General features: G+C 61.2%; 54 protein-coding genes and 4 tRNA genes (1 of these 58 cut by a window edge). 23 read left to right on the top strand and 35 right to left on the bottom strand.

Going from position 1 to position 55675, the window contains the following annotated elements; genetic code table 11:
* On the top strand, positions 1-921 hold the 3' portion of the coding sequence (locus tag P5705_RS13125) for a methylenetetrahydrofolate reductase C-terminal domain-containing protein (protein ID WP_277461265.1). It extends 561 nt beyond the left edge of the window; 921 of the gene's 1482 nt are visible here — the last part of the coding sequence; the start codon falls outside the window, past its left edge; the stop codon is at positions 919-921.
* A 9-nt stretch (positions 922-930) separates the two neighbouring features.
* Here the strand turns inward: P5705_RS13125 and P5705_RS13120 are convergent, their stop codons facing one another.
* Positions 931-1266, bottom strand: a complete 336-nt coding sequence (locus P5705_RS13120) for an HdeA/HdeB family chaperone (RefSeq protein ID WP_277461264.1) — start codon at positions 1264-1266, stop codon at positions 931-933.
* Positions 1267-1436: 170 nt separating this feature from the next.
* On the opposite strand from P5705_RS13120, the gene P5705_RS13115 reads away from it, so the two are divergent.
* The 5 genes from P5705_RS13115 (at position 1437) to P5705_RS13095 (ending at position 4299) form a co-directional block, all read left to right on the top strand.
* A complete protein-coding gene (locus P5705_RS13115; protein ID WP_277461263.1) occupies positions 1437-2120 on the top strand; it encodes a hypothetical protein in 684 nt (227 codons plus the stop codon).
* A complete protein-coding gene (locus P5705_RS13110; RefSeq protein WP_277461262.1) occupies positions 2117-2986 on the top strand; it encodes a hypothetical protein in 870 nt (289 codons plus the stop codon). The genes P5705_RS13115 and P5705_RS13110 overlap by 4 nt, the downstream gene beginning before the upstream one ends.
* Positions 2987-3147: 161 nt before the next feature.
* Positions 3148-3579, top strand: coding sequence for a DUF2846 domain-containing protein (locus tag P5705_RS13105; protein ID WP_277461261.1), 432 nt, complete (start codon positions 3148-3150; stop codon positions 3577-3579).
* 200 nt (positions 3580-3779) lie between these two features.
* Positions 3780-4019, top strand: coding sequence for a type II toxin-antitoxin system RelB/DinJ family antitoxin (locus tag P5705_RS13100; RefSeq protein WP_186714181.1), 240 nt, complete (start codon positions 3780-3782; stop codon positions 4017-4019).
* Positions 4009-4299: a type II toxin-antitoxin system RelE family toxin gene (locus P5705_RS13095; protein WP_277461260.1), complete on the top strand. Its 291-nt coding sequence runs from the start codon at positions 4009-4011 to the stop codon at positions 4297-4299. The genes P5705_RS13100 and P5705_RS13095 overlap by 11 nt, the downstream gene beginning before the upstream one ends.
* Positions 4300-4541: 242 nt before the next feature.
* Here the strand turns inward: P5705_RS13095 and P5705_RS13090 are convergent, their stop codons facing one another.
* The gene (locus tag P5705_RS13090) at positions 4542-5750 is read right to left on the bottom strand and encodes a PAS domain-containing sensor histidine kinase (protein WP_277461259.1); all 1209 of its coding nucleotides are present in this window, start codon (positions 5748-5750) and stop codon (positions 4542-4544) included.
* A complete protein-coding gene (locus P5705_RS13085) occupies positions 5743-6555 on the bottom strand; it encodes an alpha/beta fold hydrolase (RefSeq protein ID WP_277461258.1) in 813 nt (270 codons plus the stop codon). The genes P5705_RS13090 and P5705_RS13085 overlap by 8 nt, the downstream gene beginning before the upstream one ends.
* Before the next feature lie 488 nt (positions 6556-7043).
* Here P5705_RS13085 and P5705_RS13080 point away from each other — a divergent pair, with 488 nt between their 5' ends.
* From P5705_RS13080 to P5705_RS13070, 3 genes are all read left to right on the top strand, one after another.
* On the top strand, positions 7044-7709 hold the full coding sequence (locus P5705_RS13080; RefSeq protein ID WP_277461257.1) for a TIGR02466 family protein: 666 nt from the start codon (positions 7044-7046) through the stop codon (positions 7707-7709).
* Between the two features lie 305 nt (positions 7710-8014).
* A complete protein-coding gene (locus P5705_RS13075) occupies positions 8015-9034 on the top strand; it encodes a hypothetical protein (RefSeq protein WP_277461256.1) in 1020 nt (339 codons plus the stop codon).
* Positions 9013-9699 (top strand): hypothetical protein, encoded by a 687-nt coding sequence (locus P5705_RS13070; RefSeq protein WP_277461255.1) that lies wholly within the window; start codon positions 9013-9015, stop codon positions 9697-9699. The genes P5705_RS13075 and P5705_RS13070 overlap by 22 nt, the downstream gene beginning before the upstream one ends.
* Before the next feature lie 309 nt (positions 9700-10008).
* Here the strand turns inward: P5705_RS13070 and P5705_RS13065 are convergent, their stop codons facing one another.
* From P5705_RS13065 to P5705_RS13050, 4 genes are all read right to left on the bottom strand, one after another.
* On the bottom strand, positions 10009-11208 hold the full coding sequence (locus P5705_RS13065; protein ID WP_277461254.1) for a hypothetical protein: 1200 nt from the start codon (positions 11206-11208) through the stop codon (positions 10009-10011).
* Between the two features lie 72 nt (positions 11209-11280).
* On the bottom strand, positions 11281-11775 hold the full coding sequence (locus tag P5705_RS13060; RefSeq protein ID WP_277461253.1) for a M15 family metallopeptidase: 495 nt from the start codon (positions 11773-11775) through the stop codon (positions 11281-11283).
* 652 nt (positions 11776-12427) lie between these two features.
* On the bottom strand, positions 12428-12913 hold the full coding sequence (locus tag P5705_RS13055; RefSeq protein ID WP_277461252.1) for a PIN domain-containing protein: 486 nt from the start codon (positions 12911-12913) through the stop codon (positions 12428-12430).
* Positions 12894-13961 (bottom strand): helix-turn-helix domain-containing protein, encoded by a 1068-nt coding sequence (locus P5705_RS13050; protein ID WP_277461251.1) that lies wholly within the window; start codon positions 13959-13961, stop codon positions 12894-12896. Before P5705_RS13050 ends, P5705_RS13055 begins: the two co-directional genes overlap by 20 nt.
* A gap of 202 nt (positions 13962-14163) precedes the next feature.
* Here P5705_RS13050 and P5705_RS13045 point away from each other — a divergent pair, with 202 nt between their 5' ends.
* Positions 14164-14760 carry a hypothetical protein gene (locus tag P5705_RS13045; RefSeq protein WP_277461250.1) on the top strand — a complete coding sequence of 199 codons (597 nt, stop codon included), beginning with the start codon at positions 14164-14166 and terminating at the stop codon, positions 14758-14760.
* Between the two features lie 220 nt (positions 14761-14980).
* Here the strand turns inward: P5705_RS13045 and P5705_RS13040 are convergent, their stop codons facing one another.
* The 4 genes from P5705_RS13040 to P5705_RS13025 all read right to left on the bottom strand — a co-directional run bounded on the left by P5705_RS13040 (position 14981) and on the right by P5705_RS13025 (position 17849).
* Positions 14981-15211 carry a hypothetical protein gene (locus tag P5705_RS13040; protein WP_277461249.1) on the bottom strand — a complete coding sequence of 77 codons (231 nt, stop codon included), beginning with the start codon at positions 15209-15211 and terminating at the stop codon, positions 14981-14983.
* 735 nt (positions 15212-15946) lie between these two features.
* Complete coding sequence (locus tag P5705_RS13035) at positions 15947-16177, bottom strand: hypothetical protein (RefSeq protein WP_277461248.1); 231 nt, start codon at positions 16175-16177, stop codon at positions 15947-15949.
* A gap of 666 nt (positions 16178-16843) precedes the next feature.
* The gene (locus P5705_RS13030) at positions 16844-17038 is read right to left on the bottom strand and encodes a KTSC domain-containing protein (protein ID WP_277461302.1); all 195 of its coding nucleotides are present in this window, start codon (positions 17036-17038) and stop codon (positions 16844-16846) included.
* Positions 17039-17156: 118 nt separating this feature from the next.
* On the bottom strand, positions 17157-17849 hold the full coding sequence (locus P5705_RS13025) for an AbiV family abortive infection protein (RefSeq protein WP_277461247.1): 693 nt from the start codon (positions 17847-17849) through the stop codon (positions 17157-17159).
* A gap of 623 nt (positions 17850-18472) precedes the next feature.
* Between P5705_RS13025 and P5705_RS13020 the strand changes: the two genes are divergently transcribed.
* Positions 18473-24976 (top strand): NACHT domain-containing protein, encoded by a 6504-nt coding sequence (locus tag P5705_RS13020; RefSeq protein ID WP_277461246.1) that lies wholly within the window; start codon positions 18473-18475, stop codon positions 24974-24976.
* Between the two features lie 98 nt (positions 24977-25074).
* Here the strand turns inward: P5705_RS13020 and P5705_RS13015 are convergent.
* A tRNA-Thr gene (locus tag P5705_RS13015) sits at positions 25075-25150 on the bottom strand.
* 58 nt (positions 25151-25208) lie between these two features.
* Entirely contained in the window at positions 25209-25619 is a 411-nt protein-coding gene (locus P5705_RS13010) for a pilin (RefSeq protein WP_277461245.1), read from the bottom strand.
* A 227-nt stretch (positions 25620-25846) separates the two neighbouring features.
* Here P5705_RS13010 and P5705_RS13005 point away from each other — a divergent pair, with 227 nt between their 5' ends.
* The 4 genes from P5705_RS13005 to yacG are packed head-to-tail and all read left to right on the top strand — an operon-like array spanning position 25847 to position 28744.
* On the top strand, positions 25847-27055 hold the full coding sequence (locus P5705_RS13005; protein WP_277461244.1) for a type II secretion system F family protein: 1209 nt from the start codon (positions 25847-25849) through the stop codon (positions 27053-27055).
* Positions 27056-27057: 2 nt separating this feature from the next.
* Positions 27058-27924, top strand: coding sequence for a prepilin peptidase (locus P5705_RS13000; protein WP_277461243.1), 867 nt, complete (start codon positions 27058-27060; stop codon positions 27922-27924).
* Complete coding sequence (gene coaE, locus P5705_RS12995; protein WP_277461242.1) at positions 27924-28547, top strand: dephospho-CoA kinase; 624 nt, start codon at positions 27924-27926, stop codon at positions 28545-28547. Before P5705_RS13000 ends, coaE begins: the two co-directional genes overlap by 1 nt.
* Positions 28544-28744 (top strand): DNA gyrase inhibitor YacG, encoded by a 201-nt coding sequence (gene yacG, locus P5705_RS12990; protein ID WP_232857355.1) that lies wholly within the window; start codon positions 28544-28546, stop codon positions 28742-28744. Before coaE ends, yacG begins: the two co-directional genes overlap by 4 nt.
* Before the next feature lie 250 nt (positions 28745-28994).
* On the opposite strand, the gene P5705_RS12985 is transcribed toward yacG, so the two are convergent.
* Entirely contained in the window at positions 28995-29672 is a 678-nt protein-coding gene (locus tag P5705_RS12985) for an energy-coupling factor ABC transporter permease (RefSeq protein WP_277461241.1), read from the bottom strand.
* A gap of 110 nt (positions 29673-29782) precedes the next feature.
* Here P5705_RS12985 and P5705_RS12980 point away from each other — a divergent pair, with 110 nt between their 5' ends.
* The 4 genes from P5705_RS12980 (at position 29783) to P5705_RS12965 (ending at position 32585) form a co-directional block, all read left to right on the top strand.
* Positions 29783-30214 carry a hypothetical protein gene (locus P5705_RS12980; protein ID WP_277461240.1) on the top strand — a complete coding sequence of 144 codons (432 nt, stop codon included), beginning with the start codon at positions 29783-29785 and terminating at the stop codon, positions 30212-30214.
* Positions 30215-30269: 55 nt separating this feature from the next.
* Positions 30270-30899, top strand: coding sequence for a DUF1780 domain-containing protein (locus P5705_RS12975; protein ID WP_028689889.1), 630 nt, complete (start codon positions 30270-30272; stop codon positions 30897-30899).
* Positions 30900-31031: 132 nt separating this feature from the next.
* The gene (locus tag P5705_RS12970) at positions 31032-31205 is read left to right on the top strand and encodes a DUF3094 family protein (protein ID WP_110991747.1); all 174 of its coding nucleotides are present in this window, start codon (positions 31032-31034) and stop codon (positions 31203-31205) included.
* An 84-nt stretch (positions 31206-31289) separates the two neighbouring features.
* A complete protein-coding gene (locus P5705_RS12965; protein WP_277461239.1) occupies positions 31290-32585 on the top strand; it encodes an NAD(P)/FAD-dependent oxidoreductase in 1296 nt (431 codons plus the stop codon).
* A 124-nt stretch (positions 32586-32709) separates the two neighbouring features.
* On the opposite strand, the gene P5705_RS12960 is transcribed toward P5705_RS12965, so the two are convergent.
* The 7 genes from P5705_RS12960 to rluD all read right to left on the bottom strand — a co-directional run bounded on the left by P5705_RS12960 (position 32710) and on the right by rluD (position 38562).
* Entirely contained in the window at positions 32710-33246 is a 537-nt protein-coding gene (locus P5705_RS12960) for a dihydrofolate reductase family protein (protein WP_277461238.1), read from the bottom strand.
* 112 nt (positions 33247-33358) lie between these two features.
* A tRNA-Lys gene (locus P5705_RS12955) sits at positions 33359-33434 on the bottom strand.
* 6 nt (positions 33435-33440) lie between these two features.
* A tRNA-Pro gene (locus P5705_RS12950) sits at positions 33441-33517 on the bottom strand.
* A 4-nt stretch (positions 33518-33521) separates the two neighbouring features.
* A tRNA-Asn gene (locus tag P5705_RS12945) sits at positions 33522-33597 on the bottom strand.
* A 447-nt stretch (positions 33598-34044) separates the two neighbouring features.
* Entirely contained in the window at positions 34045-36609 is a 2565-nt protein-coding gene (gene clpB, locus P5705_RS12940) for an ATP-dependent chaperone ClpB (RefSeq protein ID WP_277461237.1), read from the bottom strand.
* Between the two features lie 256 nt (positions 36610-36865).
* Entirely contained in the window at positions 36866-37603 is a 738-nt protein-coding gene (gene pgeF, locus P5705_RS12935; protein ID WP_277461236.1) for a peptidoglycan editing factor PgeF, read from the bottom strand.
* Positions 37600-38562 carry a 23S rRNA pseudouridine(1911/1915/1917) synthase RluD gene (rluD, locus tag P5705_RS12930; protein ID WP_277461235.1) on the bottom strand — a complete coding sequence of 321 codons (963 nt, stop codon included), beginning with the start codon at positions 38560-38562 and terminating at the stop codon, positions 37600-37602. The genes pgeF and rluD overlap by 4 nt, the downstream gene beginning before the upstream one ends.
* 149 nt (positions 38563-38711) lie before the next feature.
* On the opposite strand from rluD, the gene P5705_RS12925 reads away from it, so the two are divergent.
* Both P5705_RS12925 and P5705_RS12920 read left to right on the top strand, forming a co-directional pair.
* A complete protein-coding gene (locus P5705_RS12925) occupies positions 38712-39731 on the top strand; it encodes an outer membrane protein assembly factor BamD (protein WP_011535715.1) in 1020 nt (339 codons plus the stop codon).
* Between the two features lie 94 nt (positions 39732-39825).
* Positions 39826-40056: a PP0621 family protein gene (locus P5705_RS12920; protein ID WP_240064592.1), complete on the top strand. Its 231-nt coding sequence runs from the start codon at positions 39826-39828 to the stop codon at positions 40054-40056.
* A gap of 142 nt (positions 40057-40198) precedes the next feature.
* Here P5705_RS12920 and thiO read toward each other — a convergent pair whose 3' ends face one another.
* The 5 genes from thiO to pilV are packed head-to-tail and all read right to left on the bottom strand — an operon-like array spanning position 40199 to position 43223.
* A complete protein-coding gene (gene thiO / locus P5705_RS12915; protein ID WP_277461234.1) occupies positions 40199-41296 on the bottom strand; it encodes a glycine oxidase ThiO in 1098 nt (365 codons plus the stop codon).
* A 53-nt stretch (positions 41297-41349) separates the two neighbouring features.
* A complete protein-coding gene (locus P5705_RS12910) occupies positions 41350-41748 on the bottom strand; it encodes a type IV pilin protein (RefSeq protein WP_277461233.1) in 399 nt (132 codons plus the stop codon).
* 1 nt (position 41749) lies between these two features.
* Positions 41750-42220: a hypothetical protein gene (locus P5705_RS12905; protein WP_277461232.1), complete on the bottom strand. Its 471-nt coding sequence runs from the start codon at positions 42218-42220 to the stop codon at positions 41750-41752.
* Positions 42217-42864, bottom strand: coding sequence for a PilW family protein (locus P5705_RS12900; RefSeq protein WP_277461231.1), 648 nt, complete (start codon positions 42862-42864; stop codon positions 42217-42219). The genes P5705_RS12905 and P5705_RS12900 overlap by 4 nt, the downstream gene beginning before the upstream one ends.
* Entirely contained in the window at positions 42861-43223 is a 363-nt protein-coding gene (pilV, locus tag P5705_RS12895; protein ID WP_277461230.1) for a type IV pilus modification protein PilV, read from the bottom strand. The genes P5705_RS12900 and pilV overlap by 4 nt, the downstream gene beginning before the upstream one ends.
* Before the next feature lie 109 nt (positions 43224-43332).
* Here pilV and P5705_RS12890 point away from each other — a divergent pair, with 109 nt between their 5' ends.
* Positions 43333-43812: a GspH/FimT family pseudopilin gene (locus P5705_RS12890; protein ID WP_277461229.1), complete on the top strand. Its 480-nt coding sequence runs from the start codon at positions 43333-43335 to the stop codon at positions 43810-43812.
* A 1-nt stretch (position 43813) separates the two neighbouring features.
* Here the strand turns inward: P5705_RS12890 and ispH are convergent, their stop codons facing one another.
* From ispH to murJ, 6 genes are all read right to left on the bottom strand, one after another.
* A complete protein-coding gene (ispH, locus tag P5705_RS12885; protein WP_240066642.1) occupies positions 43814-44761 on the bottom strand; it encodes a 4-hydroxy-3-methylbut-2-enyl diphosphate reductase in 948 nt (315 codons plus the stop codon).
* Between the two features lie 14 nt (positions 44762-44775).
* Positions 44776-45213, bottom strand: a complete 438-nt coding sequence (locus P5705_RS12880; RefSeq protein WP_011535724.1) for an FKBP-type peptidyl-prolyl cis-trans isomerase — start codon at positions 45211-45213, stop codon at positions 44776-44778.
* A complete protein-coding gene (lspA, locus tag P5705_RS12875) occupies positions 45206-45721 on the bottom strand; it encodes a signal peptidase II (protein WP_240066644.1) in 516 nt (171 codons plus the stop codon). Before lspA ends, P5705_RS12880 begins: the two co-directional genes overlap by 8 nt.
* The gene (gene ileS / locus P5705_RS12870; RefSeq protein WP_277461228.1) at positions 45714-48545 is read right to left on the bottom strand and encodes an isoleucine--tRNA ligase; all 2832 of its coding nucleotides are present in this window, start codon (positions 48543-48545) and stop codon (positions 45714-45716) included. Before ileS ends, lspA begins: the two co-directional genes overlap by 8 nt.
* Positions 48542-49492, bottom strand: a complete 951-nt coding sequence (ribF, locus tag P5705_RS12865) for a bifunctional riboflavin kinase/FAD synthetase (RefSeq protein WP_277461227.1) — start codon at positions 49490-49492, stop codon at positions 48542-48544. Before ribF ends, ileS begins: the two co-directional genes overlap by 4 nt.
* Before the next feature lie 119 nt (positions 49493-49611).
* Positions 49612-51150: a murein biosynthesis integral membrane protein MurJ gene (gene murJ, locus P5705_RS12860; protein ID WP_277461226.1), complete on the bottom strand. Its 1539-nt coding sequence runs from the start codon at positions 51148-51150 to the stop codon at positions 49612-49614.
* Between the two features lie 249 nt (positions 51151-51399).
* Between murJ and rpsT the strand changes: the two genes are divergently transcribed.
* Complete coding sequence (gene rpsT, locus P5705_RS12855) at positions 51400-51678, top strand: 30S ribosomal protein S20 (protein WP_003247625.1); 279 nt, start codon at positions 51400-51402, stop codon at positions 51676-51678.
* 216 nt (positions 51679-51894) lie between these two features.
* On the opposite strand, the gene P5705_RS12850 is transcribed toward rpsT, so the two are convergent.
* From P5705_RS12850 to P5705_RS12840, 3 genes are read right to left on the bottom strand one after another with little or no spacing between them, the layout of a single operon-like run.
* Positions 51895-54195 carry a PqiB family protein gene (locus P5705_RS12850; protein WP_277461225.1) on the bottom strand — a complete coding sequence of 767 codons (2301 nt, stop codon included), beginning with the start codon at positions 54193-54195 and terminating at the stop codon, positions 51895-51897.
* Positions 54188-54811 (bottom strand): paraquat-inducible protein A, encoded by a 624-nt coding sequence (locus P5705_RS12845; RefSeq protein WP_277461224.1) that lies wholly within the window; start codon positions 54809-54811, stop codon positions 54188-54190. The genes P5705_RS12850 and P5705_RS12845 overlap by 8 nt, the downstream gene beginning before the upstream one ends.
* The gene (locus tag P5705_RS12840) at positions 54798-55457 is read right to left on the bottom strand and encodes a paraquat-inducible protein A (protein WP_277461223.1); all 660 of its coding nucleotides are present in this window, start codon (positions 55455-55457) and stop codon (positions 54798-54800) included. Before P5705_RS12840 ends, P5705_RS12845 begins: the two co-directional genes overlap by 14 nt.
* Positions 55458-55675: the final 218 nt, after the last annotated feature.

Raw genomic sequence — 55675 nt, 5'->3', positions numbered from 1 at the left:
GCCTTCGACTGGATGCAGCGCCAGCCACAACCCAAACCGCTGATGGCCTGCATCATGGCCCTGACCGAAGGCCGCGCCGGGATGCTCGATCACGTCGCCGGGGTGACCGTCACGCCGTCGATGCGCGCGCTGCTGGCCGCCGAAACGGCGGTGTCCAAGACATACGCCAAGGAGCGCGCCAACCATCGCCTGGCCTTGCAGGTGATCGGCCTGAAATTGATGGGCTATGCCGGCGTGCACCTGTCCGGCATCCATGAGGTGGCGCAGTTCGAAGCGCTGGAACAGGCCATCGACACACTGCAACCGCAGTTCACCTCGCTGCAAGACTGGGCCCCGGCCTGGCAAGCGGCCTGGCAGGAACCTGGCCTGGCACCGGTCACCTTCCATCCACCCGGGCATGCCTGGCGCCTTGGCCAACGGCAGATCAACGCATCGAACAAGGAAAAGGCCCGCTACCACCTGCTGTCCGCGATGCACCATCAGCTGTTCAGCCGCACCACAGCCTTGAGCAAGGCTTTCGGTTGGGCCGTGACCCGGCCGCTGTGGGCCAACCCCACGGCGGCGCACTGGCTGCATCAACTGGAGCGGCGCATCAAACGCCCGATGGTGGGCTGCGACACCTGCGGCAGTTGCCGGCTGGAAGACACGCTCTACACCTGCCCCGAGACCTGCCCCAAAGGCCTGGCGAACGGCCCCTGCGGCGGCACGAGCCTGGACCGTTGCGAGTTTGGCGACCGGGAGTGCGTGCACAGTGCCAAGTATCGGCTGGCGGTGAGCGTGGGCCGGACCGATGTACTGACCGAGCGCCTGATCCCCTGTGTACAAGTGGAGAACCGGCATCGCAGCTCGTGGCCCCTGTGGTTCGACACGACGCTCGCCCCTGCCCCCCAGGTGAACGCCACGCCCGAACTCACCGAATAAGCGGGCACGCTAGATCTTCAGGGACAGCCACATGGCCGCTTCGAAGACACTCTTGTCGGGGTTCCTGGTGCAGTAGTCCACGGTGAACGCCTTGATTTCAGGAGGTTCCGGCAGGGCCTGCAACGGTATTTTCAGGTCGAGGTTGCGCTGCATGTTGACGCCGCTGAGGAAGCCCTGCAGCCACAGGATAGTGGCCAGGCTGGTGGTCTTGTCCTGGGTCTGCGCGTTCAGGAACCGCTCGCACGAGATCGCGCCCGCCCCGGCGATGGCGTGTTCTTCAGCCTGAACGGTGCTGGCGGCCGAGGCCATGGACAGGGTGACAGCCAGGCAGATGTTCCTTTTCATATTCGCTTCCTGTGATTCGCGCCCCCTGGCCTCGGTGCTTGCTGCACCAGGCATGGAGGGCATGCGCGGGCCGGCATGATGCCATGTCGAAAAATAATGTCCTATTGCCATCATGCTTGCCGGGCACAGGCCGATACAGCGAGTCTCCAATACTCAAGGAATATTGTCCGATGCGTTACTTGCAGGGATGTGCGGTGCTTCTGCTGTGCCTGATCTTCACCGGCTGCGCCAATGTGCAGCCCCCGGTGGAGCTCGACCAGCAGTTCTGGAATGAAAAGGACCTGGTGATCGGCGTGGCCATGACCCCCGTCACCCCGCCCAAGCTGATGCTGACCGGCAACCAGGGGATCCTGGACCTGGCGATCAACACCGGGGTCAACAGCAAGCTCAGCGAGCATGTGAGCACCTGGGACCTGGCCGACGTCAACACCCTGCCCGACGCCATCATCGCCAAGCTCGAAGCCAAGGGTTACAAGACCAAACGCATCGAAGAACGCATCGACCTGGGCAAGTACAAGGAAACCAAGTTCAAGGAAGGCTACATGGAGCGTGACATCAGCGCCCTGAAGGCCACCTACGGCATCGACCGCCTGCTGCTGGTGGCCATCGACAGCACCGGCGCCACCCGCAGCTACTACAGCGTGGTCCCCACCAGCGCGCCGATCCCGCTGGTCGCCGGCCGTGGCATCCTGGTGGACGTGCAGGACAGCCGCCTGCGCTGGTTCAAGCCCTTCGTGGTCACCCAGCCGGCCCAGGGCGAGTGGGACCAGCCAACCTACAGCAACCTGTCCAACGCCTTCTACCAGGCGGTCGACAGCAGCCGCCAGGTGATCGTCACGCCGTTCTCGCAATGAAACGCGGGCTGCTGCTGACCCTGCTGCTGGCGGGCTGCGCCCAGCAGGCACCGCGCCCGGCCGACATCCACGACCCGACGGCGCTGCGCTACCTGAACGAGCACGGCGCTCGGTTGGAGATACAGGTGCCGTCGGCGGGCTGGATCGACGCCAGCCTGATGATCGACGCCCAGGCCGCCGCGAAAGCGCGCGAGACCAACCAGTCCCTGGCCCACAGCGCCACCACCGGCGGCGGTGCCATCGGCTTGCTGCTGGCCAGTGCGATCAACACCCAGGTCGGCGAAGCCGCCTTGCAGCGCGAAGCCGAACGCGATGCCAAGCAGGCGGCGCAGACGATGGCGGTGGTACTGGCCGAGCATCCCTACAACGGCAAGCTCCAGCAGCGCTACGGCGAGGCGGCCGGCAACGCCGGGCTGCGCCCCGCCACGGGCGGGGTCAGCGCCAGCCTGCGCATTGCCCCGAAGGTGGTGGTGAGCCCCGATCGCGGCAGCTTCGTGCTGGTCAGCCAGGTGGAATTGCAGGACATCGCCGGCAGCGTGCTGTACCGCACGCGCCTCGACGTGCAGAGCCTGTCGGTGCGTCGCTGCGGCGAGCAATGCATCGACGACGGCGGGATGGATGCACAGAAGGTCGATGCGCTGCTGGGGATCTGCATCGACGAGTCGATGCGGATGCTCGCGCAAGACCTGAACCGGGATCCGTCGGCCCAGCAGGGCAAGGCAGAGACGGTGCGCTACCTGCTCGACGGGCGGCGGATGGTGGAGCGTGGGCAGTTGTTGCCGGCGTCGGGGGAATACACCCGCTACCGCAACCTGGACGGTGCGCTCAAGGCTGTGCCGGTGGTGTTGGTCAAGGCGGCGGAGTGAGGCCATTGGGCCGTGCAGTGCTTGGCCGAATGTGGGCGACTGCCTGTCTTCGACACCACCACGGCCAGCCGCAAACCCGCTTGTTGGAATACCACTGCACAACGCGTATAACGCTTGCCAACCTGGCCACGCGCCGTTTTTTGTGAAGATAAGGAAGTCCGATGAAGAAGTTGCTCGCCGCTTCGATGCTGATGCTGCTGTCTGCCTGTGTCACCGTGCCTAAAGGTGACCCCATGGTGGATGCCCAGATGAAGCGTTTCGAGACCGTTCCAGGCATGACACGGGTCTACATCTATCGCAATGAAACGATGGGCGCGGGCGCGAAGTACGACGTGCTGATCGACGGCCGCATGATCGGTGCAACGGCGGCCCACACCTACCTGGTGGCGGAAGTAACGCCTGGGCCGCACACCATTGCTTCCGACGCCGGCACCTTGAGGGTGATCAAGGTCGAGGCCCAGCCGGGCAAGAACCTGTTTATCTGGCAAGAGATGAAAATGGGCTTTGGCGCCGCCGATGCCAAGTTGCACGTGGTTTCCGAGGCCGTTGGCCGCAAAGGTGTGCTGGAGACGAAGTTGGTGGGCGGGCTCTGAGCATTTTTCACGGTTGGAACGGCTAAGGAACCGGCCCGCCGCGTGCGGGGATCGCCTGGCTTGCGGAGCCAAGCTGCCACATGGATGGTGGTATGCGAGCATTGGCTGACACGCCCGTCGGCAAGCGCGTCGGCCCTCTTGCTCAATTGCCGGCCTTGGCCCATTGTACAGACCACTGTCATTACAAAGAGACTGCAAGCATGGCGTCCATCAATGTGCGTATCGACGACGAACTCAAGGTGCGCGCCTACCGTGAGCTGGAAAAACTGGGTGTAACCCCTTCCGAGCTGATGCGCCAGGCACTGCAATACGTCGCTGAGCGCGGGCAACTGCCGTTCAAGCCCGTGTTGCTGACCGAAGAAGACGAAGCATTGCTCGCCACGGTACGCGAACGCCTGGCCGCGCCGCAGAGGGTCAGGGTAACGCTGGATGACCTATAGCCTCGAATTCGATGCACGCGCACTCAAGGAATGGCAGAAGCTCGGCGACACCATTCGCCAGCAACTCAAGAAGAAGCTGGCAACCGTGTTGCTCAACCCGAGGGTCGAAGCCAACCGCCTGCATGGCTTCCCGGACTGCTACAAGGTCAAGCTGCGCAGCAGTGGATATCGATTGATCTATCAGGTCATCGATCAGGAAGTCGTGGTGTTCGTGATCGCCGTGGATACACGTGAGCGGGATCAGGTTTACCGCAAAGCGGCAGAGCGGTTAGCCAAGTAATTTCAGGCTGACTGCGCGACATCGAGAGACACGAACACCTCGCGTCCTTGCCATTCGCCCGACAGCCGAGAAACCAGCAACAGCCGACTCCCGGCCCCTGAGGCAGCCACGACACACAGCCCCTGCTCGCTCCAGAACGCGCTGCGCCCTGCCGCCACCCAGCTTCCCGTGATGCCGCCATGGACTTTGCTCGCCCTTCATTCAGAAGTCACTCTGTGCATCAACGCTGCGAGCGCGGCAGATTACCGTTCCTGCCCGTCAGCGGCTGAAACAGCGCCAGGCAACGCCACCCTGGCTGGCAACTGAACAGTGAAGGTAGTGCCATACGTCGCATCCGAGCGCATGCCAATCCTGCCACCGTGCGCCTCGGCAATCTGCTTGACAATGAACAAGCCCAGGCCCACGGAACGCAGCTGACCCTGGCGCTCGCTGCCCCGCGTCATCGGCTCGAACAGCGTCGGGGCCAACGCATCGGCAATGGCCGGCCCGTGATTGTGAACGCTCAAGGTCGCGCCGTCGTCCGCCAGGTCGGTGGTCACGGTGATCGGCAAGCCCAGGTCGCCATAGGCCACGCTGTTGGCGACCAGGTTACCGATCATCTGCTGCAAGCGGTCCTGGTCCACCTCGAAGGTGCCATGGCCTCGCGACAGATGGCGAATACGGGCATGGGCGAAGGTCACCCTGAGCTCGCTCACGCACTGGTCCAGCACCCGGCGCAGGTCGACCTGCTGGCGCCTGACACGGATGCCCTGGCCCAGGCGCACCGAGGCGAAGTCCAGCAGGTCGACGATCATGCGCTGGGCCCGGTCGGCCGAACTGTCAATGCTGCCCAGCAAGCGGCGGGCCCTGTCGGAGCCCGCATCGCGCGCGAGCAGTTGGGTGGCCATCTTGATCGCCGTCATGGGGTTTTTCAGGTCGTGGCTGGCAATGGCGACCATCTGCTCGGCCAGCACCGCGCGGCGCTGGGCGTTTTCGTAGGCCGTGGCCAGCTCGGCCTGGGCCCGTTGCAAGGCGGCCTCTGCCCGAACCTTCTGCGCCAGCAGCTCCTCGGCACGCTGCATGGCCTCGAACACCGCCCGCTCGTTGCGGTCACGGGCGGTGGTGCCGACCAGCGCCAGGTGGTAGCGCACACCCTCGGCGGTTTCCCGCCGCACGCCGTTGAGCAGCATCGAGAGCACATGCCCCTCGCGATGGCGCAGCTCGAGCTTCACTTCCGACACCGAGCCCTGCTGGTTCATCAACGGGCCCCAGTGGGTGAGCTGGAAGACCCGCCCCGCCGCCGTCAGCAATTGGTCGAAACTGCGCTCGCGCAAGCCCGCGCGGTCATAGCCCAGCCAGTTGCTGAACGTCTGGTTGCAGCGCAACAACGTGCCATCCACGGCCATGACCACCAGCCCGCAGGGCGCGTGCTCGAAAAACGACTCACTGAACAGCAACGCGGTGTCATCCATGACCAAACCCATAGTGAGCGAAAAAAGCATCCAGGGCCGCCGAGCAGGCGCCCGGGGCGCTCAGCTGCGGGTAATGGCCCATGTTGTCGATCAGGCTCAACTGGCTTTCGGGCAGGACCCTGTGCAGGTACTCACCCACGGCAACCGGCACTACCGGGTCGCCCGTGCATTGCACGATCAGCGTCGGCACCGGCAGGCCGCTGACATCCTCGCGATGGTCCGAGAGGAAGATGACCCGGGCGAAATGCCGGGCGATCTGCGCATCGGTGCGGCAGAAACTGCTGGTGAGCGCCTCCTGCAACTCCGGCTGCCCGGGCACGCCCATCAACACCGGGGCCATGGTGCTGGACCAGCCGAGGTAATTGTCGTCCAGGGTGGCGAGCAGGGCATGGATTTCATCCGGCGCAAAGCCACCGGTGTAGCCCCCTGCATCGACGTAGCAGGGCGAGCCGCCAATCATCACCAGGCCGGCGATGCGCCCTGGCCGCTGACGCTCCGCCAGGGCGCCGATCATCGCGCTCACCGAGTGCCCCACAACGATCACCGGCCCCTGGGCATAGGCATCGACAAGCTCGTTGAGATCCGCCGCATAGCCCCAGAGCGAAGCGTACTTGTCGCGCTCATAGGCAGCAGGGTCTGACAGGCCGGCCCCTACCAGATCGTAGGTAATCACCCGAAAGCGCGTGATGAGATGCGGCAGCAGCAACTTCCACATCGACTGATCGCAACCGAAGCCGTGGGACAAGATCAAGGTGGCACTGCCGTTGCCAGCGACATGCACGTTGTTACGCTTTTGCAGGGTCATACCTATCCCGATGTCGTGCGACGTTGTGCTGAGCAGTGCCGAGCGGTCCATGCTGCTGATGAGAATAGTCGAGGTAAGGCGGGGGCCTGGCCGGCCAATGCAGGGCAGGTATGCCATGCTCGATGTCGGTGGCACACCAGGCGATTCAAGTGTGATCTGGTGGACACCATACGCGATAAGGTGGCCAAAAGTACGAATTTTGCAGCCTGTCGACCCTCGGCAGCACCCAAGGAGTCGCTGGAGTCGCGAGCGATCACCCAGCCTTCCAGGCTGCGCTGGCGTGGGAGCGGGCTTGCCCCGCGATGGCGGGTCGGCAACACCAGCCGCTGAGCAAAGCTGCAGAGCACCACCGCTGCCGTTGAAACTTTTTAACAATCATTAGCAATGTTCATAAAGTTGGCCGGCTGCCGCGATTGCTACAGTGCGCCCCCATTCGAAGCTCCGCCACCTGGGCCTCCAGCCGCAAGCGGGCGCACCTTGGAGACACCATGCAGCCGAGCAGTCACTTGCTGAACCCTGAACACATCAACATCCGCCGGCTGTTCGCGACCCCGCTGGCCAGCATCCAGTACCCCGACGCCGCCCGCCTGAATGGCGAACTGCGAACCCTGATTCTCAGCCGCATGGCAAACGACTCCAGTGGCGCCCGGCACAGCAACGAAGGCGGCTGGCAATCGAGCAGTGACTTCGCGCAGTGGGGCGGCGAAGCCTGCGAGGCCCTGGTGCGCTTCGCCAAAGCCTTCGCCAACGAACTGACTGCCGTGCACAGCGAGCGACACGGCCTGATCGAGCCGCGTTTCGAATGGACCCTCAACGCCTGGGCCAACGTGAACCAGGCCGGCCACAGCAACGGGCTGCATGGCCACCCCGGGGCGTTCTGGTCCGGCGTTTACTGGGTGGACGCCGGCGGCCGAGAGGACGACCCCGCCGTTGGCGGCGACCTCGAGTTCATCGACCCCCGCGGCATGGTCGCCTCCACCTACAACCCGGCGCTGCGCATGCGCGTCGAAGACTGCCTGGCGGCAGGGTTCAGCAGCACCTGCGCGGCGCGCAGCGGCACATTCATCATGTTCCCCTCGTGGTTGATGCATTCGGTACGGCGCTTCGAAGGTAACCGGCCGCGTATCTCCGTTGCGTTCAACTTTGGGCTGTGAGCGGTTGTGGGGCTGGCGTGGTGGGCGTAGGAAAAAAAGCCCAAGTGTCCGCCGCGTTCTTAATACGCTGGACCGCCTGCTCCCTTAGGCGCCGGCTTGGCCAGCAGGTGCATCAGCCCCTGAATGGGGCGGCTACCGCAACTGCAGCTATGACGCCAAGCCGTGGCTGAAGAACGTTTCGCAAGCGGTAGAGAAGTTCGTCACCCTTTCCGTTCGACGAATCGCCACCTGTTAACCATTTTTTTGATTTGTTAACTACTCAGGTTTACAGTTCAAAAAATTACTTAACACGGTACACCCTCGACATGGCCAACCCACAAAAGGAAACCCAGCGCTACCTTGAGTCCGTCCTCGGTGTACCCACTCACCTGAAGCCGGTATCCCCCAGGCTCCCCTACCATCTTCTGGACGCCTACACCTGCGTCGAACTCACCCTCGAGTTCAAGCCGTCGCCGCTGCCCTTGTTGCTGCTCGTCCCCACCACTGCAACCTACCCAGGTGCAGTTACCCTCACCAAGCACATCGCGCAGATAAGCAAAGCCACCGATGCCTCGCCCATTTACGTCTATCAGGCATTGTCCCCAGCCGACCGCCGCAGCCTGATCAGCCACCAGCTCAATTTCATCCAGCCTGGCTATCAGTTGTTCATCCCCGAACTGGCCATGGACCTGCGCGAACGTGTCCGCCAACGCCGCGAGCAGGCTGCCATCAGCGCACTGCCCCCTGCTGCCCAGGCCATGTTGCTTGCCCGCCTCTATCGAGGAGGGATCAACGACACGCCATTCCCGGCCAGCGCACTCCTGGGTGACCTGAACTACAGCCGCGTGACCCTCTCGAAGGTCGTGGAGCAACTGCTTCAGACTGGCCTACTGATCGCCAGCCAACCCAAAGGCGCGGTGCAGGCCTATGCCTTCAGCGCCAGCGCGCCCGAGCTGTTCAAACAGGTTCGGCCTTACCTGCGCTCCCCGGTGAAACGTAAAGTCGCAATTTCCGCCGAACCACCTCTCGGCCAGGGTGCTTTCCTGGCCGGTGAAACCGCCCTGGCCAGCCAAACGCTCCTGACCGCGCCCGCGCAACCCGTCTACGGCATGACCAAGCGGAGTTTTGATGCGCTGCTTGCCGATGGCTCGCTGCACCTCAGCCAATCGGTGGATGATACCCGGGCGTGGGTGGAAATCTGGGCTTACGACACCCTCGATACATCCGGCAACCGTGCTGATGCAGCTTCCCTGCTCCTGAGCCTGGACAATAGCCAGGATGAGCGCGTCCAGATGGCACTCGATGAACTCAGGGAGCGGGTGGAATGGTTGGGGTCAGGGGACTAACGCTTTTCGGGCAGCACTTCAGCCACTATTGCGATCAGTACGTGCTGATTGGCGGGGGGGCTTCCTCACTTGTGATGGACGAGGCCGGTGTTTCATTCAGGACCACCAAGGACCTCGATATCGTTCTGATCATCGAAGCGCTGGACAGCCAGTTCGTCGCGGCGTTCTGGGCATTCGTCCACAGCGGTGGCTACCAGATCCGCCAAGCCAGCTCCGCACACCCAGTGTTCTATCGGTTCCAGAACCCCACGGACGAAACCTACCCCGCGCAGCTCGAACTGTTCTCGCGAACGCCCGACGAGTTCGACCACCCCGAGCACGCCACACTGACTCCAATCCCCACCGACGAATCCGTCTCAAGCCTCTCGGCAATCCTGCTCGATGAAGGCTATTACGCCTTTCTGCTCGCAGGTCGCCGGCAGAACGACACACTCTCGTACATCGGTGCAGACCGCCTGATTCCTTTCAAGGCCAAGGCTTGGCTGGACCTCTCGGCGCGCAAGTCTGCGGGAGAGCAGGTTGACTCCCGAAACATTCGTAAACACCGCAATGACATTGTGATGCTGACAGGGTTGTTGACGGGTGAGGTGGTGAGTTTGCCAACAGGGATTGCCTACGACATGGGCCGGTTTCTGAGGTGCTTGGCTGAGGAAGTCCAGACGTAGCCCCGAATAGAAGACAGGCATTCCGGGTCAGTCATGGACACCTTCCGGTTTTCGCGGATGACGAGGGACTGACTGTCGATCAGGTAGAAGGTTGGAGATGGGCTGGCCGCAAGAGCTGGGCGACGCAGAGCGAAGGCAATGGTTCTGTACAGACGTGTGATGGTCATGCATAGGACGCTAAATCAGGTTGGATCCACCACGCACTATCGCCAATCAATGGATGGCAGCTATATCGGGTTTGCAAACCGACGAAAATGAACCCAACAGCCCCAAGGGTCTACCACGCCAAACCGCCATCAATTTCGCTATTTATTCAAAATCTATAATTTGCTGCATAAGTTTCTCCTGCTCCTCTTTAGGCTTATCACCATGTTCATCCATTTTTTTCTTGGCCTCAATAATGGCTGCTTTTATCCTCTGTCGCTCAGGATAACCAACTACTTTAATTCGTGCCAGCAATGCACTAACAGCCTGAAAAGCACTGAAGGCCGGCTCAATCACCAACCGATCAGCGAGCCACTCAATATAATCAGGATGAAACTTCATCTGCAAAATTATGATCGCTGCCAGCCGCTCACCAGGCGATGTGCTCTCCGCCAGCCTGGATAAATATGGGTCAGTTGCCAAGGCTAGCTTTCTCATACCATTGACGATTTCAGACATTTTGTAGGTACGCGCTTCACCGGAAGGCATCATCCGTCGCAAGTTTTCATACTCGGAAGCCAATGCCCTAAGTGGAGCCAAAACCTCATCCGGTCTATTTATGGGTGCGACTTGTAGAATTCGTTCGGCCGATTGCCTATCTGTTGATGATGGCACCGCGGGTTCACCAGCCAAAGGTTTCATCCCAGAATCACCTTTAGATAACTCTGAAGCCACAATTTTATCATACCCATTCAATTGTTTATCAGAGCGAATGAACGCACCCTGAAGAAAAAGACGTGTATAGAGGTAGCCACATAAAAAACCCAACACCGTAAAGCCTATGACCAAGGCTGTCCCAGCAGAAACATCAACATTCGTCGGCGCCGCACTCAAAGAGGCCGCAACCATGCGACTCAACATAACCAGATGCGCCTTGATCTCTGCAAGATTAACTAAACTCAGCCCAACAAGAATCTTTGTCAACCAGTCAGATATTTCCTCAAGATTGGTGTTCGGCCGGCCCTTCTCGCCGGTATTTTGGTGATCCTGCGTTAATGTAGCTACACCGTTCGACCTACCCTTCGGGTCTTTTTGTTCGTACAGAACGCCTGATCGAGGGATACCAAACAGAAAACCGATAGTCGCACCCGAGACAAGACATGCAGAAGCCCACAGCAACATAGAACCAACCGCACTGAAACGCCAACCGATCACAATGACTGCGAATAATCCTAGAGCAACAAGCGGCAGCAATGCGAAATTTACGACCCTAATATCTTCATGGCCATTTTGCATTGATTTTTCTCGTTCAGAAATTGAACTCACTGTACCAACCCAGTACTTTCCAGTCTCTTTTATATCCATCGAGAGTACTCCTCAATCGGATTACACCCATGTTGCCTTAGCCATTAAACACACCCTAGCCTACCGAAAACTCTATATATCCGCAGCTTGCCAATGCATACCATCCGGCTTTTCCCATCCCCCGCCCCAGGTCCACCCCTCTCGTTCAAAAGCTCCGCGAACAGCCGGCAGCAACGCAAAGTTTGGACTTTTATCTCCAAATGAGTTTCTTGCCGAGTCAAAATCAATAGCGCAACCCCAACTATGCATTGACAATCGACTACTGCCACGCATCAGCCTATAATTGAACCCTCCCGCATACAAACTCATACCCCACTCATTTATTTTTTTCTGATCCTCCCCTGCCGCCTGCCAAATCTCCAGAAATATTCGGCTCAGACTCTCTTCGCACTTTTTATGGATACGAACCCCTTTGACCGGCATAAAATCCCATGCCGTCACCAAGCTCCAGGGCGCAGGAAGCCTAATTATATTTTCAGCCACCCACTTTTTGTTTTCCTCACCCCCCTCACCTCTTGGGTCGCCATAAAAACCATCAACCTCACTCTGGTGCGGCCACTTTGACATATCAACCTCCCTCATTGGCTGACGCAAACATACAATAAAAACATCCAAACATCGACAGGCTCATCACCAACAATTAGCACACCCTCATCGACACATATATATCAAATAGAAGCACTCATTATTACTTTTCATTCCAAGAAAACCCACAACGAAAAACCTACAATTAATTTCCCATACTGTGCCTGCAAACCCACCCCGTGAAACCTACGAACGGCTTTATAAATTCATAGCTATACGCTATTGACTTGAGCAGAGGAAAATTAACTCCAGACAAATATGTACATACTTTGTACAGCCCTCCTAAAAAGAGCACGCGGAAAATAGCGAACTTACTTTCTCGTGACTCAGTCGCGAAAATGGAAATACCTCTCCTTTTAATTCCTTATCACTGAGTGCCCAGACGTTCCGGGTCATGACCGCCAAAGTAGAAGATCTGTGCGCATATCAGATTGCCGATGAACGCCTACTCGACCTCGGCGAATTTGAAACCATAGGCTTGGAGGCAATGGAGAGCCGTTTCAATTGCCAAGCCGCACAAGCTGAGCTGATGCGCAGAGAACAACACCCTCTGTATGAGCACGTCTGCTGGTGCGTACCACTGCGGTGTTTGCATCGAGGCTGGTATGCCGCGACCTACAGGTTGAACGAGCCGCTATCGATAGAACTCATCCAGACGTTGATGAGCAACCGCCCAGGGCAGCCGACGTGCATTCGCCCGCATCCTTCGATAGGCCTCATGGGCCTGGTCAACTGAGATCACCTCTTCTCGAACAAGCTCCTCAACCACCCAGAGCGTGCCCTTCACCTCAACCTCTTCCAACATTGCCGCTTTGCGCAACGCCTCATCCCCGGATAGCAACGGACATTTTTCCTGCCTTGCCAGCGCCAATGCGAAGCAATCGTTGCGGCTAGGCCCCCTGACCCGGCCAACCAACTCCACGGCATAGAGCATGGTGGCAGGGTTGAGCTCAGCCAGCTCAAGCCCCAAGCCCAGCAGATGTGCATGCTGGGCTTCAAGCTCATCGAAATAGAGGATATCCGGCACAGTGAACTGGTAAGGCAGCGTGAAGAGTTGGGCCAGCAGCTCGCCCTCTTCAAGGTCGATCAGGATGTTGGCATCACTGATGAGCAGCTGCATCCAGTAACTCCAGTTTGCGCGCCTGGTGGAACTGATAGACCGTCATGCCCAGCAGCTCCGCCGCCTTGGACTCACCGATAATCCCCTCCCCCAATGCTCGGTAGACCAGTTGCTGGAACAGCCGTGTGGTTTCCTGCCGGTACGCAGCCCCTGGCTCCTGCTTGCGCCAACCCTGTTTGACGAACACCATGAACAGCCGCTCGCGCACAGCGTGCGGGATGATCTCCAGGTCCCCGGCGCGATACAGGCAACCCTGCATGCTGAGGCCAAACTCCGCCTTGAGCAGATACAACTCGCGCACCTCCAGCATGTGGCGTTTGTGGCCCAGATGCTGCCGCATGGCGCTGGCCGGCACCAGCAATGCCGAGGCGAAACGGTTACAGGCCTTTTCCTCGTCCAGCCCTTCGGCCAACCGACCGTGCATCAACAGGTGGCCAAGCTCGTGGGCCAGGGTGAAGCGCTGCCGGTCACCCGGCCAGTCCGCCGACACCACGATGACCGGCTGCCCCGCCACGCTGGCCTGCAAGCCATCGAACTTCGCCTGTGCATCGACCTGGGTGATGATCACCAGAATCCCGTGCGTCTCCAGCACGTCGATCAAATCGGGAATCGGGCTCGCCCCCAGGCCCCACAGCTGCCGCACCTGGTCCGCCAGGTTGTCGACCGCCTGCAGCGAATCCAACTGCGCGGGCAGCCCTGCCGGCGCGCTGAACGCCTGCACGGGATAATCCGGCCATAGATTGATCAGTTCCTGCCAACGCTCCGCCTGATCCAGCACATCGGCCTCGATGCGCTTGAGGATCGCCTTGGGCGTGCTGCAACGCTTGCGATACTCGACACCCGCCAGCTCGACCTTGGCGGGGCGGAAAAAGTACTCGGCGCGCACCGACAGCGCCTTGCACAAACGCACGAGCACGCCGGAACTGGGCATGCTCTGGTCATGTTCATACTTCTTGATCATGTTGGCGCTCACGCCCACCTGATCACCTAGCGCCTGCATCGACAGGCCAGCAGCAGCGCGGGCACGTTTGAGCCGCTCGCCGATCATCGGCTGTCTCCCTCGGTTTACGATTCCATAAAATTTCAAAGAAATATAAACCCGATACGCTTACCCGTCGAGACATGGGCGACGACCGTCCTACCGTGCCTAGCTCGGCATCGCTCAACCGGCCGCTGATTCATATGCCTCCCCAAAGCCTGTATAAAGCGCCAACCAGCTGCGCCCCGACGTCTACCAAAGGAAACCCGTCATGCTTCGGCTCTTGATGCCAGCCCTGCTCCTGCTGCTTGCCGGCTGCGCCACCAAGCCCCCGGCCAACCCCGACAACCTCTGCGAGATCTTCCGCGAGAAGCCGAAATGGCACGAGGCGGCGCTGAAGATGCAGGCGCGCTGGGGTGCGCCGGTGCAGGTGCCGATGGCGATGATGTACCAGGAGTCCTCGTTCAAGCACGACGCCCTGCCGCCGCGCTATTACTTCCTCGGCTTCATCCCCTGGGGCCGGGTGAGCAGCGCCTACGGCTACGCCCAGGCCAAGGACGAGACCTGGGCCGACTACAAGCGCGACGCCGGCGGCTGGGGCGCCGCCCGCGACGACTTCGCCGACGCCCTCGACTTCATGGGCTGGTACATGCAGAAGAGCCAGCAGGTCAACGGCGTGTCCAAGTGGGACGCCTATGGCCAGTACCTGAATTACCACGAAGGCTGGGGCGGCTACCGCAACCGCAGCTACGACGCCAAGCCGTGGCTGAAGAACGTCTCGCAGAAGGTCCAGGCCCGCGCTTCGGTGTTCGGGGCGCAGTATCGGAGTTGCGAGCAGGAGCTCGCGCGGGGTGGGTGGTTCTGGTAGGGCCTGACGCAGGTGTGATTTGAGAATATTGGCCTGCAGGCTAACGCCGGCCAGTTAGCGCTTCATCGCCACTAACGAGGCTGCTTTGCAGCCCTTCGCGGGCAAGTAGCATCAGCGCACCGCCCCACAGGACTACGCAGAATCTCAAACTAGCGCCGTCCCTGTAGGAGCGGCCTTGTGCCGCGAAAGGGCCGCAAAGCGGCCCCAACATTCCGCAGTATCAATCTCCAGAAACACTCTCCTCTTTCACCGCCTCCAGCTTGCCGAACTGCTCGCTGGCCAACCGGCTGATGATCCGGATCGCCTGGTGAATCCCCGCCGTGTTGCGGAAGCTCAGTTGCGGGTTGTGCTCGCACTCCAACACCTCGTCATGCTGGACCAGCGCTTCGCCGAGCAGTTCGAGGGTCCAGACGTAGCTCTGGAGGGTAGACAGGCGTTCATGGTCAGGCATGGGGCACCTCCCGGTTGGCGCGGGTGGCGAGGGAGTGGCTGTCGATCGGGTAGAAGGTTGGGGACGGGGTGGCCGCGGGGGTTGGGCGGCGGAGAGCGGATGCGAGGATCCTGTACAGACGTGTGATGGTCATGCATGAGACTCCAAGTTAGGTTGGAACCACCACGCACTGTCGCCAAACAATGGGTGGCAGCTGTACGCAGGTTGGCGAACCGGGAACTTGGAACCCGGCAGACCCGAAGGTCTCCCGCGCACAGCCGCCATGGCACGAGGCTGCGGACGCAAAAAAAGCGCCTGCAATCGTGTGGGGCGCTGCTGCGCCAAGTTTATCCGGGTCGCCAAACCCGGTCGCGGAATTTGCCGCGACTCGGAGGAATTTATCGCCGTGAGGCGGCAGGCGCAACCTCATGGGATGAGGTTGGGAAATTTCACGCAAGACGTCTTCGATTGCCGGCTGCGGAGCGTCAATATTGCGATGTGACTGACGTCCGCACATGGCGCCATGAGGTGAAGTTGGAAACTGGCGGGCATGCTGACAATGTTCTCCAGTCAGAAACTATCTCCAACCAGCCAAACCATTATCTTTAAATTTTTTGCCTGATGGCCCAAAACACTGGGCTAGCGGCGAGTGTCGGCTGGGCACTTTCTCGAAAGCAGCGGCGGCTTAAATGGAAAACGCCCGATCAGGATACGCCATGCGATAGGGCCGCAAAGCGGCCCCAGTGATGCGAAGCATCAGTCCCCAGGATCACCCTCCTCCTTCATCGTCTCCAGCTTGCCGAACTGCTCACTGGCCAAGCGGCTGATGATCCGGATCGCCTGGTGAATACCCGCCGTGTTGCGAAAGCTCAGTTGTGGGTTGTGCTCACACTCCAGCACCTCGTCATGCTGGACCAGTGCTTCGCCGAGCAGTTCGAGGGTCCAGACGTAGCTCTGGAGGGTGGACAGGCGTTCATGGTCAGGCATGGGGCACCTCCCGGTTGGCGCGGGTGGCTAGGGAGTGGCTGTCGATCGGGTAGAAGGTTGGGGTTGCGGTGGCCGCGGGGGTTGGGCGGCGGAGAGCGGATGCGAGGATCCTCAGTATCTTGGTGGTCATGCATGAGTTCCTTTCGTTGTGGAACTGCCACCGCTCGCGGCCAAGCAAGTTTAGGTGGCAGCAGTACGCGGGTTGGCCGACCGGGACGAAAGGGGCCCGGCACACCCGAAGGTGTCCCGCGCACCACCGCCATGACGCGACATCGCGGGCACAAAAAAAGCGCCTGCGATGAAGACTGGGCGCTGTTGCGCCTTTCGATTCCGACCGGCCAAGGTCGCGTCGCCGATGCTTCGGCGACGGAGGGAATTTATTCCTTGGGGGCTGCTAATGCAAGCTTAGGAAGGCTGGGAAAAGGCGATTGGTGTTGCGGGAAACCGCCTACAAACTCAAGGGCACGTAGATGCCACCCAACGAGCCGGTTCGGCGCAGCTGAACGAAGCTTGATCGAGGATTACGAAGAGCAGTACGGAGACAGGAACCAAACACTAGGACATTCCCCCAAGAAATGCTGATGTTAATCGGGGCGCGCTTGGCCGCGTATCCCTAAACGTATCCCTAAATCCGAATGCACCTACTCGAGGTCAACGTGTCTGCCGTCAGCACTGATACCGGTCCTTGATCACGCGGTCGTAATAGGCCCCCACCGAGGGTGCGTTTATGAGCCCTTGATATACCTCTAATGGCACTCTGCAGAAATCGTATGTACGCCCCTGCTTGAACGTGATCTTCAACCTCCGGGTTGTAGCGTCATAGCCCACAGCACTGATAGCAGAAGATCTGACCGGAACCATTTGCATCGCGAACCCTCGCTGTTGTACTGGCCATGATGGCCACTGCCCCCGGCACTACAACAGACAGTTGCTCTCGTCGCAAGCATCCCCCATCGCCTTCACCTCCGAGCTCACCGCGTCATGAACCGCTAGGGGATGTGCCCGATACAAACTCATCCATTTTGTTAGGCCCATCCGCCAGCAAGCCTTCGCTTTGCATTGCGGCGTAGCACGTGATCAAAGCCGCCTTCATGCCTGCCAGATCGCGCTTCCAAACGGGCTTCATATGTTCAACCCACAGCTGTAATTCACGCTCTGATACGAACGATCGCCCGGCGAATATGGTTGCTGAACGTACTACCTCAGTGGCGAGCGCTGCATCAATGACCTCATCAGGGACCGACCAATGAGCGTGTTCTCCGAAGCAGTCGGTGTAGAAACCGAGCTGTTTCAGCTGATCCAAAATTTTTGGGTGATCAGACTGCTCGTCATAGATTCCTCGTAAATCATCGAGGGACTTGGCTCCCTGAGCTACCAGGTCAGACAGTATCCAATGGCAGTTTTTGCTCGTATGGGTCCGATAACGCTTCCACTCCGATTTGAGGGAGACCGCATCGTCCGTGAGAAGAATCGCTCTGAGGATGGAGGTTTTGCCTGACTCTTCGATAGCCAGAGCAGCAAGGGAGATTGCAGAGGCATAACGCCCTGCGTCTAGCAGCATCTGTGCGTCCTCGGCTAGCCGCCGGGCATTCGCAGTCGCCGCGTTGATTCCGACTACAGCGTTTGCGCAATCAAGCGTGCCTTTGAAAGCCACCAGTTGTGAAGAGATCATCGCAGTTTGTTCTCCTGACGTGTACTCGCGAAAGCAAAGATCCTGCTGGCCGGTAAGGCACAGTGGAGCGCGTGATCGATGCTCTCTGGATTATTTCCCTAGGAGTGATAATCGCACTGTTTACCTCCCATTTGAGGGTGTTCACCAGGTGAACCTGTTCACTAAGCTGAGCGAGCGTCCTCTAGCACGAAAGCGCGGGTTTCCTGCCCCGTGTCTCATAGGTTTGCTCAGGGTCCCCGGCACCATCGAAGCATAGCCAAAGCCCAACTCTCGCTGAAGGTGGCCCTACATGCTGGGCGTGGGTATTGACCCAAAGCTATTGAAATGGGTTTCAAGTGTTTCGCCATCGACAACACTATGATTTATAAGAGTTTTTCTGGAAAAACCGTGAAATAACATGTGTAACAAGAAACTTTTAGGTGTATCGGTGTTGCATGTCCACTGTGTGCGCAAGCAGCCGATACCACTTACACCGTTTCTGGATGGCGATCCGATCAATGCCTTTCTGAATGCAAGGCTAGCGCTGGTGGCCCCTTAGCCCTGCGAATAGGCCCCGCCCGTAGAAAATGTCATTATTGGTAATCAAAGCTTATAAATCGCCAGCAGGGAGCTCATCGATCAGAATGGCTAGCACGCGTGAAAAAATGGACAGTGTTCGAGCATCCAGGGATGGTCACGAATTCCACGAGGCGTGGGTCGCTCGTAAATGCCTGGGACTTCTGCTGCCCAGAGACCAGTTCGTTGGTGTTGCGATAGAGGGTTTCTCTCCCATTGATCAAACGGGTGCAGAGGACGCAGGCAACGAAATTGCCGACGCCGTTCTCTATTACGGGAAAGCTGCCTCGTTTGAGCACGCCCAAAAGATCGTCGTGGTGCAGGTTAAGTACTCAAAAGCCTCGGAAAACAAAGCGTTCCGTGCAGCCGATGCGAAAAAAACCATCGAGAAGTTCGCCAAGACCTATAGGTCGCACAAGACCAAGTACGGAACTGCTCAAGCACGTGAAAAACTTCGCTTCGAGTTAGTGACAAACCGTCCAATTCTCGGCGAACTGGACGACGCGATCGCTGGGATTATTGCTGGAATTTCAGCGACAGGCACCGTCAAAGAACAGACAGACCAAATTAAATCGGCTTGCAATCTCAAGGGCAAGGATTTGGTAGAGTTCGTTAGTCGACTGAGCTTTACAGGAATTCGAGGAGATCTACGGGAAAGCAAGCACCGGTTAGCACTGATTCTCGCAGACTGGGGTGTAGCACGTGATCCTCAGGCTAGGGTTCGACTCAACGCTATAAGAGAACTAGCGCGTGATAAAGCGAACCTTGCCAATCAGAGGCGAAATGTGATTTCACGCGCTGATATTCTGACAGCCCTGGAGTTACAAGATGAACATGAACTGCTGCCTTGCCCAGCAAGCTTTCCAGATGTGGGTACGGTTGTAGAACGCAGCCAGTTATCCGACGTCGTCGAGAAGATTCCGCAACTGACCATTCCACTGGTCATTCATGCAGATGGCGGTATCGGCAAGACAGTCTTCATGAACTCTATTGCGGCTCGACTGACTGAAAGACATCAAGTTGTTCTCTTCGACTGTTATGGAATGGGTCAATACCGCGCTCCTGGTGATGCGCGACATCTCCCGAGAAAAGGTCTGGTTCATATAGTCAACGAATTGGCATGTCGAGGCTACTGCGACCCGCTTCTACCGATCACAGATAATAGCGATGACCTAATACGGGTGTTTCGCCTTCGGATGAAGCAGGCCGCAGAAACGGTTCGCCGCTTCGAACCTGACCGACAACTTGTTCTCCTGCTCGACGCAATCGATAATGCTGGCGAACATGCAAGAGATCGCGGTGAAATCTCTTTCCCTGCACTTCTGCTCGCCAGCCTAACTCACGGCGGTTCGATTTCTGGTGTGCAGTTAGTAGTGAGTACACGTACTCATCGACGTGCCATTGCAACAGGCGAAGCGAAATGTGAACAGTTTGAGTTGAAGGCCTTCACGATTGATGAAACACGTGAGTTCCTGAAAACCCGGATAGAGGATCATAGTGAGGACAACACTCAAGTAGCTCAGTCTCGATCAAGAGGAAACGCTCGCGTGTTGGAACATCTGGTCGCAGATGCTCCCGCGTTATTGGCTTCCTCCGAAAAGCATAACGTAATCCAGTTGGATGAGCTACTTCGCAAAAGAATCAACTCTGCGCTAATGCAAGCCCGCAAGCAGGGCTATAGTGATATGGATATCACCACATTTTTGACCGGTCTGGCGTTACTTCCGCCACCAGTACCGGTTCGGGAATTTGCCGAAGCCAGCGGGCTTGCAGAGGGAGCAATCGCCAGTTTCGCTGCAGACCTTTCGCCACTTTTGGAGCACACGAAACACGGGCTGATGTTCCGAGATGAACCGACAGAGACCCTCATTCGAGACGAGTATTGTGGAAACAGCGACACTTTAAGCAGTCTCTCGAAAAGACTGCTTGGTATGCAGGCGACTTCAATTTATGCCGCTACCACTTTGCCCGACTTGTTGAAACAACTGGAAGACGGAGAACTGCTATTCAATCTCGCGTTTGACGAGAGAATCCCGACCACTATCAGAAGTCCTGTCAGTCGCCAAGCCATTCGACATGCACGCTTACGAGCTGCTGTGGCCTACGCTGCTGAGAAGGATGAAACAAACCGCTTGGTCCCACTTCTTGTAGAGTTGTCGACCTTGGCAGCGGTGGATCAGCGTGGCACTGATTACATCCTCGACAACCCTCACCTCACGGTCTACTCCGGCGATGCGGACTCAATACGTCGCCTTTTCGAGCTGCGTACCCATTGGCCTGGTACTCGTCACGCGCGGCTGACTATTGCTTATGGTCTCGGCGGAGACTTGGCAGATGCCTATCACCACGCCCATCGGGTTAAAGAATGGAGAACTCATTGGCTTGAGCAAGACTTCAGCGAACGCCAACTGCAGAGCGACAGAGCCGATCCGACCGCCTTAGATATGGCTGCCATACCTTTCTGCTATCTGATCAAAGGGGAAAGTGAACGCGCGGCAGCAGATCTTAAGATGTGGATGGACTGGTACGCTTTTGAGGTGACGGAGACGTTAGTGCCTTTGTTACGCTTGGGCGCTGATATGGGAAGCCTGAAAAGCAGCTCGGTCGATGCTTTTGTGAAATCTGATCAGTTGGGCCCAGGACCGCTAACAGCGTTGATTCCCTTTTTTGACGGGAATTCATCTCTACAGAGAGCCCTGATCAGCAAACTTTCAGGCGCGTGCGAGAAAGCCCAACAGGTGAAATTAGGAGAAAAAAACTCCAGCTATAAACAACCGCGGATCATTCTCGGTTTGTTACGAGCGGCTTCAGTAGCCCTTCTTAACGGCATGAAACTCGAGGCCAAGCAGATCTTGGCCGCCACACCAATACCTGTCCCATCACTATACGTATACACAAGCGAATACTGGTCAGAAGAGATCTATCCATTTCTGGCGAAGGTGGCGCTGCTTAGCGTTTCCGATGGCCTAGAACTTCGGGAGCGCGAAATTCTTCCCGAAGAACTTACGGACCTTATTATAGATCCCCCCCCAAACATCCAGAGAGAAGAGCTCAAAGCGGCGCTAAAGCTTGAACTTGAAAAAAGATCTAGCGAGACGCACCGCAACGATAGCAGTCAGAAGACCTTCTCCGCCGACACGAAGAGTGCCGCACTACGATTCTTAACGCACCAATTGGAGCATTGGTTAACAATCTCCCGTGCATTTGCTGCCGGTTTCAGTGATCAGCTTGAAATTGGCCGGCGCTTGACCCCTCTACTCGATATTTGGCCGGACCTGCTTCGCTGCAATGACTACCAGTCCGGTGGAAGTGATGCGCAGCGTCATCGACTCCTGGTGGCTGACCGACTCCTAACGCTAACGTTTGAAGCTGCGTCCAATCTAGAAGTCTCTGAGGTTGTCCACTATCTGGAAGCAGTAAAAGCACGCGGAGTATCCGAAATTTCGAATCTAATTAGAATCGTAAGCGTGCTGGCCGTCAGACCCGAACTACACATACTAGCAGGATCAACAGCAAATAATGTGAGGCTGGCCATCGAACAAGAGGATGAGGTTAAACAGCGTGCGGAGCTCTTTGCTGATCTAGCACAAGCTGTATCGCCAGCTAGCAAGCAAGAGGCGGCCGTCTATTTTCACCGCGGCTTGGAGCAGTTAGATGCTGTTGGGTCTGGCGACTATCAGTTCGTAAATGAGCTGATGCAATTTGCAGCCTCTCTGCATGGAGAGGAGCTTTCTGATGAAGACTGCCACACGCTATCCAACATCTGCGAACTTAATCTTGGTGATGAGGAAAATAAGTTCAACTGGGGCATGTATGGCATGGCAATGGCAAAAGCCTCAGGACTGAAGGGGCTGGCAAAGCTTTCCCGATGGGAAGACAGAGGTAGGGTCACACTCGACTACACACTTCTTCCATATATTCGGGGCTTGATCCACGCTAGGAAGATACCCCCGAATGCTGCGCTTGCAATGCTCAGAACTGCAAGTCCTGCAGAGCTGTGGGTATGCGGCACGGAGCAACTAATTGAGTCCTTGGAGCATCTGCAGCTTAGTCAACAGGATGACCTAATACGCGAATTAATCACCCAGTATCATCAAAATAATCCACATGGCTTCAGCCCAGCAGTACCGCGTGCTTTAGCAGGCCTGGCCAAATCCGCCTTAGGCACAGACTCTTATGATTATAAATATCTATCCTCACTGGCTGAAAGCATTGAGGTCTCTACGCGAGAGTACAACGACCTGAATAATTGGCGAGGCGCCCCTGCTTCTGAGGTTATCGATCGACGTCAAAGAGAACAAGCTGACGCAGAAAAGTTACTTGAGTCACTGGTGCTGGCAATCAACCCTACAGACGATCTCTCCCTGTCTGAAGCACTAGAGAAGATTCAGGAGCTGAATAGTTGGGGCAGACGAATTCAAGAGAATTTCTTCGAGCAGTTGCAGACCAAAGTCCCTTACGGACACTGGTCAAAGTATGTCACCACAATTGCACGCCAGGAGCAATTAACGCTCCATGAGAAGATTCGCATTCTTAGCGCATGCAAAGAATCTTGGTCACAAGCATCCAACGCTCTTTCCGACGCTCTTTATGATTGTGGCTCTATCATTATCCGTCACTGCGCAGATGAGTTCATATCATTTGGTTACCTAAGTACCTCGGACATCGATAAGCTTTCCACGGTGACAGGCAAAGACCGCCAAAAACTTATACTTGAGCTAATTACAGAGTTCTCTCGCCCCAATTTTGATGTACCGGCATCTGTGTGGTTGAATCTAGGGACCACACTGAATGGTGCAGCCGCAGAGGGAGTTGGACAAACAGCTATTCATCGACTTTTGAATACCGGGGCTGCAAAATTGGCGTCTTCTGTTTTGGACGGCCCCTGGCAACCCTCTCTTTACCCACCTCAAGATCAATCAGAGGTGGCCGCAGGACTCATTTGGTTCGCACTTGGCGCACCAGAGGCCGAAAGACGATGGATGGCCGCTCACAGCCTAAGAGTTGCGATGCGCCTTGGCCAAACTGATATTTTGGACAAGGTTGTGTCGAAGTTTGATGCCACGAATGCAGCTCCTTTTCAGGCTCCCGAACTGCCCTTCTTCCATCTCCATGCAAAGCTCTGGCTTCTGATAGCGTTGGCACGTATAGCTTTAGATCAGCCCGCAGAGGTGAGCAAACACCAAGCTCTGCTGGAACGGATCGCGCTGGACGTGGAAGAGCCTCATGTACTTTTCAAGCACTTCTCCGTACAGGCCCTACTCACGTGTAATGTTCAGGGCCAACTTAGGCTTGAGCCAGCAAGATTGGATGAGCTTGAACGCGTCAATCACTCTCCCTACCCAATTGAAAAGTCGAGCAAACATCTCGGAGGAACTTTTTACAAAGGGCGTCCAGATGGCGTACCAAAACCACTTAAGCCACTCTATCTCGATCACGACTTTGGCAAGCTTGATGTCGCTGGATTAGGTGAAGTATTTGGCCAGCCGCATTGGTATACAGAAGATACTGTAAACCTATGGGTGAGACATCACGATGCTCAAATCACTCATATGTCAGATCAAGGAGGACGGTCCATATATCGTCGCGGAAGGGCTCGTGGACTTTCTCACGATCAACACAGCTATGGTGAACAACTATGTTGGCATGCCCTACATGCGGTGGCCGGTGAGTTTCTCGCTAAGCTCCCTGTGATTCAGGGGCCCTATAGGGATGGGGACCCGTGGGAAGAATGGTTGAGTGAGCGAGTGCTTACCCGCAAAGACGGGTTCTGGTTAGCCGATGCCACTGATCGACGACCTCTGCCCACCCGCATCAACCTAAGGGAAGCGTCCGGGGGTAAAGTGGTCCTAACCGGAGCAGCGAGTACGCTGCAATCACTACTAGGCATCAATGGCAATCTGGATGAATGGGTAGTGGTAGACGGCGAGTGGAAATCTATCGATGGCATCGACGTCCATATTCGATCAGCTTTTGTTTCGACTGAGGAAAGCGCGCGGGTCGCAGCAGCCCTAGCTAATGAGGAGCCGTTCCATGCCTATATACCTCGATTGGACGAGTATGAGGATACAGAGTCTGACGCCAGCTCGCATTTGCCTCTTATACCTTGGATTGTTGACGTCAGCCATGCTGAAGGGCTCGATGAATACGACACCCTGGGTGCAGCCTCAGCAGCATCGCGTTTAAAACTTGCTAGGCGGGTAAATGATTTCGCACAAATCACCGAAGAAGCCCCATATGGACGCCGGTGGATTGATCCCTCAGGCGCGGTCCTGGTGCAATCTCAAATTTGGAATCAGCGAGCAGACCGTAACGATGATCACCTCTCCAGCGGCACTCAGCTAAGTTGTCGTACGGACCTTATCCAGAGATATCTATCTGCGAATAATGTGAACTTGCTCATCCTAATAGTCCTGCGTCAGTACGAGCCTGGATACGGCAATAGCTCCTCCCGATCGTCGCACACCATAGCTGTGGTGGAGATAAGCGAGTCGCTTAAAAGTTCCTACTACCCAGGGCGAACTAACGAGTTAGACGATGAGAAACAGCACACTTTGACTCAACACAGCTAGATAAAAATCTTGACGGTGGACAGAAACCACAAAGCCCGCACTAGGCGGGCTTTGTGGGGTATTCCGTAGACAGTCATAGACTTCTGGAAACTGGTCTCTGGTGCCGGAGACAGGAATCGAACCTGCGACCTTCGCGTTACGAGTGCGCTGCTCTACCGACTGAGCTACACCGGCGTGTTGCGCAACGTACCATTGCCGTGTCCGTTACGCAAACCTCTGTTTCACCTCACTTTCACGGCGCCTTGCAGCCATTCGGCGCGAGGTCTTCCTCCACCGTGGTCACGCAGCTCCACCCGGCCTGGGTGCGGGCCAGGGTCACAGTCTTGCCCAGCACATTGGCCGGTGCGTCGGCCAGGGTGCAGGCGATGCTGGCGCTGCCGTCGGCCGCCGTGCCGCTGGCGGTGATCGCGCAATGGGCGGTGGCGGGCTGGCCGCTGAGGCTGGCGACGTCGGGTACGTCCTTGCCTTCGTTCAGGCGGATGTCCATCGGCGTTTTCAGCGCGGAGATTTCCAGCAGCGCTGCAGCGGCTTTGGCGCGGGCCTGGTGGTTGGTGTACATGGGGATGGCGATGGTCGCCAGGATGCCGATGATCGCGACGACGATCATCAGTTCGATCAGGGTGATACCTCGTTGCCCTTTCATGAACGGTCTTCCTTCGTAATACATGGAGGCGCGGTCGGCGCATTGCATCTTGGGTTGCGCCCCGGCCGGCAGGCGCGCAGTAGGCCTGAACCGACACCTTTTGTCACCCCTGCACGGCAGGGCGTCATCTTCGCTGAACTACTCTAGTGAGCGTCATGGAAACGCGCCCGCCCTCGGGCCCGGCAAGCTGTTACGGGGCTTGTCGCCGCACTGCAAAGGACCTTCACATGCCACCGTCTACCCGCCTCTACGCCTGGGAGGGCATTGATGCCTCCGGCGCTCGTCAACACGGCCAGCAATCGGGGCGCAGCCCGGCATTCGTGCAGGCGTGGCTGCAACGCCAGGGTATCCGGGCCACGCGGGTGAGGTTGGCGGGTGGGTTGCGCTGGCGTTGGCCGCAGCGGGCGGGCAAGCCGGATGCGGCGGGGTTCAGTCGGCAGTTGGCGACTTTGCTGACGGCGGGGGTGCCGTTGCTGCAGGCGTTCGAGGTGATGGCGCGCAGCACGGTGGACAGCGGCATGGCGGCGTTGCTTGGGCGGTTGAAACAGGATGTAGCGGCGGGGTTGGGCTTGGCGGATGCCTTGCAGCGCCACCCGGCGTGGTTCGATGCGCTGTACTGCAACCTGGTGCGGGTGGGGGAGCAGTCGGGCACGTTGGACCGGCAGTTGGAGCAGATGGCGGGGATGTTGGAGAAGCGCCAGGCGCTGCGGCAGAAGGTGCGCAAGGCGATGCTGTATCCGGCGTTGTTGCTGCTGACCGGGCTCGGGGTGGCAGCGTTGTTGCTGCTGGAGGTGGTGCCGCGGTTCCAGGGGCTGTTTGCCAGTTTTGACAAGGCGCTGCCGGCGTTCACCCAGTGGGTGATCGATTTATCCACAGGGCTGGGCAATCACGTGGGGTGGCTGCTGCTGTTGATAACTGTGTCGGGGGTTGGCGTGCGGGAGGTTTATCGGCGGCATCTGCCGGCGCGCCTGTGGATAGTGCGCTGGGGGTTGCGAGTGCCGGTGGTTGGCACCTTGCTCGGGCAGGCGGCGTTGGCGCGGTTTGCGCGCAGCCTGGCGACTTCCTATACCGCAGGGGTGGCGTTGCTGGATGCGCTGGCAACGGTGGCGCCGGTCAGTGGCAACTGCCTGCATGAGCGGGCAATCCTGGCGTTGCGCCAGGGCGTGGCCAATGGGGCAAGCCTGCAGCAGGCGATGGAGGCGGACGGGCTGTTCCCGCCGCTGCTGCGCCAGCTGGTGGCGGTCGGCGAGGCCAGCGGTACCCTCGACACGATGCTGGACAAGGCCGCGCTACATTACGAAGAACAGGTGAGCCAGGCGCTGGAGCAGTTGACCACGCTGCTGGAGCCGGCCATCGTGCTGATCCTCGGGCTGCTGGTGGGGGGCCTTGTCGTGGCGATGTACTTGCCGATCTTCCAGTTGGGTAGCCTGATCTGAACATGAATGCCTGGGCCGTAATCGTCGATCATCCGCCGTTCTTTTATGCCCTGGCCGCGGTGCTGGGGTTGCTGGTGGGCAGTTTTCTCAATGTGCTTGTGTACCGGCTGCCGGTGATGCTCGAGCGCCAGTGGCAACGGGAGGCGCAGGAGGTGCTGGGGCTGCCGCAGGCCGAGCACGAGCGCTTCGACCTGTGTTTGCCGGCGTCGCGTTGCCCCCACTGTCAGCGCCCGATCCGGGCGTGGGAAAACATTCCGGTGTTGAGTTACCTGGCCTTGCGCGGGCGTTGCGCGGGGTGCAAGGCGCGGATCAGTGCGCGTTATCCACTGGTGGAACTGGCCACCGCCCTGCTGTCATTGCTGGTGGCCTGGCATTTCGGGCCGGGCATGGCGGCGCTGGCGGTGATGCTGCTGACCTGGGGGCTGATCGGCTTGAGCCTGATCGATGCCGACCACCAGTTGCTGCCGGATGTGCTGGTGCTGCCGCTGTTGTGGCTGGGGCTGGTGGTCAATGCCTTCGGGCTGCTGGTGCCGCTGGCCGATGCGGTGTGGGGGGCGGTGGCGGGTTACCTGAGCCTGTGGGCGGTGTACTGGGTGTTCAAGCTGGTGACCGGCAAGGAGGGCATCGGCTTTGGCGACTTCAAGCTGCTGGCCATGCTGGGTGCCTGGGGCGGTTGGCAGGTTTTGCCGCTGACCTTGATGCTGGCCTCCTTGGTGGGGGCGCTGATCGGGCTGACGCTGGTGCGTTTGAAGCGCACGCAAATGGGCGCTGCGTTGCCTTTCGGGCCTTATCTGGCCATTGCGGGGTGGATCGCGGTGCTCTGGGGTGATGAAATAGTCGCCTCATACCTGCAACTGCTTGGAACCTGATGAGCACAGCGCCTTTCACCCCCTGGATTCTCGGCCTGACCGGCGGCATCGGCAGCGGCAAGAGCGCCGCCGCCGAGCGCTTCGTCGAGCTGGGCGTGCACCTGGTCGATGCCGACCAGGCTGCACGCTGGGTCGTCGAGCCGGGGCGCCCTGCCCTAGCCAGCATCGTCGAACGCTTCGGCCCGGGCGTATTGCTCGAGGACGGCCAGCTCGACCGTGGCGCCTTGCGCCAGCTGATCTTCGCCGACCCTGCGCAACGGCAATGGCTGGAGCAGCTGCTGCACCCGCTGATCGGCCAGGAGATCTTCAGCTACCTGGCCAAGGCCGAGACGCCCTACGCGGTGTATGTGTCGCCGCTGCTGATCGAGTCGGGGCAGTTCAGCAAGATCCAGCGCATCCTGGTGATCGATGCCCCTGCCGAGCTGCAGGTGCAGCGCACCCTGGCCCGTGACAACACCAGCCCGGAACAGGTGCAGGCGATTCTCAAGGCCCAACTGGCCCGGGAAGAGCGCCTGCGCCATGCCGATGACGTGGTGGTCAACGATCGTGACCTGCAATCGCTGCACGACGAAATCGACCGCCTGCACCACTTTTACCTGACTTTGCGAGGAGGCCAGCCATGAGCCAGCCGATGACCGTTGAATGCCCGACCTGTGGGGCGCCTGTGGAATGGGGGGAGAAGAGCCCGTTCCGGCCGTTTTGCTCGGACCGTTGCAAGTTGATCGACCTGGGGGCCTGGGCGGCCGAGGAGCACAAGATCGCGGGGGCGGAAGAGTCCGAGGATGAGCTGTATTCGGGGGATCTGGAGCCGCGGCATTGAGGAAGGCGCTTTTGGAGCGCTGATTGGTTCGACGTTCTTGGGGCCGCTTTGCGGCCCTTTCGCGGCACAAGGCCGCTCCTACAGGGGAATGCGATCGCCTGTAGGAGCGGCTTCAGCCGCGATGCAGGCGCCTCGGTGTTTGGCACCCGCTTTGCGGGTGATCGCGGCTGAAGCCGCTCCTACAAGACAAGAAGTGGTGCCAGCACCACCGTTATCGCCCCGGGAACAGAGGTTGTGCCAGATCAATGGGTTATTCGTCCTTCCAGGGCGCCTGCAGATAGCGGCTGCGGTTGAAGGTCTCCAGCCACTCGGGGCAAAACACCACCAGGGCACTGATCACGGTGCCGTTGATGAACGCCTCGGGGAACATCATCAGCCACAGGTAGCCAACAAAGTCGCTGAGCCACTCCGGCATGGCGAACCGCTCGTCCATCCACAGCAACCCCAGCCCGGCCGCCAGGCACACCAGCACGGTCAGCGCGGCGGGGAAGAACCCGGAACAGAAGATATATACGAACAGGTTGCGCGGCTGGGCGCGCTCGACCAGGAGTGCGCACACCTCGGTGACCAGCACCGGCAAGCCGACGATCAGCAGGCCGTTGACGCCAATGGCGGCAAGGTCCTGGCGGCCGAGCAGCAACAAACCAAGCTGGGCAAGAAAACCACCGAGGATCGCCAACGGCCAGTCCAGCAGCAGGGTGACGGCAGTCATGCCGATGAAGTGGTACGACACGCCAGTGTCGAAATCGCGCCGCACCAGCCACAACACGAACAGGCAGAACACAGTGCCAAACAGCAAGTGCTGGCGGCGAGTGTCGGTGAACAGCTCCACCCAACGGGTACGGCTGGCAGCCCAGATCAGCAGGGGCACGTAACCAAGCCAGCCAAGGGTGAGGCTGGTGCTGGACAAGACCTGTGCGCTGATCACGTAAGCAATATCCCTGTTGATCCTGTGGGCAAGCCTGAGTCTACACCCATTCTCCCTTCCGTCCGGTTGCTATAGGCTGGCACCTCCTTTCGCTGCAGGACGCATCACCGATGACCGAAGGAATCAACCTGCCCTTGCTGCTGGGCGCGCTGTTCAGCGCCATCGCGGGGGTACTGCACCTGATGGTCATCGCCGTGGGGCCACGCTGGTATCGCCTGTTCGGCGCGGGCGAACGCATGGCCCGGGCCGCCGAACAAGGGCGCGCCTACCCTGCCCTTGTCACCCTGGTTATCGCGGCGGTACTGCTGATCTGGGCCGCCTACGCGCTGTCGGCGGCCGGGGTGATCGCGCCACTGCCGTTGCTGCTGCCGATCATCTGCCTGATCACCCTGGTATACCTGGCCCGTGGCCTGCTGGGCCCGCTGTTGCTGGCCGGCACCGGGCGCAGCCAGCGTTTCATCGCGGTCAGTTCGGCCATTTGCGTGGGTGGCGGGCTGCTGCACCTGTTCGGGGTCGTCCAGCAATGGCTGGTGCGGGGCTGATTCCCACGCACAAACAGCATCTTACCGTCATCAATTAGCGACTAAGCTTGTCCCCATGGATGACTCAGACTACCTGCGCCTGCTTACCATCCAGGCCGAACAAGCCAATGCGTTCCTGTCCAATGCCCGCAAATGGGAACGCGAGCGTTGGGTCTGCCAGCGCCTGCTGCAGGGGCTGAACATTCCCTACCGCAGCGAGGACTTCACCCCGGCCGGGCAAGAGCCGCCAGATGTGCTGTTCCGCGACGCGGCGTTCGAGGTGTTCTTCGTGCTCGACGAGGGCCGCCGCCTCAACGATGAGTGGCGCGAGGAGCTGCAACGGCGGCGCAGCGCGTTTTCCCTGGCCCAGCTGGTACGCCGCGAGCAGCGGCCCCGAAGGATCAGCGCCCAGGAACTGCTGGCGCGCCTGGCCCCCACATTGCGCAAGAAGTCGCACAACTACCGTGAACGCGGGCTGGACCTGGGCGAGCTGGACATCATCGCCTTCGCCAGCCTCAAGCGCGAGGTGCTCGACCTCAACAGCCATTTCCCGCCGCCCACCGAGTACCTGCGCCAGGGCTGGCGCTCGCTGTCGCTGGTGGGGCCGACTTTCGCCCGGGTGCTGTTCGCCCACCCGGACGCGCCGGATTTCCTGCGCGGCAACCTGGGGCGCAGCATCGTGTTCGACGTCGGGATCAGTCTTTGATCCAGTGCCGGGTGTCTTTGCGATCACGTACACTCGGCGCCAGGGATAGAAAGCATTATCATTCGACCTATGCGTTTGCGTGAGCGCTGTAGCGTTTACGCATCCACCAACGTCTATCTGACGAGGCCCACCATGACCAGCCGCCTGAATCCTGAAGATCAGCGTCGCGTCGATGAGTACTTGAGTGCCCCCCAGCATCGTGTCGAGCGCAGGCCTTTCCGGCCATTGCTGCTCCTGTTGCTGGTGGTGGCCGTGACCATCGGTCTGGGCCTGTTGAGCCGCCTGCTGAGTGGACTGGTGCTATGAGCTGCCTTGCGCTCGCCCTCCCCTCGTGCCGGACGCGGCCGGGCCTTGTGCCCACGAATTCCGTAAAACTTGTGAGATATCCCCATGACTCATCGCATCGTGATTGTCGGCGGCGGCGCCGGCGGCCTGGAACTGGCGACCCGCCTGGGTAAAACCCTGGGCAAGCGCAAACAGGCCGAGATCACCCTGGTTGATGCCAACCTGACGCACATCTGGAAGCCACTGCTGCATGAAGTGGCGGCCGGCTCGCTGAACTCTTCGGAAGACGAACTGAACTACGTGGCCCAGGCCAAGTGGAACCACTTCAACTTCCAGATGGGGCGCATGAGCGGCCTGGACCGCGAGAGCAAACTGATCCAGCTGGCCGCGACCCTCGACGACGAGGGCCGCGAGCTGCTGCCTGCGCGCACCATCGGCTACGACAGCCTGGTGATCGCCGTGGGCAGCAACACCAACGACTTCGGCACCTTGGGCGCGGCGCAGCACTGCCTGTTCCTCGACAGCCGCAAGCAGGCCGAGCGCTTCCACCAGCAACTGCTCAACCACTACCTGCGCGCCCACGCGGGCGATGTGGCCAGCGAGAAGATCAGCGTGGCCATCGTCGGTGCCGGCGCCACGGGTGTTGAGCTGGCGGCCGAGCTGCACAACGCCGCCCATGAACTGGCGGCCTATGGCCTGGACAAGATCCAGCCGAAGGACATGCACATCACGATCATCGAGGCCGGCCCACGGGTACTGCCAGCGCTGCCGGAGCGCATCAGCGTGCCGGTGCACAAGACCCTGGAAAAGCTGGGCGTGACAGTGATGACCAACGCTGCGGTCAGCGAAGTGACCGAGGATGGCCTGAAAACGGCGGCCGGCGAAGTGATCCAGGCCAGCCTGAAGGTGTGGGCGGCGGGCATTCGCGCGCCGGGCTTCCTCAAGGATATCGATGGCCTGGAAACCAACCGCATCAACCAGCTGGTGGTGCGCCCGACCCTGCAGACCACCCGCGACGACAATATCTTCGCCTTCGGCGACTGCGCCGCCTGCCCGCAACCGGGCAGCGACCGCAACGTGCCGCCACGGGCCCAGGCCGCGCACCAGCAGGCTTCGCTGCTGGCCAAGAGCCTGAAGGCGCGCCTGGAGAACAAGGCGCTGCCAACTTATGAGTACAAGGATTACGGCTCGCTGGTGTCGCTGTCGCGCTTCTCGGCGGTGGGCAACCTGATGGGTAACCTGATGGGCAGCGTGAAGCTGGAGGGCTGGTTGGCGCGGATGTTCTATGTGTCGCTGTACCGGATGCACCAGATGGCGCTGTATGGGTTCTTCCGCACGGCGATGATGATGCTGGGCAGCAAGATTGGCCGGGGCACCGAGCCGCGTCTGAAGCTGCACTGAGGCTTCAAGATCCTGGGGCTGCTGCGCAGCCCTTTCGCGGCACAAGGCCGCTCCTACAGGGGGACGCGATCGCCTGTAGGAGCGGCCTTGTGCCGCGAAAGGGCCGCATAGCGGCCCCAGCGATTCAACGCACCACGCGATACGTGCTCTGCACGAAGCCACTCTCGTAGCTGGTCGTTCTCATGTGCTGCAACAGCACATCCTTCGCCAACCCGCCAAACAACGGAATCCCCTGCCCCAGCAGCACGGGAATGCGGGTAATGGTCAGCTCATCCACCAACCCCTCGCGCAAGAACCCCTGGATCAGCTTGCCGCCATCCAGGTACAGGCTCTTCGCGCCCGTGGCCTGCAAATGCTCGAGCAAGGCCGGGATCGGCCCGGGATGCAGCTCGACCCGCTCGGGTGAATGTTGAGGCAACGCGGGCAAGGTGCTGCTGACCACCACGACGCGCACATCAGGATAAGGCCACTGGCCAAAGGTCATGACCTTGTCGAAGGTGCCGCGCCCCATCACCAGCGTATCGACCCCCGCCATGAACCCGGCATAGCCATGGTCGTCGGTGGATTGGGTGGCGCCCATCAGCCAATCGAGGCCGCCGTCTTCACGGGCTATGTAGCCATCCAGGCTGGTGGCGATGAAAACACGGGCTTTGAGGGACATGCGCGGCGCTCCTGCGGGCAGAAGCCACAGGGTAGCAAGGGCGGGGAGATGCCACACCCAAAAAACGCGGGCAAAAGAAAAAGGGCATCTCATTCGAGATGCCCTTTTTACATGGTGGGTCGTGTAGGATTCGAACCTACGACCAATTGGTTAAAAGCCAACTGCTCTACCAACTGAGCTAACGACCCGGAAAATGGTCGGGGTGAGGGGATTCGAACTCCTGACATCCTGCTCCCAAAGCAGGCGCGCTACCGGACTGCGCTACACCCCGAGATTGGCTCCGCGACCTGGACTCGAACCAGGGACCCAATGATTAACAGTCATTTGCTCTACCGACTGAGCTATCGCGGAACTGAACTTCGGTACATCTTTACTGCTTCGAAGTCTGTGTTAGCTTCGAACTCTTTAGCTGCTTCGCTTTCGCGTTGTCGCTGCTGAGGCCGGCTATTCTACATTCTTCGTTTTGCTTGTCAACCACTTTTTTTCATTCAACTTACTGATTTGTAAGTTGTTTTGCGATCTCCGATGTTGCTGGTGATTCGCTCAGTGCCTGACAGCGGGGCGAATATTAGGGGCACTCTGGATTTTGTGCAAGCATTTTTTTCAAAAATTTCAGCAAGTTATCTGGAAAGCCCGAAAAGCCCCGGTTTTTCTGGGCTTGTGCGGGCCTCATCGCGGGTAAACCCGCTCCTGCAGGTCTCAAGGCCTGTAGGAGCGGGTTTACCCGCGATGAGGCCCGCACAGGCAAATATGCAAAAAAAGCCCCGCACATGCGGGGCTCTTCATTGATTGCCGTGATCAGGCAAAGACGATCTCATCGCCCTCCACCTTCGCGGTGATCGCCGCGCCAGGCAGGAACTCGCCAGCCAGGATCAGTTGCGCCAGCGGGTTCTCGATCCAGCGCTGGATCGCACGCTTGAGCGGCCGTGCGCCATACACCGGGTCGTAACCCACGGCGATCAACTTGTCCAACGCCTCCGGGCTCAGGCTCAGCGACAGCTCGCGCTCGGCCAGGCGGCCGCGCAGGCGACCCAGCTGGATCTCGGTGATGCCGGCGATCTGCTCGCGGCCCAGTGGCTCGAACACCACCACTTCGTCGATCCGGTTGATGAACTCCGGACGGAAGTGCGCACCCACCGCATCCATCACCGCCGCGCGCTGTGCCTCGCGATCACCGGCCAGTTCCTGGATCTGCGCCGAGCCCAGGTTGGAGGTCATCACGATCACCGTGTTGCGGAAGTCCACGGTACGGCCGTGGCTGTCGGTCAGGCGGCCGTCTTCCAGCACCTGCAGCAGCACGTTGAACACATCCGGGTGGGCCTTTTCCACCTCATCGAGCAGCACCACCGAGTACGGCTTGCGACGCACGGCTTCGGTCAGGTAACCGCCCTCTTCATAGCCCACATAGCCTGGTGGAGCGCCGATCAGGCGAGCCACGGAGTGTTTCTCCATGAACTCGGACATGTCGATGCGCACCATCGCCTCTTCGGTGTCGAACAGGAACTCGGCCAGCGCCTTGCACAGCTCGGTCTTGCCCACCCCGGTCGGGCCGAGGAACAGGAACGAGCCGCTGGGGCGGTTCGGGTCGGAAAGCCCCGCACGGGAACGGCGCACGGCGTTGGCCACGGCGGTCACCGCCTCGTCCTGGCCGATCACCCGCTCATGCAGCAGGCTTTCCATCTTCAGCAGCTTCTCGCGCTCGCCTTCGAGCATCTTGGCCACCGGGATGCCGGTCCACTTGGAGACCACTTCGGCGATCTCTTCCTCGGTCACCTTGTTGCGCAGCAACTGGTTCTCGGTCTTGCCGTGCTGGTCGACCATCTGCAGGCTGCGCTCCAGGTCCGGGATCACCCCGTACTGCAGCTCGGCCATGCGGCTGAGGTCGCCCTTGCGGCGAGCGGCTTCCAGCTCCTGGCGGGCCTGTTCGATCTTCTGCTGGATCTGCGCCGAGCCCTGCACCTCGGCTTTTTCCGAGGCCCAGATCTCTTCGAGGTCGGCGTACTCGCGCTCCAGGCGGTCGATTTCCTCGGTCAGCTTCTCCAGGCGCTTCTTCGCCGCTTCGTCCTCTTCTTTCTTCAGCGCCTGGGATTCCACCTTCAGCTGGATCAGGCGACGGTCGAGGCGGTCGAGCACTTCAGGCTTGGAGTCGATCTCCATGCGGATGCGGCTGGCGGCTTCGTCGATCAGGTCGATGGCCTTGTCCGGCAGCTGGCGGTCGGTGATGTAGCGGTGGCTCAGCTTGGCCGCGGCAATGATGGCGCCGTCAGTGATGGCCACCTTGTGGTGCACTTCATAACGCTCTTTCAGGCCGCGCAGGATGGCAATGGTGTCTTCCTCGCTCGGCTCTTCGACCAGCACCTTCTGGAAGCGGCGCTCGAGGGCGGCGTCCTTCTCGATGAACTGGCGGTACTCGTTGAGCGTGGTGGCACCGACGCAGTGCAGCTCGCCACGGGCCAGGGCCGGCTTGAGCATGTTGCCGGCGTCCATGGCGCCCTCGCCCTTGCCGGCGCCAACCATGGTGTGCAGTTCGTCGATGAACAGGATGATCTGGCCTTCCTGCTTGCTCAGTTCATTGAGCAGGGCTTTGAGGCGCTCTTCGAACTCGCCGCGGTACTTGGCGCCCGCGATCAGCGCGCCCATGTCCAGGACCAGCAGGCGCTTGCCTTTCAGGCCATCCGGCACTTCGCCGTTGATGATGCGCTGGGCCAGGCCCTCGGCGATGGCGGTCTTGCCCACGCCGGGCTCGCCGATCAGCACCGGGTTGTTCTTGGTGCGGCGCTGCAGCACCTGGATGGTGCGGCGGATCTCGTCGTCACGGCCGATCACCGGGTCCAGCTTGCCCTCTTCGGCGCGCTTGGTGAGGTCGACGGTGTACTTGTCCAGGGCCTGGCGCGACTCCTCGGCGTTGGCGTCGTTCACCGCCGCGCCGCCGCGCAGGTTGTTGATGGCGTTCTCCAGGGCCTTCTTGCTCACGCCCTGGCCGAGCAGCAGCTTGCCGACCTTGCTGTTCTCGTCCATGGCGGCGAGCAGCACCAGCTCGCTGGAGATGAACTGGTCGCCCTTCTGCTGGGCCAGGCGGTCGGCCTGGTTGAGCAGGCGTGCCAGGTCCTGGGACATGTTCACGTCGCCGGTGGGGTTCTGGATTTTCGGCAGTTGGTCGAGCTCCTTGGTCAACGCCTTGCGCAGGCTGTTGATGTCGAAGCCGACCTGCATCAGCAGCGGCTTGATCGAGCCGCCCTGCTGGTCGATCAGCGCCTGCAGCAGGTGCAGGGGCTCGATGGCCGGGTGGTCCATGCCCACGGCCAGGGATTGGGAGTCGGATAATGCCAGTTGCAGCTTGCTGGTCAGTCGGTCTATTCGCATGGGGGATACCTTCCTTTAAAGGGCAGGCGGAGCGATGGACAGCACCTGTAATGATGAACCTGCCTGAGATGACCAATAGATAAGGCTGATTCTGGAAGATTCAAGCGTAGCGGGGTTGACAGGCGTCAGCAGGCGGGGGAATGGCTGGGGGCGCTTTGCGCCCCTTTCGCGGCTAAAGCCGCTCCTACAGAGGATTGCGCTCCTCTGTAGGAGCGGCTTTAGCCGCGAAAGGGCTGCAAAGCAGCCCCCGGCGTCCTTACGGCTGCAACCAGACCAACGAAGCGAAACGCCCACCCTGCGGGGTGCGGCGATAAGAGAAGAAGCGCGGGTCGCTGACCGTGCACAACCCACCGCCATAAACAGCCGTGACGCCGCGCGCCGCCAGGCGAATGCGCGCCAGCTTGTAAATGTCGGCCATCAGCTTGCCCGGACGCTCGCCCGCCACGAAGGCATCAGCCGCTTCAGGATGCACGGCCGTAAAGGCATCGCGTACTTCCAGGCCGACTTCGAACGCCCGCGGCCCAATCGCCGGCCCCAACCACACCAGTACCTCTTCAGCCGGCAGGGCCAGGCGCTCGAGGGTGGCTTCCAGCACGCCACCGGCCAACCCCCGCCAGCCGGCATGGGCAGCCGCTACACGGGTGCCCGCACGGTCGCAGAACAACACGGGCAGGCAGTCGGCGGTCATCACGGTGCAGGCGATGCCGGGCTGGTCGGTCCAGCTGGCGTCGGCTTCGGCGACCACGGTGGGGTCGGCGTCGGCCACCACCAATCCATGCACTTGCTTGAGCCAGGCGGGCTGGATGGCGAACTCATCGCTGAGGCGGCGACGGTTCTCGGCAACCGCCTGCGGGTCATCGCCCACATGGTCGCCGAGATTGAAAGATGCGTAGGGCGGCAGGCTGACGCCGCCCTCGCGGGTGGTGACGCAGGCGCGAACCGAGGCCGGAGCCGGCCAGTCGGGGATGATCAGCGACTGCGTCAGGCCGCTCATCCGATGAAGCTCTCGCGGTCATCGTTGAGCAGCGACAGCAGCCAGAGGAAATCGTCCGGCAGCGGCGAAGCCCATTCCATGCGTTCACCGGTGGTCGGGTGGTCCAAGGCCAGGAAGCGCGCATGCAGGGCCTGGCGCGGGAAGTTCTTCACCGCCTCGACCATGGCCACGCTGGCGGCCGGTGGAATGCGGAAGCGCACGCCATACGTCTGGTCGCCGACCAACGGATAACCGACATGCGCCATGTGCACGCGGATCTGGTGGGTGCGGCCGGTTTCCAGCTTGACCCGCACATGGGTGTGCGAGCGGAAGCGCTTGAGCACGCGGTAGTGGCTGACGGCCGGCTTGCCGCCGTCAGTGACCGCCATGCGCTGGCGCTCGCCACCATGGCGGCCGATCGGGGCGTCGATCTTGCCACCGGCGATCACCACGCCGACCACGATGCACTCGTAGATGCGGCTGACCGAACGCTTCTGCAACTGGTCGACCAGGTTGGTTTGCGCCTGCAGGGTCTTGGCCACCACCATCAGGCCGGTGGTGTCCTTGTCCAGACGGTGCACGATACCGGCGCGCGGCACGTTGATGATGTCCGGCACATGGTGCAGCAGGGCATTGAGCAGGGTGCCGTCGGGGTGACCGGCCGCCGGGTGGACCACCAGCCCGGCGGGCTTGTTGATCACCAGGATCTGGTCGTCTTCATAGACGATGTCCAGCTCGATGTCCTGGGCCACCCATTCGCCCTGGGCTTCCTGCTCGGCCTCGAGGGCGAGGATGGAGCCAGTGTGGACGGTGTCGCGCGGCCGCAGCACCGCGCCATCGACGGTCAGGCGGCCATCTTTGATCCACGATGACAGGCGCGAGCGCGAGTACTCGGAGAACAATTGGGCGGCGACCTGGTCGAGGCGTTGGCCGCCCAGTTCGGACGGGACCTCTGCGCTAAGTTGAATGATCTCGGACATGCTCGAATCGACGGGCGTTCAGCCTTTGGTTTCGGCTGCGCGCTTGTGGTTAAATACGGCTTCTTTTGCCCCGGGGTTTGGCCGGGGGCGCTCATCATAACAGGACGGCACCGCCCAAGACAGCGGCCGTCAAAGGGACGCAAGCCGCCATGCAAGTGAAACACCTGCTGCTGATCGCCATCCTCGGGCTCACCGCTGCCTGTTCCTCGAACAAGGAAGTCATTGACGAGAACCTCAGCGAGGCCGAGCTGTACCAGCAGGCGCAGGCCGACCTGGACAACTCCAGCTACACCAGCGCCGTGAACAAGCTCAAGGCCCTGGAGTCGCGCTACCCGTTCGGCCGCTACGCCGACCAGGCCCAGCTCGAGCTGATCTACGCCAACTACAAGAACTCCGAGCCCGAGGCCGCCAAGTCCGCCGCCGAGCGCTTCATCCGCCTGCACCCGCAGCACCCGAACGTCGACTACGCCTACTATCTGAAAGGCCTGACCTCGTTCGACCAGGACCGCGGCCTGCTGGCGCGCTTCCTGCCGCTGGACATGACCAAGCGTGACCCGGGCGCGGCCCGCGACTCGTACAACGAGTTCGCCCAGCTCACCAGCCGCTTCCCCAACAGCCGTTACTCGCCGGATGCCAAGCAGCGCATGATCTACCTGCGCAACCTGCTGGCCTCCTACGAAATCCACGTGGCCAACTACTACCTCAGCCGTGAGGCCTATGTAGCCGCCGCCAACCGTGGCCGCTACGTGGTCGAGAACTTCCAGGAAACCCCGTCGGTGGGTGATGGCCTGGCGGTGATGGTCGAGTCGTACCAGCACATGCACCTGGACGAGCTGGCCGCCACCAGCCTCGAGACCCTCAAGCTCAACTACCCGGACCACCCGAGCCTGGTCGATGGCCAGTTCGTGGTCAAACAGGACGAGAACGGCAACCGCTCCTGGTTGTCGAAGGCTACTTTGGGCCTGATCGATACCAAGACCCCGCTTCCACCTGGTGAGACCCGCGCCAACCAGGACGTGGTCAAGCAGTTCCAGGACGCCCGTTCGGAAATGCCGGAAGAGCTGCTGCCCAAGGACGAGAACGGCGACCCGATCCTGCCGGCCGGCCCGAAGGAAGCCGAGCAGGACCGTTCGTGGTTCAGCTACATGACCTTCGGTCTGTTCGACTGACCGCAAGCGCTAAAAGAAAGGGAGGCCTGAGGCCTCCCTTTTTTATTGTCTGCGTCCTAGACTGTCGGCTTCTTTTCTCGACAAGCTGGACACCATGGTTCGCCTACTTTTCTGGATCGCCCTGATCGCCGCCGCGTTCTGGCTGTGGCGCAAGTTCAAGACCAGCCAGCAGTCCCCCGCCGAACCACGGCTGGAGGACCCGCTGAAGATGGTGCGCTGCGCCCATTGCGGCGTGCACCTGCCCAACGACCGGGCGTTGCAGCAGGGCAAGGAATGGTATTGCAGCCAACAGCATTTGCAGCAGGGGCCAGGCCAGCAACGCTGAGCAATCCAAGGCTAACCTTACCGCAACCTGTAGGAGCCAGCCTTGCTGGCGAACACCGGCAAAGCCGGTGCCATGTACCGCGTTGCCAGGTTTTCCGGCTCCGGCTCCTACAAAGTGCGCATCGAGCCAGAACTTCAACAGCTCAAAGCAACCGCCCCTCTGGCGAATAGGGGGCCGGGTCAATGATCGGCTCGCGCCCAAGCAGCAGATCGCCGAACAGCTGGCACGATGCCGGCGCCAGCACCAGGCCGTTGCGGTAATGGCCGCAGTTCAACCACAGCCCTTGATGCCCCGGCACCGCGCCGATATACGGGATACCTTCAGGCGACCCCGGCCGCAAACCCGCCCAGTGCCCGACAACCTCGGCATCGGCCAATGCCGGCAACAGCTCGATGGCCGACGCCTTCAGGCTCTCCAGTGCATCCTCGGTCGGGGTCTTGTCATATCCGGCGTGCTCCAGGGTGCTGCCCACCAGGATGTGCCCATCACGGCGCGGGATCGCGTAGCGCCCCTTGGCCAGGACCATGCTGGGGAGGAAGTCCTCGGCGCACTTGAACAGGATCATCTGGCCCTTCACCGGCTCGACCGGCAGTTCCAACCCCAGCGTTTTCAGCAGATCGCCACTCCAGGCGCCAGCACTGAGCACCACCTCATCGGCGGCCAGCACGCCATCATCGGTCCGTACGCCGGTGACACGCCCGCCATTGCGCTCGAAACCGGTGACCTGGCAGTGCTCGCGCAGGGTGACGTTGGGTAGCGCCTGCAGCGCGGCCTTGAGCGACTTGACCAGGCGCGGGTTACGCACATTGGCCACCCCCGCCATGTAGATCGCGTGCCGGTAGCCCGGCCCAAGCACTGGTACCGCATCGTAGGCCGCCGAAATATCCACCGCACTCAACGGCCGCTGTTCCCGGGCAGCCCAGGCCAGCGCCTCGGCTTCATCGTCCAGGTCCAGCCAGTAGAGCCCAGTGGTGTGTACTTCGGGGTCGACCCCGGTGCTGGCGAACAGGCGCTCGCCCAGCTGTGGATAAAAGTCCTGCGACCAGTGCGCCAGCGCGGTCACCGCCGGGCTGTAGCGCCACGGATACAGGGGCGAGACGATGCCACCACCGGCCCAGGACGACTCCCGGCCCACTTCGCCCTGGTCGCACACCACCACCCGGTCGACCTCGGCCGCCAGGTTGAACGCCGTCAGCAGGCCAATGACACCGCCGCCGACAATCACTACTTGCTTGCTCATCGTTCGATCCAACACCTGAAGTAATTCCACGGTGCGCGGGCACCTTCTGATCTTCAGCTTCCCCAGCAAGCCACAGCCTCTTCGCTGCCGCCCGGATTACCGCGCACGCCCGTGTGCTCAAGCTGGAAGTCACCGCATCGGTCGTGCGCCATCAGGGCATCCGGCAGGCGAATGGCGAGAAACACGAACGCTTCGCTGTCGCGCCGGACCTGGAGCCGGTAATAGCGATTGCCGGCCGGCAGCGGCGTGGTCAACTGCTCGTTGTCAGCGTACTCACCAACGCGCGCACGGTGCTGTTCCAGGCGCAAGGCCGCGTCCTGCAGCAGGCCGACCACCTCGATGCGCGCGGCGCGCCGAAGCTGGTCGCTGTAACTGGGGTAGGCAATGGCTGCCAGCATGCCGGTCAGCGCCACGACAATCAATAATTCGATCAGACCAAGGCCGCGCTGCATCTCAATGCTCCGCAAGGCGTTGGCGCCAGCTGACCCGCCCCGAGAGCAAGCGGCCGTCCACGGCATATACCGCCTCGAGGAACTGCCGGCCCCGTGATTGTCGGCTGAAGGCCGTTACCCGGAACAGGGTGACCCCCTCCGCCTGGGGCCTCCCGGCTGCGCGCGTACTCTCCCCCAGCGCCTGCAACAGCACGAACCCGCTCGCTGTACGCAACCAAGGCCGGCCAGGCTCGCCCGCGGGCAAACCCGGTGGAAGACAAGCCTGGCACAAGGCCGGAGGTACATCGAGCAGCAACAAGGCCCCTTCGACCAGGCTCGCTTCTGCCTGCTCGAAGGCCCGCGCCGTACCCCGCTGTTCGCCCGCCAGGCGCTGCTGCAACAACGCCTCCTGCAGCGCCATGGCGCTGAGCAGCCCTAGCAACAGGCTCAAGGTCAGCGCCGTCAACAGGACCACACCTCGCTGCCCACTCATGCACCGCTCCACGGATTGCGTACGGCCACACTCATTTCATGGCGCTGTTCCAGCCTGTGCCGCCTATCGTGCAGGATCAGCCGGATATCCACACGCAGCCCCTCACCGGCTTCGACTTCGCTCACCTCGAACGCCCGCACGTTGTCGATCAGGCTGACATGCTGGGCGTTGGTGGTGAGCATCAGGCTGCCATTGCGCAGGCGATAGCCCACTCGGCGAATGGGTATCGCAAGGACCTGCGGGCCTGCTGCATGCGGCCCGGCCTCGACCCTGGCCCAGGTGCGGCAGTCGGTCAGCACGGTCCAGTCCGCAACCCCGAGCACACCGGGCAGCTCGGCTCCCACCAGCGTCAGGCTGTCACCGGTGATCTCGATTGGCCTGGCAAAAGCCCTGGCGGTATGCGGGTCGGCAAAGTCCTCGGGGTCCAGACGCAAGCAGCCAAACATACCCGCCATACGGACATCCTCCGACAGGCGCTGCAGGACAAGCCGGGCATCATCCTGCAGACGCGCCTTCACACCTTGCAGCTGCCAAGCCTGGTGGGCGGATCCGAACAGTTGGCCTGCCACCGCCAGCAACAGCAGCCCCAGTGCAAGGGCCAGCAAGGCCTCGATCAGGCCGAGCCCGTCCTGGCGCCTTCTCATGGCGACACCTTGCCCTGCAGGCTCAGCGAGGGACGCTGTGCGTCACCGGGTGCCGACCATTCAAGCTCCAGCGACAGTTCGCCCGCCGCCCGGCTCACCCGCCCTTCGGCCGACGGGCCCAGCACGACCACCACCTGGGACCGCCAGGCGGCTTCTTCACCCGCCGTCAGCGAACCGACAGCCCTCGCCCGCTCCAGCATGTTCTGGGCAAGCCGCACGGCCTGGCCATCGAGGTGCGCGCTATCGCTTACCTGCAGGCTGCGCAGTTGCAAGGCGGCTGACGCAAATACCCCCAGCGCCAGCACGGCCATCGCCAGCAACACCTCCAACAGTGTCATGCCCGCTTCCCCCACCTGCATTCCCTGCCCTCCCGGGAGCTTTCCTCGCCATTTGCCTGAACCGGCTGACTGGCGCCCTCGGCCATGCAGCCGGAAGCTTCAGCGAAGCAGGTCCAGGGAGGAATGCACGGTGAGGCAACAGGGAGTAACACTGATACAAATGATGTGCGCACTGGCGGTGGCTGGCCTTCTGATGCATCTCGGTACGTCGGCCTACAGGACTTTCAGCGAAACACTTCATCAAGCGGCCACGGCCCGGGAGCTGGCACAAGCGCTACGTTCCGCTCGCAACCACGCCATGTTGCGACAACAGGTGGTGCGGGTCAGACCATTGGAAGGCGACTGGAGCAAGGGTTGGCGTGTGTCGCTGGCGCACAACGAGCAACTGCTGCGCGAGCATCGGCTGGCACGGTCACTGAGGATATCCGCGAGTTCAGCCAGGGAGGTGAGGTTCAGCAGGCGCGGCGCACCGCTAGGGGAAGGGTTCGGTGGTACCACGCTGGACATCTGCCAGCGTGCCACCCTGCTCAGCCACCACCAGGTGGTGCTCAGCCCCAGTGGCAGGGTCAGCCTGCGCAGCGACGAGGGCCGCCGCTGCACAGGCCCCTGAGTCAGATCAGCGAGCGCACCCGCAGCTCCTTGGGCATGGAGAAGGTGATGTTCTCCTCGCGCCCATCGAGCTCTTCGGCGCCGGTCGCGCCCCAGGCCTTGAGCTGGTCGATCACGCCGCGCACCAGCACCTCGGGGGCGGAGGCCCCGGCGGTGATGCCGATCCGCTGGACGCCATCGAACCAGCTGCGTTGCAGGTCCTCGGCGCCGTCGATCAGGTAGGCCGGCGTGCTCATGCGCTCGGCCAGCTCGCGCAGGCGGTTGGAGTTGGAGCTGTTGGGGCTGCCGACCACCAGCACCACGTCGCACTCGTCGGCCAGTTGCTTGACGGCGTCCTGGCGGTTTTGCGTGGCGTAGCAGATATCGTCCTTGCGCGGGCCACCGATGTTCGGGAAGCGTTCGCGCAGGGCGTCGATCACCCGGCTGGTGTCATCCATCGACAGGGTGGTCTGGGTGACGAAGGCCAGGTGGTCGGGGTTGCGCACCTGCAGGGCGGCGACGTCCTTCTCGTCCTCGACGAGGTAGATGCTGCCGCCATTGCTGGCGTCGTACTGGCCCATGGTGCCCTCGACCTCCGGGTGCCCGGCGTGGCCGATGAGGATGCACTCACGGCCGTCGCGGCTGTACTTGGCAACCTCGATGTGCACCTTGGTCACCAGCGGGCAGGTGGCGTCGAACACTTTCAGGCCACGGCCGGCGGCTTCCTGGCGCACGGCTTGCGACACACCATGGGCGCTGAAGATGACAATGACGTCGTCCGGCACCTGGTCCAGCTCTTCGACGAACACCGCGCCACGGTTGCGCAGGTCTTCGACCACGAACTTGTTGTGCACCACTTCGTGGCGCACGTAGATCGGCGGGCCGAAGACTTCCAGGGCGCGGTTGACGATCTCGATCGCCCGGTCGACCCCCGCGCAGAAGCCGCGCGGGTTGGCGAGTTTGATTTGCATGCTCGGCTCCCGGCTCACAAGGCCTTCACGTCGAGGATCTGCACCTCGAAGTTCAGGGTCTTGCCAGCCAGTGGATGGTTGAAGTCGATGGTCACCTGGTTGTCGTCGAACACCTTCACCACGCCTGGCAGCTCGGTGTTGGCGGCGTCGTTGAAGATCACCAGCAGCCCTTCGGACAGCTCCATGCCTTCGAACTGCGAGCGCGGCATCACCTGCACGTTCTGCGGGTTGTGCTGGCCGAAGGCGTTCTCCGGGGCGATGGTCAGCTTGCGCTGGTCACCGGCCTTGAAGCCGAACAGGGCGCTCTCGAAGCCCGGCAGCAGGTTGCCGTCGCCAACCTTGAACGTGGCCGGGGCCTTGTCGAAGGTGCTGTCGACGGTGTCGCCGTTTTCCAGGTGCAACGCGAAGTGCAAGGTGACTTCGGTGTTCTGGCCAATACGGGTCTCAGTCATGGACGGCTTCCTCGGACTTCTTGCTCTTGAACATGTCCAGCGCCAGCATCACCGCACCCACGGTAATGGCGCTGTCGGCCAGGTTGAAGGCCGGGAAGTAGTGACGGTTCTGCCAGTGCACCAAAATGAAGTCGACCACGTGGCCCAGCACGACGCGGTCATACAGGTTGCCCAGCGCGCCACCCAGCACCAGCGCCAGCGCCACGGCAAGCCAGGTCTCGTTGCGCCCCAGGCGCTTGAGCCAGACCACCAGCACGGCGCTGACCACAATGGCGATCACCGCGAACAGCCAGCGCTGCCAGCCGGAGCTGTCGGCGAGGAAGCTGAACGCCGCGCCGGTGTTGTAGGCCAGGGTCCAGCTGAAGTAGTCGGGGATGACCACGATCTGCTGGTACAGGCTCAGCGCGCCCTCGAAGTAGACCTTGGTGGCCTGGTCGAGGACCAGGACCACCAGGCTCAGCCAGAGCCAGGCAAGGCGCCCGAAGCGCCCCGCGGAAGCATTAGGCATAGTGGCGCACCTCGCCGGAGCCATTCAGGTTGTCGACGCAACGGCCGCAGATTTCCGGATGCTCCGGGTGGCTGCCGACATCGGCGCGGAAGTGCCAGCAACGGCCGCACTTGGCGTGGCCGGACTTGACGACCTTCAGCTTGAGACCTTCGACTTCGGTTGTCACGGCGTCGGCTGGCGCCTGGACGAACGGTACGACGCTGGCGGCCGAGGTGATCAGCACGAAGCGCAGTTCGTCGCCCAGCTTGCTCAAGTCGGCGCTCAGCGCGTCGTCGGCGAACAGGGTGACTTCGGCCTGCAGGTTGCCACCGATGGCCTTGGCCGCACGCTGGTTCTCCAGCTCCTTGTTGACCGCAGCCTTGGCGGCCATGATGCGCTCCCAGTACTCGCGACCCAGCTCGAAGCCTTCCGGCAGTTCGCTCAGGCCTTCGTACCAGGTATTGAGCATCACCGATTCGTTGCGCTCGCCCGGCAGGTACTGCCACAGCTCGTCGGCGGTGAACGCCAGGATCGGCGCGATCCAGCGCACCAGCGCCTCGGAGATGTGGAACAACGCGGTCTGGCAGGAACGGCGGGCGACACTGTTGGCGCCGGTGGTGTACTGGCGGTCCTTGATGATGTCGAGGTAGAAGCCGCCCAGCTCCTGCACGCAGAAGTTGTGGATCTTCGAGTAGACGTTCCAGAAACGGTACTCGCCATAGTGCTCTTCCAGCTCGCGCTGCAGCAGCAGGGTGCGGTCGACCGCCCAGCGGTCCAGGGCCAGCATGTCTTCGGCTGGCAGCAGGTCGCGGGCCGGGTCGAAGCCGGACAGGTTGGAGAGCAGGAAGCGCGCGGTGTTGCGAATGCGGCGGTAGGCGTCGGCACTGCGCTGCAGGATCTGGTCGGAAACCGCCATCTCGCCAGAGTAGTCGGTGGCCGATACCCACAGGCGCATGATGTCGGCACCCAGGGTGTCGTTGACCTTCTGCGGCTCGATGGTGTTGCCCAGCGACTTGGACATCTTGCGGCCGTTCTCGTCCACGGTGAAGCCGTGGGTCAGCAGCTCGCGGTACGGCGCGTGGCCGTCGATGGCGCAACCGGTCAGCAGGGAGGAGTGGAACCAGCCGCGGTGCTGGTCGGAGCCTTCCAGGTACAGGTCGGCGCGCGGGCCGGTGGCGTGGCCGATGTCGTGGGAGCCACGCAGCACGTGCCAGTGAGTGGTACCGGAGTCGAACCACACGTCCAGGGTGTCGGTGATCTTGTCGTACTGGCCGGCTTCGTCACCGAGCAGTTCCTGGGCGTCCAGCTTGAACCAGGCCTCGATGCCTTCCTGCTCGACGCGCTTGGCGACTTCTTCCATCAGCTCGACGGTGCGCGGGTGCAGCTCGCCGGTCTGCTTGTCGAGGAAGAACGGGATCGGCACGCCCCAGTTGCGCTGACGCGAGATGCACCAGTCCGGGCGGTTGGCGATCATCGAGTGCAGGCGCGCCTGGCCCCAGGCCGGAACGAACTTGGTCTCTTCGATGGCCTTGAGCGCGCGCTCGCGCAGCGGCTCGCCAGTGGAAGGCTGCTTGTCCATGCCGACGAACCACTGCGCGGTGGCGCGGTAGATCAGCGGGGTCTTGTGGCGCCAGCAGTGCATGTAGCTGTGGCTGATGGTTTCGGTGTGCATCAGCGCGCCGACTTCGCTGAGCTTGTCGACGATGGCCGGGTTGGCCTTCCAGATGAACTGGCCGCCGAAGAACGGCAGCGACTCGACGTACACGCCGTTGCTCTGCACCGGGGTGAGGATGTCATCGTTGACCATGCCGTAGCGCTTGCAGGTGACGAAGTCGTCTTCACCGTAGGCTGGCGAGGAGTGAACCACGCCGGTACCAGCGCCCAGTTCGACGTACTCGGCCAGGTAGATCGGCGACAGGCGGTCGTAGAACGGGTGGCGGAAGTTGATCAGTTCCAGCGCCGAACCCGGAGCGGTGGCGATGACCGAGCCTTCCAGGTTGTAGCGCTTCAGGCACGACTCGACCAGCTCTTCGGCCAGTACCAGCAGGCGCTCGCCGGTGTCGACCAGGGCGTACTTGAAGTCCGGGTGGATGTTCAGCGCCTGGTTGGCCGGGATGGTCCACGGGGTGGTGGTCCAGATCACGATGGCGGCTGGCTTGGCCAGCGTGCTCAGGCCGAAGGCGGCAGCCAGTTTGTCCGCATCAGCAACCGGGAAGGCAACGTCGATGGTCTGGGATTTCTTGTCGGCGTATTCGACCTCGGCTTCAGCCAGCGCCGAGCCGCAATCGAAGCACCAGTTCACAGGCTTCAGGCCCTTGAACACGAAGCCTTGCTTGACCATTTCGGCCAGGGCGCGAATCTCGCCGGCCTCGTTGGCGAAGTTCATGGTCTTGTACGGGTTGTCCCAGTCACCCAGCACGCCCAGGCGGATGAACTCGGTCTTCTGCCCTTCGATCTGCTCGGCGGCGTACTCGCGGCACAGCTCGCGGGTGCGGTCGGCGGTCAGGTGCTTGCCATGAGTGACCTCGACCTTGTGCTCGATCGGCAGGCCGTGGCAGTCCCAGCCCGGTACATACGGCGCATCGAAGCCGGACAGGGTCTTGGAGCGGACGATCATGTCCTTGAGAATCTTGTTCAGCGCATGACCGATGTGGATCTTGCCGTTGGCATAGGGCGGGCCGTCGTGCAGGACGAACTTCGGACGATCCTTGCCAATCTCGCGCAGCTTCCGGTACAGGCCAATGCTGTCCCAGCGCTGCAGGATCTGCGGTTCGCGCTGAGGCAGGCCGGCCTTCATGGGGAAGGCGGTGTCCGGAAGGTTAAGCGTGGCTTTGTAGTCGGTCATTTCAGGCTCTTCGTTAGCGGTTGAGCGTGCCAGTGGGCACGTGCGGCGGCGATGTCCGCGTCGATCGCCGACTTCAGCGCCTCCAGGGAGGCGAAACGCTGCTCTTCACGCAGCTTGTGGTGGAATTCCACCGTCAGGCGCCGGCCATACAGGTCGCCGGCGTAGTCCAGGAGATGAATCTCCAGGTGGGGGCGCCCGTCACCACTGACGGTGGGACGCACGCCGATGTTGCCGACACCCGGCCAGGCCTTGCCGTCGATCTCGATGCTGGCCAGGTAGACCCCGGACAGCGGCACGCGACGGCGCTTGAGCTGGATGTTGGCAGTGGGTGTTCCAAGCTGGCGGGCCAGCTTCTGGCCGTGCAGTACCCGGCCGGTGATGCGATAGGGGCGACCCAGCAGGTGCTCGGCCAGTTCGAAGTCGCCATCGGCCAGGGCCTTGCGCACTTCGGTGCTGCTGACCCGCAGGCCGTCCTGGATCACGGTGTTGGCGGCCTCGACGGTGAAGCCGTGTTGCTTGCCGGACTCGATCAGGAAGCCGAAGTCGCCGGCGCGATCACAGCCGAAGCGAAAATCGTCACCCACCTCGAGATGACGCACGCCCAGGCCGTCGACCAGGATCTGCTCGACGAACTCGCAGGCGCTGAGCTTGCTCAGGCGCTGGTTGAAGGCCAGGCACAATACCCGGTCGATACCTTCGCCGGCCAGTAGCTCGACCTTGTCACGCAGGCGCGCCAGGCGGGCCGGCGCGGTGTCGGGGGCGAAATACTCGCGCGGCTGGGGCTCGAAGATCACCACGCAGGTAGGCAGGCCCAGCGCCTGGCCGCGTTCGCGCAGGCGCGCGAGGATCGCCTGGTGGCCCCGGTGGACCCCGTCGAAGTTGCCAATGGTGGCGACACAGCCCCGGTGCTCGGGGCGCAGGTTGTGAAGACCTCGAACCAGCTGCATAACGCGCTTCTTGCTCATAAAGTGGCCGATTATAACCACACCCGGGCGCTGACGACAGGCGGCAGCGCCACCACGGGGCATGGAATGCGAAAAACCGACGCCTGACCCTTTTTACCGCCTCAATGCAACGCCTTGCGGGCGAAATGCCGTGGACGGAAACCACACAGGTACAAGCAGCCGAAGTAGGTCACCACGCCCGCCGCGATCAGGCCGCCCAGGCGCAGGAAACGGGCCAGCATGTCGCCCTGCGCCCAGGCCGGCAGGTAATGCATGCCCAGCAGCAGCACACCAGACATCAAGGTGACCGCCAGCACCAGCTTGAGCAGGAACAGCGTCCAGCCCGGCTGCGGCTGATACAGCCGCTGGCTGCGCAGTTTCCAGAACAGCAAGCCGGCATTGAGGCAGGCACCCAGGCTGATCGCCAAGGCCAGGCCGGCGTGGGCCAGCGGGCCGACCAGGGCCAGGTTGAACAGTTGGGTGCAGACCAAGGTGAAGATCGCGATCCTCACCGGCGTGCGGATATTCTGCTGCGCATAGAAGCCAGGTGCCAGTACCTTGACCAGGATGATCGCCAGCAGGCCCACCGAGTAGGCGATCAGGGCGCGCTGGGTCATGGCGGCGTCGAAGGCGGTGAACTTGCCGTACTGGAACAGCGCCACGGTCAGCGGCTCGGCGAGGATCGCCAGGGCCAGGGTGCAGGGCAGCACCAGCAGGAAACACAGGCGCAGGCCCCAGTCGAGGATGCGCGAGTACTCTTCACGGTCCTTGTTGGCGTAGGTCTTGGCCAAGGTGGGCAGCAGGATGGTGCCCAGGGCCACGCCCAGCACGCCGGAGGGCAGCTCCATCAGGCGGTCGGCGTAGTACATCCACGACACCGAACCCGCCACCAGGAAGGAGGCGAAGATGGTGTTGATGATCAGCGAGATCTGGCTCACCGACACGCCAAGGATGGCGGGCAGCATCTGCTTGAGCACCCGCCATACGCCGGCATCGCGCAGGTTCAGGCGCGGCAGCACGAGCATGCCGATCTTCCTCAGTGCCGGCAGCTGGTACAGCAACTGCGCCAGGCCTCCGGCCAGCACGCCCCAGCCCAGGGCCATGATGGGTGGGTCGAAGTAGGGGGTGAGGAACACGGCGAAGGCGATCATCGCCACGTTGAGCAGGGTCGGCGTGAAGGCCGGCACGCTGAAGCGGTTCCAGGTGTTGAGGATGGCCCCGGCCAGGGACGACAGCGAGATCAGCAATATATAAGGAAAGGTCACCCGCAGCAGCGAGGTGGTCAGCTCGTACTTTTCGGTGCTGTCGACAAAACCTGGGGCAGTGGCCCAGACCACCCAGGGGGCGGCGAGGATGCCGATCACGGTGACCAGGGCCAGGGCCAGGGTCAGCAAGCCGCTCACGTAGGCAATGAAGGTGCGCGTGGCCTCCTCGCCCTGCTGGGTCTTGTATTCGGCCAGGATGGGCACGAACGCCTGGGAAAAGGCACCCTCGGCGAAGATGCGCCGCAGCAGGTTGGGCAGTTTGAAGGCGATGAAGAAGGCGTCGGTGGCGACGCCGGCACCGAAAATCCGTGCCAGGATGGTGTCGCGCACGAAGCCGAGCACCCGGGAAATCATGGTAATCGAGCTGACTGCGGCCAGGGATTTGAGCAGATTCATCGAAAAGTTTCACGCCAAGGGCAGAGGGCGCTGCCAGACAGCGTCCGAATGTGCGATACTCCCGCGCCTTCGCAGGGGAGCCAAAAATTCCCGAGTTTACAGGTCGCGCCGCAGAAAGGAATCTTTCCGCTTATCGACCCACCACTCGGCGGAACCTTGCAGGTGGCCTTGACATCCGTTCGACTCGTCGGCATGATTCGCGGCCTATTTTGTTTGCTATTTACCTAAAGTCTTTCGAGGAGCTCGACGGTGGCCAACACACCTTCCGCCAAGAAACGTGCAAAACAGGCTGAGAAGCGTCGCAGCCACAACGCCAGCCTGCGTTCCATGGTCCGCACCTACATCAAGAATGTAGTCAAAGCCATCGACGCAAAAGACGCCGAAAAAGCGCAAGCCGCTTACGTTCTGGCTGTACCTGTAATCGACCGTATGGCCGACAAGGGCATCATCCACAAGAACAAAGCTGCTCGCCACAAAGGCCGTCTGAATGGCCACATCAAGGCGCTGAAAGAAGCTGCAGCTGCCTAAGCGACGTTCTTGTCGAAAAAACCGACCCTAGGGTCGGTTTTTTTATGCCTGCGATTTGTCACCGCCAACACCTTCCCCTGTAGGAGCGGCCTTGTGCCGCGAAAGGGCCGCAAAGCGGCCCCAGCGAGCGGGTGGCGTTACAACGATCGATGGGGCCGCTTCGCAGCCCTTTCGCGGCACAAGGCCGCTCCTACAGGTACAAGGCCAGGCATTTGATCACTTGCCGATCTGAATCTTCGGCGCCCACTCCAGCCACGCATCCTCGGGCTTGTCGAACAAGGCAAAGGTCTGCTGCGGGCGCGCCGGGTTGCCCATCTGCTCACCGTCCGGGGTAGCGAAAGCGATGCCACCCGCGATCAGCGTTTCAACGGACTCGGTACGCACCGTGGCGCCCTTGAACAGGCCCCAGTCGAAGCCAAACCCGCTACTGTTCCAGAATCGACTGCCACCGCGCACCAGGCCTGCATAACGCGGCTCGATCAGGATGTGGATAAGTACCCGGTCGGCAGTCTGCCCCAGCTCGAAGCCAACGACCTTGCCCACGGTGACCTCGCGATACGTTACCGGCACGCCCGGCTTGATCGAGCCACGCCGTGGCGCACTCAGGGTCAGCGGCAGGCCGACTTCTTCGCCTTTCACTTCAGGCGCATCGGCAAGTGCAATGAAATCACGCTGCGGCCCCTTGTCCTTGAGCGCCGGAAGCACTTCCAGGTACTGGCCACCGACCAATGTGTCGAGATTCTCGGTGCGTACCAGGCCCAACGCAGGCTTGACCACCCAGAATTGCGTCCCGGCACGGGCGATACGCTCCGCCGACTGTGTAATGCGCGCCCTGAGCAACACGGCCTGCAGGTCGCTCGTCAGGTCGACACTTTCGACACTGCCTACATCGAGGCCGCGGAAGCGGATCGGTGTGCCGGGCTTGAGCCCATCTGCACGCTCGACGCGGATGGTAACCAGAGTACCGGCACGGTTGGCCGCATCCTGGTTTTCATGCAGGCGGAAGCGCGGGATACGGCGCTTGAGCGGCACGTCGGGTTTTGGGGTGTCGAAGGCAATGCCGCCCGCCATGAGGGTCTGCAACGACTCACTCTTGACCTGGATGCCCGACAGCCCGCCGGTGAGGGTGATACCGCTGGCATTCCAGAAACGCGTGGAGCCGTTGACCAGGTTGGCGTATTCCTTCTCGATGTGCACGCCGATCAGGATCCGCTTGCTGTTGCGCGCGAACTGGTAGCTCTGCACGCTACCCACGCGCACCTGGCGATACATGACCGGGCTGCCCACCTCCAGCGAACCCAGGGTATCGGCGAACAGCACCATGTGCAGGCCAGGCGCTTTCAAGTCCAGAGGCGGCGCTTTGGGGCGCGCCTCGAACTCGCGCAGGGGCTTGGCACCGGGCTCGCCCGGGCGAACGGCGATGTAGTTGCCCTTCACCAACGCCTCAAGGCCCGTGATGCCAGCAAGCGAAATGGACGGTTTGACCACCCAGAACTGTGTCCCTTCGACCAGATAATCTTCCGCCAACGGGTCCAGGGTCAGCTCGGCCGTGGCGTTGGAGAGGTCACCTTCAATCTTCAGGTCCTTCAGCGTGCCGACCTGGATGCCTTTATAGAGAACCGGTGTACGGCCTTTCTGCAGGCCCTCGAAGTCACTGAGCTTGACCTTCACGCGAATGCCGGCCTGGGCAGCATCGAAATCCTCGTACAAGCGGAACGGCAGGCTCGGGTCGGTCGGCGGACTGTCCTTGCGATTCTCGGGCGTGGCGAAGGCAATACCGCCGGCGACGATGCTCGACAGCGACTCGGTACGCACTTTCACACCGGAAAGGTCCGCGTCGATACTGACCCCGCTGGCATTCCAGAAACGCGTGTGCTTGCGCACCAGGCTCGCATAGGCAGGCACAATGAAGACCTTGATCTCCACCGTGTTCTGGTCCTCGGAGAGCCGGTAGCTCTTCACTCGGCCCACCTGGATCTGCTTATAGAAGACTGGGCTGTCACGATTGAGCGAGCCAAGACGGTCAGCCTTCAGGGTCAGGTGCAGGCCAGGCTCCTCGTCAGACAGAGGGGGCGCCTCCTTAAGCGCGGTATAACGCTTGGTCAACTCGCCCTCCCCCGGATCCACGGCAATGTAGTTGCCGGAAACCAGCGTCTCCAGGCCCGAGATACCGGCCAGGCTGACACTCGGCTTCACCAGCCAGAACCGCGTCCCAGTGGTCAGGTGCGGCCCAGCTTCCTTTCTCATCTCGATGGTGGCGACGACGCCTCGGTTATCGCCCTTGTTGTCCAGCACCAGGGCGGTGACCTTGCCCACCGACATCCCCTTGTAGATGACTTCGGTCTTGTTGGCGACAATGCCCTCACCGGTCTCGAAGCGCACCTGGATCTCGATGCCGGCGTCGCGATAGGCCTGCCAGGCCAGCCAGCCACCGATGGCCAAGGCAATCAGTGGCAGGATCCAGATGGCCGACCAGTTTGAAGCGGGGCGGGTTTTAGCCGTAGGCAAGTCACTCATGGTCGTCATCCGACTCCGTGTTGTCCCAGATCAGTCGGGGATCGAAAGTTAAGGCGGCGAGCATCGTCAGGATCACCACGGTGGCGAAGGCGACGGCGCCCAGGTTGGCTTCGACACTGGCGATGCGACCGAAATTCACCACGGCCACGAGGATGGCGATGACGAAGATGTCGAGCATGGACCAGCGGCCGATGAATTCGATGAAGCGGTACATCAGGATGCGCTGGCGCGCCGACAGCGGCTGGTGACGCTGCACCGAGTACAGCAGCAGGGCGATGCCCACCAGCTTGAACGTCGGCACCAGGATGCTGGCGATGAACACCACCGCGGCGATCGGCAGCATGCCGTGCTTGAGCAGGGTGATGACGCCGGACATGATCGTGTCGGGGCTGCCCTGGCCCAAGGCGCTGACGGTCATGATCGGCAGCACGTTGGCCGGGATGTAGAGCACCATCGCAGTGATCAGCAGTGCCCAGGTGCGCACGATACTGTTGGGCCTGCGCGCATGGACGATGGCGCCGCAGCGGGTGCAGGTCTGCGATGCGCTGTCGGGCTCGCGCCGGTTCAGCTCATGGCACTCGTTGCAGATCAGGATACCCGCATCAATCGCCCGCATGGACGTCCTCCCCGGACAACGCTACCCAGATCTGGTGGGGTGACATCACCACTTCCAGCCATACCTGGACCAACAACAGGCTTATGAAGCAGAACAGGCCAAGACCGATACTCAGCTCGGCCAGGTCGACCAGCTTGACGATGGCCACCAGCACGCCCATGAAATAGACCTCGAGCATCCCCCACTCGCGCAGGTGGTGGTAGATACGATAGATCAGCAGGCCGTAACCACGGCCAATATTCAGGCGGATGCTCAGCAGCACAAGCAGCTGGCACAGCAGCTTGAGCAATGGGATGGCCATGCTGCAGAGGAACACGACAACGGCGATGCCGCGCATTTGCGAGTCGTACAGCCCGAGCACGCCACTCCAGACCGTGTCGTCGGAGGTCTGGCCCAGCAGGTGCAGTTGCATGATCGGCAGGAAGTTGGCTGGCACGTAGAGCAGCAAGGCTGTGAGTACCAGGGCGAGGCTGCGATTGACGACATTGTGACGGTGAGCGTAAAGCTCATAGCCACACCGCGGGCAATGGGCCTTCTCGTCATTCTGTAGCGTCGCCTTGCGCATCAGCAGGTCGCACTCGTGGCAGGCCACGAGGTCACCCAGCGGTAATTGCGCGAGCGCTTCGGGATCGGAAGGGTTGGGCATAAGGAAGTTCTGAATGGATGCGTCGGCTCTATTCTAGTGTTCTGACTCGAATTATGGGAGACGACCCTTGTGAGGAACTGTGCCCATGTTCGGGTCACACCTCTGTATTCGTAGGAGCCGGCGTTGCCGGCGAAGGGCGCGCCGCGGTGGATGGCACCGGCATAGCCGGTGTTCGCCGGCATAGCCGGTGTTCGCCGGCAAGGCCGGCTCCTACGAGG

Source organism: Pseudomonas entomophila (assembly GCF_029478665.1).
Classification (GTDB): domain Bacteria; phylum Pseudomonadota; class Gammaproteobacteria; order Pseudomonadales; family Pseudomonadaceae; genus Aquipseudomonas; species Aquipseudomonas entomophila_F.
This window is presented reverse-complemented; position numbering and strand designations above follow the sequence as displayed.

Bases quoted from the DNA above. Each gene is read 5' to 3' on its own strand.
- P5705_RS12840 (WP_277461223.1), bottom strand. From the start codon at position 55,457: ATGCCCAACCCTTCCGATCCCGAAGCGCTCGCGCAATTACCGCTGGGT.
- P5705_RS13030 (WP_277461302.1), bottom strand. From the start codon at position 17,038: ATGGTTCCGGTCAGATCTTCTGCTATCAGTGCTGTGGGCTATGACGCT.
- P5705_RS12975 (WP_028689889.1), top strand. From the start codon at position 30,270: ATGGATGACTCAGACTACCTGCGCCTGCTTACCATCCAGGCCGAACAA.
- P5705_RS13095 (WP_277461260.1), top strand. From the start codon at position 4,009: ATGACCTATAGCCTCGAATTCGATGCACGCGCACTCAAGGAATGGCAG.
- P5705_RS13090 (WP_277461259.1), bottom strand. From the start codon at position 5,750: ATGGATGACACCGCGTTGCTGTTCAGTGAGTCGTTTTTCGAGCACGCG.
- P5705_RS13085 (WP_277461258.1), bottom strand. From the start codon at position 6,555: ATGACCCTGCAAAAGCGTAACAACGTGCATGTCGCTGGCAACGGCAGT.
- P5705_RS13040 (WP_277461249.1), bottom strand. From the start codon at position 15,211: ATGCCTGACCATGAACGCCTGTCTACCCTCCAGAGCTACGTCTGGACC.
- clpB (WP_277461237.1), bottom strand. From the start codon at position 36,609: ATGCGAATAGACCGACTGACCAGCAAGCTGCAACTGGCATTATCCGAC.
- P5705_RS13010 (WP_277461245.1), bottom strand. From the start codon at position 25,619: ATGAAAGGGCAACGAGGTATCACCCTGATCGAACTGATGATCGTCGTC.
- P5705_RS13120 (WP_277461264.1), bottom strand. From the start codon at position 1,266: ATGAAAAGGAACATCTGCCTGGCTGTCACCCTGTCCATGGCCTCGGCC.
- P5705_RS13020 (WP_277461246.1), top strand. From the start codon at position 18,473: ATGGCTAGCACGCGTGAAAAAATGGACAGTGTTCGAGCATCCAGGGAT.
- yacG (WP_232857355.1), top strand. From the start codon at position 28,544: ATGAGCCAGCCGATGACCGTTGAATGCCCGACCTGTGGGGCGCCTGTG.
- P5705_RS12850 (WP_277461225.1), bottom strand. From the start codon at position 54,195: ATGAGTGACTTGCCTACGGCTAAAACCCGCCCCGCTTCAAACTGGTCG.
- P5705_RS13110 (WP_277461262.1), top strand. From the start codon at position 2,117: ATGAAACGCGGGCTGCTGCTGACCCTGCTGCTGGCGGGCTGCGCCCAG.
- ribF (WP_277461227.1), bottom strand. From the start codon at position 49,492: ATGCAGCTGGTTCGAGGTCTTCACAACCTGCGCCCCGAGCACCGGGGC.
- ileS (WP_277461228.1), bottom strand. From the start codon at position 48,545: ATGACCGACTACAAAGCCACGCTTAACCTTCCGGACACCGCCTTCCCC.
- P5705_RS12970 (WP_110991747.1), top strand. From the start codon at position 31,032: ATGACCAGCCGCCTGAATCCTGAAGATCAGCGTCGCGTCGATGAGTAC.
- P5705_RS12980 (WP_277461240.1), top strand. From the start codon at position 29,783: ATGACCGAAGGAATCAACCTGCCCTTGCTGCTGGGCGCGCTGTTCAGC.
- P5705_RS13060 (WP_277461253.1), bottom strand. From the start codon at position 11,775: ATGTCAAAGTGGCCGCACCAGAGTGAGGTTGATGGTTTTTATGGCGAC.
- P5705_RS13075 (WP_277461256.1), top strand. From the start codon at position 8,015: ATGGCCAACCCACAAAAGGAAACCCAGCGCTACCTTGAGTCCGTCCTC.
- P5705_RS12920 (WP_240064592.1), top strand. From the start codon at position 39,826: ATGGTTCGCCTACTTTTCTGGATCGCCCTGATCGCCGCCGCGTTCTGG.
- P5705_RS13045 (WP_277461250.1), top strand. From the start codon at position 14,164: ATGCTTCGGCTCTTGATGCCAGCCCTGCTCCTGCTGCTTGCCGGCTGC.
- P5705_RS13080 (WP_277461257.1), top strand. From the start codon at position 7,044: ATGCAGCCGAGCAGTCACTTGCTGAACCCTGAACACATCAACATCCGC.
- P5705_RS13035 (WP_277461248.1), bottom strand. From the start codon at position 16,177: ATGCCTGACCATGAACGCCTGTCCACCCTCCAGAGCTACGTCTGGACC.
- P5705_RS12965 (WP_277461239.1), top strand. From the start codon at position 31,290: ATGACTCATCGCATCGTGATTGTCGGCGGCGGCGCCGGCGGCCTGGAA.
- P5705_RS12905 (WP_277461232.1), bottom strand. From the start codon at position 42,220: ATGAGTGGGCAGCGAGGTGTGGTCCTGTTGACGGCGCTGACCTTGAGC.
- P5705_RS12925 (WP_011535715.1), top strand. From the start codon at position 38,712: ATGCAAGTGAAACACCTGCTGCTGATCGCCATCCTCGGGCTCACCGCT.
- murJ (WP_277461226.1), bottom strand. From the start codon at position 51,150: ATGAATCTGCTCAAATCCCTGGCCGCAGTCAGCTCGATTACCATGATT.
- P5705_RS13100 (WP_186714181.1), top strand. From the start codon at position 3,780: ATGGCGTCCATCAATGTGCGTATCGACGACGAACTCAAGGTGCGCGCC.
- P5705_RS12960 (WP_277461238.1), bottom strand. From the start codon at position 33,246: ATGTCCCTCAAAGCCCGTGTTTTCATCGCCACCAGCCTGGATGGCTAC.
- P5705_RS12910 (WP_277461233.1), bottom strand. From the start codon at position 41,748: ATGCAGCGCGGCCTTGGTCTGATCGAATTATTGATTGTCGTGGCGCTG.
- P5705_RS13115 (WP_277461263.1), top strand. From the start codon at position 1,437: ATGCGTTACTTGCAGGGATGTGCGGTGCTTCTGCTGTGCCTGATCTTC.
- pgeF (WP_277461236.1), bottom strand. From the start codon at position 37,603: ATGAGCGGCCTGACGCAGTCGCTGATCATCCCCGACTGGCCGGCTCCG.
- ispH (WP_240066642.1), bottom strand. From the start codon at position 44,761: ATGCAAATCAAACTCGCCAACCCGCGCGGCTTCTGCGCGGGGGTCGAC.
- coaE (WP_277461242.1), top strand. From the start codon at position 27,924: ATGAGCACAGCGCCTTTCACCCCCTGGATTCTCGGCCTGACCGGCGGC.
- rluD (WP_277461235.1), bottom strand. From the start codon at position 38,562: ATGTCCGAGATCATTCAACTTAGCGCAGAGGTCCCGTCCGAACTGGGC.
- lspA (WP_240066644.1), bottom strand. From the start codon at position 45,721: ATGCCTAATGCTTCCGCGGGGCGCTTCGGGCGCCTTGCCTGGCTCTGG.
- P5705_RS13065 (WP_277461254.1), bottom strand. From the start codon at position 11,208: ATGGATATAAAAGAGACTGGAAAGTACTGGGTTGGTACAGTGAGTTCA.
- P5705_RS13000 (WP_277461243.1), top strand. From the start codon at position 27,058: ATGAATGCCTGGGCCGTAATCGTCGATCATCCGCCGTTCTTTTATGCC.
- pilV (WP_277461230.1), bottom strand. From the start codon at position 43,223: ATGCAGGTGGGGGAAGCGGGCATGACACTGTTGGAGGTGTTGCTGGCG.
- P5705_RS13055 (WP_277461252.1), bottom strand. From the start codon at position 12,913: ATGCAGCTGCTCATCAGTGATGCCAACATCCTGATCGACCTTGAAGAG.
- thiO (WP_277461234.1), bottom strand. From the start codon at position 41,296: ATGAGCAAGCAAGTAGTGATTGTCGGCGGCGGTGTCATTGGCCTGCTG.
- P5705_RS13025 (WP_277461247.1), bottom strand. From the start codon at position 17,849: ATGATCTCTTCACAACTGGTGGCTTTCAAAGGCACGCTTGATTGCGCA.
- P5705_RS12880 (WP_011535724.1), bottom strand. From the start codon at position 45,213: ATGACTGAGACCCGTATTGGCCAGAACACCGAAGTCACCTTGCACTTC.
- P5705_RS12845 (WP_277461224.1), bottom strand. From the start codon at position 54,811: ATGCGGGCGATTGATGCGGGTATCCTGATCTGCAACGAGTGCCATGAG.
- P5705_RS13105 (WP_277461261.1), top strand. From the start codon at position 3,148: ATGAAGAAGTTGCTCGCCGCTTCGATGCTGATGCTGCTGTCTGCCTGT.
- P5705_RS13005 (WP_277461244.1), top strand. From the start codon at position 25,847: ATGCCACCGTCTACCCGCCTCTACGCCTGGGAGGGCATTGATGCCTCC.
- P5705_RS13050 (WP_277461251.1), bottom strand. From the start codon at position 13,961: ATGATCGGCGAGCGGCTCAAACGTGCCCGCGCTGCTGCTGGCCTGTCG.
- P5705_RS12900 (WP_277461231.1), bottom strand. From the start codon at position 42,864: ATGAGAAGGCGCCAGGACGGGCTCGGCCTGATCGAGGCCTTGCTGGCC.
- P5705_RS13070 (WP_277461255.1), top strand. From the start codon at position 9,013: ATGGTTGGGGTCAGGGGACTAACGCTTTTCGGGCAGCACTTCAGCCAC.